General features: G+C 60.9%; 52 protein-coding genes (2 of these 52 only partly in view). 25 read left to right on the forward strand and 27 right to left on the reverse strand.

What is annotated here, in order from left to right:
- The 19 genes from EV561_RS17690 to EV561_RS17780 all read right to left on the reverse strand — a co-directional run.
- Nucleotides 1–576 carry the start of a multidrug efflux RND transporter permease subunit gene (locus EV561_RS17690; RefSeq protein WP_132523607.1) on the reverse strand. It extends 2,565 nt beyond the left edge of the window, so the window shows 576 of its 3,141 coding nt (coding positions 1–576); the start codon lies at nt 574–576; its stop codon lies beyond the left edge, outside the window.
- 3 nt (nt 577–579) lie between these two features.
- Nucleotides 580–1,707 carry an efflux RND transporter periplasmic adaptor subunit gene (locus EV561_RS17695; protein WP_132523608.1) on the reverse strand — a complete coding sequence of 376 codons (1,128 nt, stop codon included), beginning with the start codon at nt 1,705–1,707 and terminating at the stop codon, nt 580–582.
- A gap of 221 nt (nt 1,708–1,928) precedes the next feature.
- Nucleotides 1,929–2,879: a LysR family transcriptional regulator gene (locus tag EV561_RS17700; RefSeq protein ID WP_132523609.1), complete on the reverse strand. Its 951-nt coding sequence runs from the start codon at nt 2,877–2,879 to the stop codon at nt 1,929–1,931.
- 89 nt (nt 2,880–2,968) lie between these two features.
- Nucleotides 2,969–3,601 carry a DUF4286 family protein gene (locus EV561_RS17705; RefSeq protein WP_132523610.1) on the reverse strand — a complete coding sequence of 211 codons (633 nt, stop codon included), beginning with the start codon at nt 3,599–3,601 and terminating at the stop codon, nt 2,969–2,971.
- Nucleotides 3,594–4,928: an MFS transporter gene (locus EV561_RS17710; protein ID WP_132523611.1), complete on the reverse strand. Its 1,335-nt coding sequence runs from the start codon at nt 4,926–4,928 to the stop codon at nt 3,594–3,596. Before EV561_RS17710 ends, EV561_RS17705 begins: the two co-directional genes overlap by 8 nt.
- Before the next feature lie 42 nt (nt 4,929–4,970).
- Nucleotides 4,971–5,519, reverse strand: coding sequence for a carboxymuconolactone decarboxylase family protein (locus tag EV561_RS17715; protein WP_132523612.1), 549 nt, complete (start codon nt 5,517–5,519; stop codon nt 4,971–4,973).
- A gap of 1 nt (nt 5,520) precedes the next feature.
- Nucleotides 5,521–6,405, reverse strand: a complete 885-nt coding sequence (locus EV561_RS17720; RefSeq protein WP_132523613.1) for an alpha/beta fold hydrolase — start codon at nt 6,403–6,405, stop codon at nt 5,521–5,523.
- Nucleotides 6,402–7,241, reverse strand: coding sequence for an alpha/beta hydrolase (locus tag EV561_RS17725; RefSeq protein ID WP_165927840.1), 840 nt, complete (start codon nt 7,239–7,241; stop codon nt 6,402–6,404). The genes EV561_RS17720 and EV561_RS17725 overlap by 4 nt, the downstream gene beginning before the upstream one ends.
- Nucleotides 7,242–7,597: 356 nt before the next feature.
- The gene (locus tag EV561_RS17730; RefSeq protein WP_132523615.1) at nt 7,598–8,584 is read right to left on the reverse strand and encodes an Ldh family oxidoreductase; all 987 of its coding nucleotides are present in this window, start codon (nt 8,582–8,584) and stop codon (nt 7,598–7,600) included.
- Between the two features lie 4 nt (nt 8,585–8,588).
- Nucleotides 8,589–9,356: a sulfite exporter TauE/SafE family protein gene (locus EV561_RS17735; RefSeq protein WP_132523616.1), complete on the reverse strand. Its 768-nt coding sequence runs from the start codon at nt 9,354–9,356 to the stop codon at nt 8,589–8,591.
- A gap of 46 nt (nt 9,357–9,402) precedes the next feature.
- On the reverse strand, nt 9,403–10,554 hold the full coding sequence (locus EV561_RS17740) for a M20 family metallopeptidase (RefSeq protein WP_132523617.1): 1,152 nt from the start codon (nt 10,552–10,554) through the stop codon (nt 9,403–9,405).
- A gap of 19 nt (nt 10,555–10,573) precedes the next feature.
- Nucleotides 10,574–12,937, reverse strand: coding sequence for a penicillin acylase family protein (locus tag EV561_RS17745; RefSeq protein WP_132523618.1), 2,364 nt, complete (start codon nt 12,935–12,937; stop codon nt 10,574–10,576).
- 10 nt (nt 12,938–12,947) lie between these two features.
- On the reverse strand, nt 12,948–13,925 hold the full coding sequence (locus EV561_RS17750; protein ID WP_132523619.1) for an oligopeptide/dipeptide ABC transporter ATP-binding protein: 978 nt from the start codon (nt 13,923–13,925) through the stop codon (nt 12,948–12,950).
- Nucleotides 13,922–14,917 (reverse strand): ABC transporter ATP-binding protein, encoded by a 996-nt coding sequence (locus tag EV561_RS17755; RefSeq protein ID WP_132523620.1) that lies wholly within the window; start codon nt 14,915–14,917, stop codon nt 13,922–13,924. The genes EV561_RS17750 and EV561_RS17755 overlap by 4 nt, the downstream gene beginning before the upstream one ends.
- Before the next feature lie 9 nt (nt 14,918–14,926).
- A complete protein-coding gene (locus EV561_RS17760; RefSeq protein WP_132523621.1) occupies nt 14,927–15,709 on the reverse strand; it encodes an SDR family NAD(P)-dependent oxidoreductase in 783 nt (260 codons plus the stop codon).
- Between the two features lie 8 nt (nt 15,710–15,717).
- Complete coding sequence (locus tag EV561_RS17765; protein WP_132523622.1) at nt 15,718–16,581, reverse strand: ABC transporter permease; 864 nt, start codon at nt 16,579–16,581, stop codon at nt 15,718–15,720.
- A 10-nt stretch (nt 16,582–16,591) separates the two neighbouring features.
- Nucleotides 16,592–17,512 carry an ABC transporter permease gene (locus tag EV561_RS17770; protein ID WP_132523623.1) on the reverse strand — a complete coding sequence of 307 codons (921 nt, stop codon included), beginning with the start codon at nt 17,510–17,512 and terminating at the stop codon, nt 16,592–16,594.
- Nucleotides 17,513–17,536: 24 nt separating this feature from the next.
- Entirely contained in the window at nt 17,537–19,033 is a 1,497-nt protein-coding gene (locus EV561_RS17775) for an ABC transporter substrate-binding protein (protein ID WP_132523624.1), read from the reverse strand.
- Nucleotides 19,034–19,091: 58 nt separating this feature from the next.
- Complete coding sequence (locus tag EV561_RS17780; RefSeq protein ID WP_132523625.1) at nt 19,092–20,015, reverse strand: polysaccharide deacetylase; 924 nt, start codon at nt 20,013–20,015, stop codon at nt 19,092–19,094.
- Between the two features lie 121 nt (nt 20,016–20,136).
- Here EV561_RS17780 and EV561_RS17785 point away from each other — a divergent pair, with 121 nt between their 5' ends.
- The 4 genes from EV561_RS17785 to EV561_RS17800 all read left to right on the forward strand — a co-directional run bounded on the left by EV561_RS17785 (nt 20,137) and on the right by EV561_RS17800 (nt 25,206).
- The gene (locus EV561_RS17785) at nt 20,137–20,886 is read left to right on the forward strand and encodes an IclR family transcriptional regulator (RefSeq protein WP_245512710.1); all 750 of its coding nucleotides are present in this window, start codon (nt 20,137–20,139) and stop codon (nt 20,884–20,886) included.
- Between the two features lie 200 nt (nt 20,887–21,086).
- Nucleotides 21,087–21,545, forward strand: a complete 459-nt coding sequence (locus EV561_RS17790; RefSeq protein WP_132523627.1) for a (2Fe-2S)-binding protein — start codon at nt 21,087–21,089, stop codon at nt 21,543–21,545.
- Nucleotides 21,546–21,547: 2 nt separating this feature from the next.
- Complete coding sequence (locus EV561_RS17795) at nt 21,548–22,909, forward strand: cytochrome c (RefSeq protein WP_132523628.1); 1,362 nt, start codon at nt 21,548–21,550, stop codon at nt 22,907–22,909.
- Nucleotides 22,906–25,206, forward strand: a complete 2,301-nt coding sequence (locus EV561_RS17800; protein WP_132523629.1) for a molybdopterin cofactor-binding domain-containing protein — start codon at nt 22,906–22,908, stop codon at nt 25,204–25,206. The genes EV561_RS17795 and EV561_RS17800 overlap by 4 nt, the downstream gene beginning before the upstream one ends.
- A 95-nt stretch (nt 25,207–25,301) precedes the next feature.
- Here EV561_RS17800 and EV561_RS17805 read toward each other — a convergent pair whose 3' ends face one another.
- The 3 genes from EV561_RS17805 to EV561_RS17815 form a co-directional block, all read right to left on the reverse strand.
- Nucleotides 25,302–27,422: a carboxy terminal-processing peptidase gene (locus EV561_RS17805; protein ID WP_132523630.1), complete on the reverse strand. Its 2,121-nt coding sequence runs from the start codon at nt 27,420–27,422 to the stop codon at nt 25,302–25,304.
- A gap of 385 nt (nt 27,423–27,807) precedes the next feature.
- On the reverse strand, nt 27,808–29,016 hold the full coding sequence (locus EV561_RS17810) for an acyl-CoA dehydrogenase family protein (protein ID WP_132523631.1): 1,209 nt from the start codon (nt 29,014–29,016) through the stop codon (nt 27,808–27,810).
- A gap of 76 nt (nt 29,017–29,092) precedes the next feature.
- Nucleotides 29,093–30,139, reverse strand: a complete 1,047-nt coding sequence (locus EV561_RS17815; RefSeq protein ID WP_132523632.1) for a substrate-binding domain-containing protein — start codon at nt 30,137–30,139, stop codon at nt 29,093–29,095.
- A gap of 232 nt (nt 30,140–30,371) precedes the next feature.
- On the opposite strand from EV561_RS17815, the gene EV561_RS17820 reads away from it, so the two are divergent.
- The 21 genes from EV561_RS17820 (at nt 30,372) to EV561_RS17920 (ending at nt 53,841) form a co-directional block, all read left to right on the forward strand.
- Nucleotides 30,372–31,856 (forward strand): sugar ABC transporter ATP-binding protein, encoded by a 1,485-nt coding sequence (locus EV561_RS17820; protein WP_132523633.1) that lies wholly within the window; start codon nt 30,372–30,374, stop codon nt 31,854–31,856.
- Nucleotides 31,853–32,908, forward strand: coding sequence for an ABC transporter permease (locus EV561_RS17825; RefSeq protein ID WP_132523634.1), 1,056 nt, complete (start codon nt 31,853–31,855; stop codon nt 32,906–32,908). Before EV561_RS17820 ends, EV561_RS17825 begins: the two co-directional genes overlap by 4 nt.
- 17 nt (nt 32,909–32,925) lie before the next feature.
- Nucleotides 32,926–34,317, forward strand: coding sequence for an LLM class flavin-dependent oxidoreductase (locus tag EV561_RS17830; RefSeq protein WP_132523635.1), 1,392 nt, complete (start codon nt 32,926–32,928; stop codon nt 34,315–34,317).
- Between the two features lie 101 nt (nt 34,318–34,418).
- Nucleotides 34,419–35,489 carry an LLM class flavin-dependent oxidoreductase gene (locus EV561_RS17835; RefSeq protein WP_132523636.1) on the forward strand — a complete coding sequence of 357 codons (1,071 nt, stop codon included), beginning with the start codon at nt 34,419–34,421 and terminating at the stop codon, nt 35,487–35,489.
- An 85-nt stretch (nt 35,490–35,574) separates the two neighbouring features.
- The gene (locus EV561_RS17840) at nt 35,575–36,471 is read left to right on the forward strand and encodes an AraC family transcriptional regulator (RefSeq protein WP_132523637.1); all 897 of its coding nucleotides are present in this window, start codon (nt 35,575–35,577) and stop codon (nt 36,469–36,471) included.
- Between the two features lie 63 nt (nt 36,472–36,534).
- Nucleotides 36,535–37,410, forward strand: coding sequence for an NAD(P)H-binding protein (locus EV561_RS17845; protein WP_132523638.1), 876 nt, complete (start codon nt 36,535–36,537; stop codon nt 37,408–37,410).
- 405 nt (nt 37,411–37,815) lie between these two features.
- The gene (locus tag EV561_RS17850) at nt 37,816–40,617 is read left to right on the forward strand and encodes a LuxR family transcriptional regulator (protein ID WP_132523639.1); all 2,802 of its coding nucleotides are present in this window, start codon (nt 37,816–37,818) and stop codon (nt 40,615–40,617) included.
- A gap of 146 nt (nt 40,618–40,763) precedes the next feature.
- Nucleotides 40,764–41,759 (forward strand): alpha/beta hydrolase, encoded by a 996-nt coding sequence (locus tag EV561_RS17855; protein WP_165927841.1) that lies wholly within the window; start codon nt 40,764–40,766, stop codon nt 41,757–41,759.
- Between the two features lie 329 nt (nt 41,760–42,088).
- On the forward strand, nt 42,089–43,414 hold the full coding sequence (locus tag EV561_RS17860) for an ABC transporter substrate-binding protein (protein ID WP_132523641.1): 1,326 nt from the start codon (nt 42,089–42,091) through the stop codon (nt 43,412–43,414).
- Nucleotides 43,415–43,515: 101 nt separating this feature from the next.
- On the forward strand, nt 43,516–44,484 hold the full coding sequence (locus tag EV561_RS17865) for a sugar ABC transporter permease (RefSeq protein WP_188079995.1): 969 nt from the start codon (nt 43,516–43,518) through the stop codon (nt 44,482–44,484).
- Entirely contained in the window at nt 44,481–45,434 is a 954-nt protein-coding gene (locus EV561_RS17870; protein ID WP_132523643.1) for a carbohydrate ABC transporter permease, read from the forward strand. Before EV561_RS17865 ends, EV561_RS17870 begins: the two co-directional genes overlap by 4 nt.
- Nucleotides 45,431–45,646, forward strand: a complete 216-nt coding sequence (locus tag EV561_RS17875) for a hypothetical protein (protein WP_132523644.1) — start codon at nt 45,431–45,433, stop codon at nt 45,644–45,646. The genes EV561_RS17870 and EV561_RS17875 overlap by 4 nt, the downstream gene beginning before the upstream one ends.
- A 3-nt stretch (nt 45,647–45,649) precedes the next feature.
- Nucleotides 45,650–46,747: an ABC transporter ATP-binding protein gene (locus EV561_RS17880; RefSeq protein WP_132523645.1), complete on the forward strand. Its 1,098-nt coding sequence runs from the start codon at nt 45,650–45,652 to the stop codon at nt 46,745–46,747.
- Nucleotides 46,740–47,747 carry an ABC transporter ATP-binding protein gene (locus EV561_RS17885; protein WP_132523646.1) on the forward strand — a complete coding sequence of 336 codons (1,008 nt, stop codon included), beginning with the start codon at nt 46,740–46,742 and terminating at the stop codon, nt 47,745–47,747. The genes EV561_RS17880 and EV561_RS17885 overlap by 8 nt, the downstream gene beginning before the upstream one ends.
- A gap of 49 nt (nt 47,748–47,796) precedes the next feature.
- The gene (locus EV561_RS17890) at nt 47,797–49,437 is read left to right on the forward strand and encodes a dihydroxyacetone kinase subunit DhaK (protein ID WP_132523647.1); all 1,641 of its coding nucleotides are present in this window, start codon (nt 47,797–47,799) and stop codon (nt 49,435–49,437) included.
- A 22-nt stretch (nt 49,438–49,459) separates the two neighbouring features.
- Entirely contained in the window at nt 49,460–50,074 is a 615-nt protein-coding gene (gene dhaL / locus EV561_RS17895; RefSeq protein WP_132523648.1) for a dihydroxyacetone kinase subunit DhaL, read from the forward strand.
- Nucleotides 50,071–50,469, forward strand: coding sequence for a dihydroxyacetone kinase phosphoryl donor subunit DhaM (dhaM, locus tag EV561_RS17900; protein ID WP_132523649.1), 399 nt, complete (start codon nt 50,071–50,073; stop codon nt 50,467–50,469). Before dhaL ends, dhaM begins: the two co-directional genes overlap by 4 nt.
- Nucleotides 50,469–50,813, forward strand: coding sequence for an HPr family phosphocarrier protein (locus EV561_RS17905; RefSeq protein WP_132523650.1), 345 nt, complete (start codon nt 50,469–50,471; stop codon nt 50,811–50,813). The genes dhaM and EV561_RS17905 overlap by 1 nt, the downstream gene beginning before the upstream one ends.
- Nucleotides 50,797–52,377: a putative PEP-binding protein gene (locus tag EV561_RS17910; protein WP_132523651.1), complete on the forward strand. Its 1,581-nt coding sequence runs from the start codon at nt 50,797–50,799 to the stop codon at nt 52,375–52,377. Before EV561_RS17905 ends, EV561_RS17910 begins: the two co-directional genes overlap by 17 nt.
- A gap of 1 nt (nt 52,378) precedes the next feature.
- Complete coding sequence (locus tag EV561_RS17915; protein WP_132523652.1) at nt 52,379–52,789, forward strand: hypothetical protein; 411 nt, start codon at nt 52,379–52,381, stop codon at nt 52,787–52,789.
- Nucleotides 52,790–52,848: 59 nt separating this feature from the next.
- Nucleotides 52,849–53,841: a dihydroxyacetone kinase subunit DhaK gene (locus tag EV561_RS17920; protein WP_132523653.1), complete on the forward strand. Its 993-nt coding sequence runs from the start codon at nt 52,849–52,851 to the stop codon at nt 53,839–53,841.
- Nucleotides 53,842–53,903: 62 nt separating this feature from the next.
- On the opposite strand, the gene EV561_RS17925 is transcribed toward EV561_RS17920, so the two are convergent.
- The 5 genes from EV561_RS17925 to EV561_RS17945 form a co-directional block, all read right to left on the reverse strand.
- Nucleotides 53,904–54,515, reverse strand: coding sequence for a flavin reductase family protein (locus EV561_RS17925; protein ID WP_132523654.1), 612 nt, complete (start codon nt 54,513–54,515; stop codon nt 53,904–53,906).
- 1 nt (nt 54,516) lies between these two features.
- Nucleotides 54,517–55,260, reverse strand: coding sequence for an aspartate/glutamate racemase family protein (locus EV561_RS17930; protein WP_132523655.1), 744 nt, complete (start codon nt 55,258–55,260; stop codon nt 54,517–54,519).
- 5 nt (nt 55,261–55,265) lie between these two features.
- Nucleotides 55,266–56,087 carry an ABC transporter permease gene (locus tag EV561_RS17935; RefSeq protein ID WP_132523656.1) on the reverse strand — a complete coding sequence of 274 codons (822 nt, stop codon included), beginning with the start codon at nt 56,085–56,087 and terminating at the stop codon, nt 55,266–55,268.
- Nucleotide 56,088: 1 nt separating this feature from the next.
- Nucleotides 56,089–57,000, reverse strand: a complete 912-nt coding sequence (locus tag EV561_RS17940; protein WP_132523657.1) for an ABC transporter permease — start codon at nt 56,998–57,000, stop codon at nt 56,089–56,091.
- 161 nt (nt 57,001–57,161) lie between these two features.
- Nucleotides 57,162–57,671, reverse strand: the 3' end of a protein-coding gene (locus EV561_RS17945) for a PotD/PotF family extracellular solute-binding protein (RefSeq protein ID WP_132523658.1). Its footprint extends 792 nt past the window's final position; 510 of the gene's 1,302 nt are visible here — the last part of the coding sequence; its start codon lies off the right edge, out of view — the gene reads right to left on this strand; it ends in the stop codon at nt 57,162–57,164.

Raw genomic sequence — 57,671 nt, forward strand, 5'->3', positions numbered from 1 at the left:
CGGCGTGACCCAGACACGCATGCTGTAGTCCCATGGCGTCAGCAACGTCACATCGCCGACGCCCTTGATCCGCTTCAGGCCGTCGATGATGTTGATCGTCGCGTAATTCGACAGAAAGAGCTGGTCGTGCTCCGGCTTGGTGGATGTCAGCGCAATGAGCTGCATCAGCGCCGAAGACTTCTTCTTGACGTTGATGCCCTGAGCGCGTGCCTCCTGCGGCAGCTGTGCTTCTGCCAGACTGACGCGGTTCTGGACGTTGACGGTGTTGATGTCAGGGTCGGTTCCAACGGCGAAGCTGACCGTCAGCGTATAGCTGCCGTCATTGCCGCTCGTCGACTTCATATAGATCATGTTGTCGACGCCGACGACGCGCGACTCGATCGGCTGCGCGACGGTTTCCTGCACGACATCAGCGCTCGCACCGGGATAGGTGACCGTCACTGACACCTGGGGCGGTACGATGTCCGGGAATTGGGCAATCGGAATGACCTTGAGCGCCACAAGGCCTGCGATCGTTATGACGAGCGAGATGACAACGGCCAATCGCGGCCGATCGATGAAGACTTCTGAGAGCATTGCTTAGGACCCTGATTTGGCGACGACGGGCTCGACAGCCTGCCCCGGGCGAACCTTCTGTATGCCTTCTGTTACGACCATCTCCCCGGCAGACAGCCCCTTGGTGATGGAGACGTCACTGCCTTCCATCTGCCCCGGCTGGAGGTACCGCACCTCGATCTTCTTGTCCTTGTTGACGACAAGCACGTAGGGACCGGCCTGGTCGATCTGTATGGCCGACTGCGGGATCACCAGAGCGGACTGCGCCTGATCACCCTTGACCGTGACGTTGACAAGCTGACCGTCGACAAGCACTCGGTCCGGATTGGCGAAGCTTGCTCGCACAACCACCGTGTCCGTTCCCTGATTGACGCTCACGTCGACGAAGTCGATCTTCCCACCCTGGGGATAGGTCGTGCCGTCGGCAAGCTGCACATTCACCAGCGCGTCAGCGGCTGCTCCCTTGTATTTCTCGCGTATCCCCAGCATCTCACGCTGTGAAACCGTGAAATTCACGTAGATTGGGTCCTGGCTGACGATCGTTGCGAGTACATTGCTCGAAGGCCCGATGAAGTTTCCGACCGAATATGCAGCACGGCCGATCCGCCCAGCAATCGGCGCCGAAATATCCGTGTAACCGAGATTGAGTTCGGCCTGCGCCAAGGCGGCTCGCAATTGTTCGGCGGTTCCCGCGGATCCCTGCTTCTTGGCGTTCGCCAGATCGAGTGCCTGCTGGGTCCCCGCATTCTTGGCGACAAGATCGGACTGCCGCTTGACCTCGATATCCGCGAGCGAGACCGATGCCTCAGCCGCCTCGAGATTTCCCTGGGCCTGCTCTACGGCCGCCTGAAATTGCCCCTTTTCCATCGAGAAGAGCAGATCGCCAGGCTTTACATCCTGTCCTTCCTTAAAGAGCGTCTTTTCGAGAAATCCGTCAACCCGCGCCCTGAGGTCGACCTTGTCGACAGCGACCACCCGTCCGGTGAACGAGGACGAAGGCCGGATATCCTTCTCGGTTACCAGCGCGACGGTGACAGTGGGCGGCGGTGGGGGTGCGGCGGTTGTTGCCGCTTCCTGGCAGAATGCGCTGGGGGCCAACATGACGGCGGCGGCCGCTGCGACGACAGACGATAGGCTGACGAGAACTCGCATGACTTCCCCCTCGGATAAGCCCGCATGTATGTGTTACCTTATATAACAAAGAGCCGAAACAAGGCCGTCCGCAAGTATGTTACGGTAACAAACGGCGTAAATTAATGTTCGGGAGACAGCGCCGCTCGCCGGGGAGCAATCAAAGGCGAGCTAGTGTCGGGATCAGCTCCCGAAGGCGGCGGGAACAGATTGCAGCTCAGCGAACGGTCGTGCTCATTGGCTCAACGTCGAGCCAAAGTCTCGACCCATTGCGCGCCGACCCAGGTGCCGGAAGCGACCAGACTACTAATGACATCGCGCAGGAGTTCGAAGACCTCGCGCGCAAGAGGAGCCATCATGGCGTCCTGGGTCGTTCCAATCGCGATGGTCGAGACCAGTGGTGGCCGGTCGATCCGGCGTGCGTCGATTTCGCCGCTGGCGACCTCCGCGGCGACCGCGGCATAAGTCAGGATCGTTGAACCGAAGCCGCGTTTGACCAGCACCTTGGTCATGGCGACGCTGTCGACTTCCTGGACGAGCGTGAGCCTGACGCCGCGCCGCGCGGCCTCCTGCTCGATGAAGCGGCGATTGCTGTGGGGCAGGCTCGGCAGGATCAGCGGCGTCTCCGCAATCTCGCGCCATCGGATCGTCCCCAACTCGTCGCGAGGCCCACCTTTTCCGGGCCCGGCCACCACCATGTTTTCATTTATGACCGTATGGAGATTAAGGCCCGGCAGCATTGTCGGATTATGAAGTACCGCAATATCCAGGCGGCGACCGAGAAGCCACTCTTCGAGCGAAGAGCTGACGCCTTCCTTCAGATGAAGGGTCGCATGCGGCCGGCGTGCACGGAACCTTGAAACGATCTCCGGCGCGATCAACAGGCCGGCTGCAGGCGGCAGGCCGAGAACGACATGTCCGACCATAGCCTCCGATGCGTCCCGGATATGATCGGGAAGCTGCCGCAAGTGGCCCAGGATGGATTCGGCGCGTTCGAGCAACAGTGTACCGGCCGCGGTTGGGCGGACCCCACGCCCGTGGCGCAGCAGCAGCGCGGTGCCAAGCTCTTCCTCGAGCTTCTGCATCTGCCGGCTTAGGGCGGGCTGCGCGACGTTCAACTCCATCGAAGCCCGGCTAAAACTTCCTGCCCGCACCACTTGCACGAAATATCGCAACTCGCGAATATCGATCATGTTCCCTCGCGAATGCTCAGTCGCCGCATTGTATAAAGGCTGCAAGGCCACAACGACAACAGTCTAGGTCAGGAGCATTCGTCCGGTCTTCATTTCAAAGGTCGTCTATAGCCTCTGTACAGGTTAGTTACCTCAGCGCTCCATTGCCCGCATGCCAGAAGCCTGTTTTCCATGAGGTAGGTGAGCGGGATGCCGCCTTCTATCAGCGCCCAGATATCGGAGCCGTTCGTCGCTTCGACGCTCGATCGCAACAGCATGTAGCCCGACACCTCTTCCACTTCGGCAACAAGCCCCGCGATCGCTGCCGAAAGCATGGTTTCGTCTTTTGCCCCCAGCGCCGGAAAGCGTGCGACGATCAGATGGTCGACGTTGGCGGCATCAGGCATGTTCTTCTGTGCCGAGGTCAGAATATCGCCTCTGACCTGCCCTCGGCCCGGTCCCTCACATTTGGCAAGCATACGGCGGCTCCATGGCGTGGAATTCGCGCCGGATACAGCCTTGTACTCCGCAGATTCCAGGGCAGCGAGTGAAGTAAGCTCATAGCGTGCGAGCCAGCGCGGGGCGCCGGCAATGCACTCCCAGCGGGAAGCACTCAAGAATCCCGGCAAGCCGAGCCGCTGCGGCACGTGTTCGGTGTCGTACCAGTCGTGGAACTCCTCCTCGTATTGAGAAGGAGGTTCCATCATGGCAAGCATCACGGCGGTCGGACTTGCCTCAGTCACGCTGCTTTGTTCCCTGCAAAGAAGCCTGGATGAGAGTGAGTAAACCGCTCACCACGCACAGGAGGGCGAGGAACCCGAGGCCGGCGGAATAGCTGTTGCTAACGGTCTTCAGCCAGCCGACCACGTACGGCCCGACAAAACCGGCAAGGCCGGCAAGCGAGGTAATGACCGCGATGCCTGCCGCTGCCAGGCTGGGCGGCAACCGCTCAGTCGCCAGCGCAAAGAACGGACCCTTGACGCCGTAAAGGCCAAGCGCCGAGACGGAAAGAAAGGCCACGGTCAAGGCAGGCGATACCGTCAACAGGCAAAGGCCAAGACCAAGCGCCGAGACGAAGGAGGCAATGGCCGTATGCCACACACGTTCCTTGCGGATATCGGAACTCCAACCCCAAACGATGGTGGCAACGCAGCCAAAAGCAAACGGCACGGCGCCCATAAGCCCGGTTTCGAACGTGGTGAGCCCGAGGCCCTTCAGGATCAGCGGTAGCCATAGGCTCAACCCGTAGCTGCCGGCGGTTACGCCGAAAAAGATGGCGCCGTAGCAGAGCAGATTGACGTCCTTCAGCAGCTGCCATTTGGAAATCTTCACGCCGGACTGCACCTGCACTTTTTCCTGTGCAAGTCGGTTTTGCAGCCAGGCCTGCTGTTCCCTGGAGAGCCAGGGTGCATTTGCCGGCGTATCGGACAGCAGCCGGTAGCACATCAGGCCGATCACGATCGCGGGAACGCTTTCGATAAGATACATCCACTGCCAGCCGCGAAGACCGAGGGCGCCATCAAGCGCCAGCAGCCAACTCGAGACCGGAGCTCCGATGAAGCCGGAAAGCGGAATGGCCATCATGAAAAGCGCCATGTCCTGCGCCTTGTAACGCTTGGGAAACCAGAGCGACATGAAATAGATGACACCCGGGAAGAGACCGGCCTCGGCAGCGCCGAGGAGGAAGCGAACGATCTCAAAACTGACCGGACCGCGTATCGCCACCATGGCCATGGAAACGAGCCCGATCGTGATCAGGATACGGCTCACCCAAATGCGCGCGCCCACCTTCTCAAGCACTAGGTTGCTCGGCAATTCGAAAAGGAAATAACCCCAGAAGAAGACACCCGCGCCGAGAGCGAAATCTGTTGGCGACAGACCAAGATCGCTGTTCGCCGTCAGGGCCGCAAAGCCCACATTGACGCGATCGAGATAGGCGACGAGAAAGCCGAGCACGAGAACGGGCAGGAAGCGCCGGCGAACGAGACGCATCGTCGATGCCTCCAGCGCATCGTCTGCAGTGCTTATGAGGGGTGGTGCTACCGGCTTGCCGACAGAAGTATCAGTCATATTTCCTCTCCCAGGTATTTGATCGAAGTTCGCTGGACAGCGTCATTCATCGAAATCATGTGGTTGGCCGTCCGGCACGCCTATCTCGAAGGCGTTCAGCGTCATCGCTACGAAGGTGTAGTATCCGATTATCCCGACGAGCTCCGCCAACCCCCTTTCGCCGAAGAGTTCGAGCGCGGCTGCGTGAAGGGTGTCCGACACGAAATGCGTGTCATGGAGCGCATAGGCGTAGTCGTAGACGAGCTGGTCACGTGCGGAAGCGAAGAACGGCGTCTGACGCAGGCGGATCGCCTCGACGATGAATTCCTCGAGCCCCGCTTCCAGCGCCTTGATCTTGTGCGCATTCCATTCGTAGCGCGAGCTCCAGAACCGGGCCGTAACGAGGATGGCGAGCTCGGAAAGACGTGGTTCCAGGCTCGTGTCATATCGAACGAATTCGCCGAGACGCTGCGCCCTGGCGCCCATTTCCGGACTATGCAGCCAGGCACGCAGCGGCGCGGGCAGATGCCCACGCTTTCCGCCGATTGCCTCTTCGGCGACAAGGCGCTGCTCGTCCGTCATGTCTTCGGGCTTCAAATCTTTCAGGCGCATGTCATCCTCCATTATCGGACGCAACCGCGTCGTCGTATCGGCGCTCGCCGCCGTCATCAGGGTCCGGTTGATCGAGCAGGACCGTCAGGAGCCTGTTGAACTCCTCGGACCTCTCGACGTTGGGCAGATGCCCCGCTTGCGCAATTTCATGAAACTCTGCCGGCGCCACGCGCTGTGCCATGAGCCGCATGGTCTCGGGGATGTTGGCGTCGCTTTCGCCGGCGAGCATCAGGGTCGAACATGTGATCCGACCGAGATCCTCCTGAAAATCATAGGATTGGAGCGCTCGCGCGCAACGCACGAAGCCCGGGAGCGGCGTTGCCGCAACCATGGCTTCGATTTTCGCTATCGCGGGCATCTGATTGGCCTGCGAATTTTGCGTGAACCAGCGCGCAACGGTTGCCTTTGCCAGCGCTGCCATGCCGCTCGCTTCGGCCATATCGATCCGCTCCTGCCACCGTGCAGCCCCAGCGACCGGCGACGAGGCCTGGCAATCGCAAATCGCAAGACTGTTGACCCGCTCCGGATAGCGCGCTGCAAATCGAAGCGCGGTAACGCCGCCCATAGAGATACCGACAAGCGCAGCATGATCTATGCCGATCTCATCGAACAGGGCGATGGTATCGTCGACCAGTTGGTCGAAAGTGCAGTCGGCAGACGGGACCGACGTTCCGCCATGTCCTCGCTGGTCGTAGCGCAGGATGCGAAACCGGTCGGAAAAGGCCGCAACCTGGGCATCCCACAAGCTCAGGTCGGTCATCAGAGAATTGCTGAAGACGAGCCATGGCCCGGCCTCACTGCCTTCGATACGGCAGCGAAAGCGAATGCCGTTTACTGTGATGAAGCGGTCGGCGATTTGGTCGATTGAAGAACTCGTAATGCTCATTCCGGATTGCCGCCTGTCGGGCTACGTTGCAGTCCACCGGCCGGACTTTCTTCAAGAGAGGCGAGAAAGCGTCGCGTCTCCGCGACGAGCTCGCCTGGTGCCTGCACCGGCATCAGATGGCCGCTTAAGACCTCCGCGAATTCGCCACGGGGCAATCGGTTGCAGATATCGAGCATCTCCGATTTGGGCCGCAGCACATCGTGAGCCCCGGCCAGTACGAGACATGGTGCCGTGATCCGATCCAGCTGACTTGTCAGCTTCGCCTCGGTGAGGGCTCGGTTGGCGTGACCATAGGCAACAGGATCATTGGCGAGAAAGCGAGCCAGATAGGTCTGGTAAGCCTTTTCGTCCTCTCTGAAAGACTGAGGATAGGACCGCTCCAGAGTCGCATCCGCGATCGCGCGCATGCCCTTTTCTTCCGCCATTGCCGAGCGCTGCATGAGATAGACTTGTCGCTCTGGCACGGTCCCAAGCGCCGGAGAACAAAGGATCAGAGCCTCGACCAGATCAGGATTTGCAATTGCCAGCGACGCGGCAATCGCCGCGCCGGCGGCGACGCCCAATAGTCGATAGGGCGGCTTGAGACCAAGCACATCCGTCAATGCCAGGAGATCGGCGACATGATCCGTCAACGTGAAGGAAGCACGCGGCTTTTCGGAGAAACCGGCGCCCCGCTGATCGTAGCGAAGGATGCGATTGCCATCCTCCAGTCCGTCGATGCACGCGTCAAAGCTCTCGAGGCTTCCCCCGAGCTCGTGCAGGAGTATCAGGCTGTTCGGCCCCTGGCCGGACAATTCATATCGGATGGAAATTCCAGGCAAATCCGCCCAAGTCATTTGGCTCTCTTCACCACGAACAGAATTGTCCTCGGTGGCGCGCCGTTGACGGCCACTGGTGTAAGACCAATCCTCGTTCGAGTTATTTAGACAATTCAACAACATCGAGTGCGAGCGACCAATAAACGAAGTCACTGCCTGCAACCAGAACCTTTGGTTGATCGCCGCCTATGCCGCTCCGGCATATCTCGGCCTGACAAATGCGAATTGCGATACTGATCGCGGTTCATGGCGCGCTCAACATTCTGACCTTGGCTAAATCCTGGGCGCGATTTCGCGCGGCAGTCCGGTCCCTCAGAGAGGTGAATTGTTAGGCCCTGAAAGGGTTCCGTCTTTCAGGGTCCAAAGCCTTTTCGTTAGCGGCAGATCAGTTGCGCTATTTCGTCATCGATCTGGATGCCTTCAGCCAGAGCTTCCCTCCGACTGCCCTGACCGCGCCGACCGGGAAGCCGCACATTGGGATCGGCGGTCATCGTGGCCGCAAGCAGCGCAAGGCGGGAAGCGGTGCCGCTGCCGCCGGTTGCCTCGGGGTCGATCGCGATAATCATCTGCCCGAGTGCCGGCGGGTCGCCACGGTCGTCGAACAACGAAGTGGCCTCGAAGGAGTAGTTGGCTCCGGTCAGGCCGGCGGCGAGGATCTCGACCATCAGGGCCAATGCAGCGCCCTTGGCCTCCCCAAGCGGCATCATCGTGCCCTTGAGCGCCTCGCCCGGATCCGTCGTCGGCTCGCCGAAGGGATCGAGAGCCCAATCGCCGGGTATCTCCGTGCCCTTCTGATGGGCCGCCATGATCTTGCCCCGTGCAACCTTCGACATGGCAAGATCGATGACGATCGGGTCGGCGTCCGGCAGGGGCGCAGCAAAGGCGATCGGATTGGTGCCGTAGACTGCGGTCTTTCCGCCCCAGGGTGCCATTGCTGCAGGCGCATTGGCAAACATCAGGGCAACGAGGCCGCGCTCGGCGAAGCGCTCGACCGTCAGCCCCATCACGCCGGCATGATGCGAGCGATGGATGGCGGCGATTGCAATGCCGGATTTCGAGGCGAGGGCCGGAAGTTCGCGGACGGCAAGGTCGAGGGCCGGATAGGCAAAACCGTAGCCGGCATCGACCCGGAGTACGGCCGGCGCATTCAATGACAGGGCGGGTACGGCAAAGCCGTCGACCTTGCCTGCCCTGGCCTGAGAGGCGTACGCCTCAATGCGGCGTAGGCCATGGCCGCCTTGCCCCGCGGCTTCGGCGGCAACGAGAGCCGTGGCTACCGACCTGGCATTCTCTGGGCTTACCTTGTTGCGTTCGAACATCTGCGCAACGAGACGCTCGGCTTCGGAGATGGACAGCAGCATGTGATTAACTCCCGGCGAGGGCTTGCGGAATTGCCGGCAGCGCCAGCGAGGCACCGGAGGCACAAAGCAATAGGAAGACGATCAGCCTTAGCACTCTCGGCGACAGCGGCAGGGGCAAGCGCCGCGCCATCTGCGTGCCGGCGGCGACGGTAGCGACGGCCAGAAAGGCGGGCCAGTAGACCGGTTTGGGAAAGGTGCCGTCGGCGATGACCACCAGCAGGCGGATCAGGGCGTTGATGGCAAAGATCGCCACGAGTGTTTCGCGAATGGCCGCGATCGGCAGGGGCTGCCGATAGAAATGATAGACGAGCGGCGGCCCGCTGGTCGAGAACAGGCCGCTCATGATGCCGGAAAAGGCTCCGAAAAAGACGAAGGAGGATTTCGTCGCCTCTTTCTCCTCCTTCTTCGGCGGCATGACCAGTTGCAGGGCCGAGATGATGATCACCGCACCAAGGATGATGCGGAGATAGACGAGGCCGTTGGTGGCGAGATGGTCGAGCAGGAAATAGCCGCCGACCAATGTCGGCAGGCTGGCGAAGAGCACGAGTACCAGTTCGGCGCGCAGCACGTCGCGCCAGCCCTTCGTCATCATGATGGTGGCGTTGACCAGCGTCAGCACGCCGGTCACGACCGCGGCATCGCGCAGCGGCATGACGGCAGTGAGGCCGACCCCACCCATAAGCAACAGCCCGAAGGCAAAGCCGGTCAAGGTCTGCACATAGGCGGCAACGCCCGCCATCAGCACGAAGCTGATAATCTCCGACGATGTCATGTTGCAGCCGACCGATACGAACCGATAGTCAGGGTGATAGGCGACATCAGAGGTCGCCGTTCAGGGTCAGCATCAGGTTCGCCAGAAGCGCAGTGCGCGGCGCGACGCTGCTGACGAATATGTACTCGTCGAAAGTATGCGCGCCGGCTCCATCGGCCCCCAAACCGTCGAGCGTCGGCACGCCGAGCGCTGCAGTGAAGTTACCGTCCGAGCCGCCGCCGGTGCTGACGCCTTCGAGGGTGATGCCCAGTTGTGCGGCAATCTTCGCAGTATGATCGAAGAGGCGCTTGCCCTCTTCCGTTTGCGCGAAAGGCGGACGGCTGAGGCCGCCCTTGACCTCGATGGTGATATCAGGATCGACTGGCTTCAGGTTTTGGACCTTGCCCAGAATTTCGGTCGCCGTCTCGCTGTCGGGCAAGCGGAGATCGACCTGCATGCGGCATTCGGCCGGCACGGTGTTGCGCCCGGTGCCGCCATTGATCGTGCCGACGGTGACGGTGATGCCACGCTCGACGTCGTTCATGCCTTCGAGTTCGAGCACCAGGCGGGCGGCGGCGCGGATGGCGCTGCGTCCATCCTGCGGCTTGCTGCCGGCATGAGAGGCGCGGCCACGCACCACGATGTCATACATGGCGACGCCCTTGCGGGCGACGACGATCTTGCCACCATCGCGCGCCGGCTCGACGACCAGGGTATGGCCGGCATGGCGGGCATAATCCTCGATGAGGCCGCGCGAGCTTGCGCTGCCCATCTCCTCGTCAGGCATGAACAGCAGGTCGACCGGTGATCTCGTGCCCGCGCGAACCGCGATCTTCATAGCCTCCAGCGCCATCAAGGCCCCGGACTTCATGTCGTAGATGCCCGGCCCGTAGAGCCGGTCGCCTTCCTGGCGCAATGTGAGGTTTTCCTTGATCGTACCGGTCGCATGCACCGTATCGAGATGGGCAAGGATCAGGACGCCTTTCTCGTTGCTTCCCGCCGGACGAGGCGAGCGCACGGCAAGGATATCGCCGAAACCCAGCGTGCCGGGAATGCGCTCGACGATGAGACCGCCTTCCTTGGCAAGCATTTCGACCCGATCGGCAAGCCGGTTGACGGCCGCGGCATCACGCGTCGGAGTTTCGAGCTCCACCCAGGTCTTGAGTTCGGAAAGAAGTGCGGCTTCGTCGATATCGGCAGCGGAAATTGTGAGGGGCATGGGCATCTTCCAAAGGATCTCAGGCGGGCAAAAGCAGGATGTGATGATCGGTTTCGGCGGCGATCTTCTCGTCGCTGTAGAGGAGCGGCACATATTCTCCGCCCGACCAGCGCTCGGCGAGATCGGCATAATGCGGCGAGCGCGGATCGCCGGATTGACCGGGTGTGTTGATGCAGAACGACTTATCCCATTCGCCGACATCGATGACGAGACGGACGGAGGCGCCGGCGGTGACGCGGAAATCGCTCAGGCGATAGCTCGCAAGGCCGGGCGTGGAGCGGCTGCCGCCAACTGGCAGCGGGCCGACATTCCATTCACCGGTCTTGTCTTGCTTCACGCGGCTTGCCGCATGCTCAAACAGGGCATGATGCAACGTTCCCCACGCCCATCTCGAAGGATCGTCGCCAAGGCGGCGGCTGCAATCGTCGAAGGCCGCAGCCAGGGTTTCGAGCAGCATGGTATCCCTCGCCTCTTCGGCCGGCTGACCGAAGCGCTGATCGGGATGTTCCAGGAGGTTAAGAAGCACGTCGACATCGCCGGGAACAAGCAATGCCCGCACAGCCGGATTCGGTGCGAAGCGGGCAAAGAGAGCAGGCCGCAGATGCTTCATCCACCAGACCTCGAAGAGCGCCGCGATATTACTGTCGGCCGTCAGCCGGAAGTCCCAGCCATCAAGGAGAGCGGCGACCTTTTCCCGGACGATTGCAGCCCCTTTCCGGCCAATGGCTTCCGCGAGAAGGGCGCAGATTCGACCGGCGGGGCTCGAATAGGTGTCCATCTGCAACGCCATGGAGGCTTCGGTCGAATGCGCGGTATCGGCAGAAAGCACCGACTTGATCCGCTCCGCGCGGCTTACCTCCGCCCATTCATGGCCGATCGTCGGCGCATCGGGACTGCGGTCCGCCGGCAGGTTCATCTCGTTGGCGGTCGCAAAGAAGCCGGCAGCCGGATTGACGACGCGGGGCAGCTCTTCAGCGGGCAGAAAACCCGCCCATTCATGGCTGCCGTCGCCAGGCACCGGCAGCAGCCCATGCCAATTCTGCCGGACCGGCGTGAAACCAGCGGTGAACCAGCCGACATTGCCGTCGACGTCTGCGCAGACGTGATTGACCGAAGGCGTGCCCCAGGACCGGAGCGACGTGCCGAAGGCGGCAACGGAGGGCGAGCGCATGGCCGAGAGGCTTCCAAGATACGCCGCCGAGCCGGGCGAGAGCCAGACCGAACGCAACGCGATCACAAGCCGCTTGCCTGCATCCTCGTGGAGAACCGGACCATGCCGGGTGAAGGCCAGCATCAAGGTCTGGTCGGCATATCCCTTGACTTCGAAGCGCTCTTCCTGCCGGCGGATGGCTTCCCAGCCGTCCTGATAACGATAGAGATCCGGCTCACCTTCCCGGGTCTCGTAGACGTAGACATCCTCCTGGTCGGCCCCGAAGATCGTCAGTCCGAAGGCGGCCTTGCCGTTGTGGCCGAGAGAAATGCCGGGTGCGGTCGGCTCGCCGGTTCCGATGGCATTGAAGCCCGGTGCCTGCAGGTGCACGAGATAGCGCAGCGAAGGAACCGCATGGGCGCGGTGCGGGTCGCTCGCGAGAATCGGCCGGCCGGTCTCGGTCCGCGAACCGTGCACCACCCAATTGTTGGACCCCTCCTCGCTAGTTGCGCGGATAATGTCGCCGAGATCGGTGACTTCGGTCCATGTCCACACATCGTCGAGCGTCGCAGCCAACCGCTCGCGCTCGAAAGTGACCGGCGCAGTCGCGAGCTTGAAAAGCCGGAGCGCCGCAAGCGGGATATCGGCCAGCGCGACACCGTCGGCAACTTTCAGATCGACGTGCGGTTCGATCTGTGTGCGCAGCAGATCGGTCTGAGCATCGGCCAGTGTCAGGATATTGGCGCGCAGGATTTCGGAGGCACCGTTGCGGGTCAGCGCATGGGTGCGCACGCGCACCACGTCCTCCGGTCGCCAGCGTGCCGGGCTGGTACCGAAGAATGAGAATTCCAGCGGCAGGCGGGCGGGCTCGGCCTGACAGAGGGTGATATAGGCGTTGATGCCCGTAGCAAAGGCAGTGCAGATCGCCTGCGTGTCCGGTGCGTAGGAAGACCACTCAGCCGCCATGTCGCCACGATAGAGAAAGTGGCGAGCCGCGTGATCCTGCGCGAGATATCCAGGGCCAAAATCGGCAGCGAGAAGGCCAAGGCCACGCTTGCGCCAGAGATCGAGCTGCCACAGACGGTCGCGTGCAGCGTTGAAGCCCTGCACGAAGAAGAGATCCTGCTCGTTTTCCGCCTTGAGATGGGGGATCCCCCAGCGGTCCACACGGATTTCCGCGGGCTGTTTGAGCCCCTGCAGGTGCATCGTTTCGTCGGCGGTCGTCTCGGTCATATCGATCTCATCAGGCATGGTGGCAGGCAACCATCGCGCCATCAGGTCGCGGGGTCAGTTCGGGCCGTTCCCTGGAGCAAATTTCGGTCGCAAGCGGGCAGCGCGTGTGGAAGGCGCAGCCGGAGGGGATGTTGGAAGGGCTCGGCAACTCACCGCTCAGGATGAAACGCTGCTTGGCACGCTGTACATCCGGATCTGCCTCGGGCACGGCAGACATCAACGCCTTGGTATATGGATGCTTCGGATTTTCGAAGAAAGTGTCGCGATCGGCCATCTCGACGAAGCGGCCGAGATACATAACGACCACGCGGTCGCAGATATGGCGGACGACAGCGAGATCGTGCGAGACGAAGAGATAGGAGACGCCGGTGCGCTTCTGCAGCGCGACGAGCAGGTTGAGGATCTGCGCACGCACCGAGACGTCGAGCGCCGAGACCGGCTCGTCGCAAATGACGAGATCGGGCTCCAGCGCCAAGGCCCGGGCGATGACCACGCGTTGCCGCTGGCCGCCCGAAAACTGATGCGGATAGCGGTCGGCATGTTCTGGGCGAAGACCGACCTGGGTCAGCAGCGTCGCCACCCGCTCCTTGAGTTCCTTGCCTCGGGCGATGCCGCGGACGATCAGGGGCTCGCCGATGGTCGCGCCGATGGTGGAGCGCGGATCAAGCGACAGCGCCGGATCCTGAAAGATCATCTGCACCTTGCGGCGGATATCGTTGAGAGCCTTGCGGTTGGCGCCGACCACTTCCGCGCCGCCGATCTTCACGCTGCCGGCAACCGGCTGCTGCAGGCCGACGATTGTGTTGGAAAGCGTGGACTTACCACAGCCGGATTCGCCGACCAGCGCGACGGTCTCGCCCTTGGCGATATCGAGGGTGGCGCCATTGACCGCCTTGACCGTATGGGTCGATCCGCCGAGCATGCCGCCACGGCCGGAGAAATGCACGGCGACATCGCGGATTTCCAGTACGTTTGCCGTGCCGCTCATGCCGCCACCTCACGCATCTCAGTCATTCTGTCGATATGCCAGCAGGCGGAGAAATGGCCCGTCCCCTGCTCGAAGAGCGGCGGGGGCTCGGCCCGGCACTTGTCCGATGCGAGCGGACAGCGGCCGACGAAGCGGCAACCGAGGCCGAATTCGTTCGGCGTCGGCACGGAACCTTCGATGGTCGCCAGATCCGCCTTCGGTGCCACATCAAGCTTGGGAACGCTGGCAAGCAGCAATGCCGTGTAGGGATGCGCCGGCGCGTTGAAGAGAGCATGAACCGGCGCGATCTCGGCGATACGACCGGCATACATGACGGCAACCTCATCGGCGATATCGGCAACGACGCCCATGTCATGGGTGATGAGCACGATCGAGGTGCCGCGCTCGGCGACGAGCTTCTTCATCACATCGAGGATCTGCGCCTGGATCGTCACATCAAGCGCCGTCGTCGGCTCGTCGGCGACGAGCACGCGCGGACCGCAGATCAGCGCGATGGCAATCATGATGCGCTGGCACATGCCGCCGGAAAGCTCGAAGGGATATTGGTGCAGCCGCCGGTCGGGATCGGGAATGCCGACATCGACCAGCATCTCTCGTGCCTTTGCCAGCGCCTGCGATTTCGAGACGTTCTGGTGGGCGCGGAAGGCTGCGGCGATCTGCGAGCCCACCGTCGTCAGCGGATCCAGCGAAGCGCTCGGTTCCTGGAAGATGATCGAGATGTCCTTGCCGCGGGCCTTGCGGAGCTGGCGCTCAGAAAGGCTGGCGAGATCGGTCTCCTCGAGCAGGATCCTGCCGTTTACCCGGCGCGCTGCCGGCGGCAGCAGGCCGAGCATGGCGTAAGAGGTCAGCGACTTGCCGCAGCCGGATTCACCGACCAGCGCCATCACCTTGCCGGGGCTGACCGTGAAGGAGACGCCATCCACAACCTTGGCACCAGCGATTTCGATGGTGAGGTTGTCGACCGTCAGGAGCGGCTTGGCTTGGATGCCCATATTCCCTCCTCAGCGAGCGCCTGATGCGGGCTGGCTACGCTGGAACGTCCCGATCGAGTTGCCACCGTCGACGCTCAGCACCGCGCCTGTGATGAAGCTCGCCTTGTCCGAGCAGAGGTAGGCGATCGCAGCCGGCGCATCCTCCGGGCCGCTCTGGCGACCGAGCGGGATGCGCTTCAGCATGTTCTCGACATATTCCTCGGTCAGCAGGCTCACTTCGCTGCCCGCCGCAAAACCCGGCTCCACGACGTTGACGCGGATGCCGCTTTCAGCAAGCTCCAGCGCGAACCCCTTGGACAGGCGCTCGATCGAGGTCTTGGAGGTGCAGTAAGGCACGGATTCCCGGTTCATGCCGCGCGCAGCACCGGAGGAGATATTGATGATCGAGCCCTTGCGTCCCTCGGCGATCATCAGCTTGGCCATTTCGCGGGTCAGGATAAAGGGCGCCTTCAAATTGACGTCGAACACGAGATCCCAATCCGAAAACTCCATCGTCATCAGATTGTAGCGGGTGTAGATGCCGGCATTATTGATCAGCGCGTCAGGCGCCTTCCACTCGCGGCGCACCAGATCGACGAGGTCGAGCATCGATTCCTCGCTGGTGAGCTCCGTCGTATGCAGAAGCACTTTCGAGCGATCAAGGCCGAGGTCGTCTACCGTCTTTTCAAGCGCATCCTGTCGCTTGTCGGACAGGCAGAGATGGGCGCCTTCTCGAGCGAAATAGGCGTCGATCCAGCGGCCGAAGATGCCGGCTGCACCTGTGATGACGATTTTCTTGTTTTCGAATTCCATGGAAAGCCTCAGCGCGAACGGGAGCGGGGATCAAGCTGGTCACGCAACCAGTCTCCCAGCACATTGACGGAAAAGACGAGAAGGAAGAGGCCGGCGCCGGGAAAGGCGACGATCCACCAGGCGCGTTCGACATATTGCCGACCGACGCTCATGATCGAGCCCCAGCTGGGAGCCGGTGGCTGAATACCGAGCCCGAGGAACGAGAGGCCGGCTTCCATGAGGATCATCAGGCCGAATTCGGCGGTGGCGACGATCAGCACCGGACCAGCAATGTTCGGCAGCACGTGATGGAAGAGGATGCGGGCCGCACCCGCGCCGGCAAGCTCTGATGCCTTGATGAAGGGAAGGTTCGAGACCTGCAGCGTCTGCGCATAGGCAACGCGGGTATAGCGCGGCCAGCGGGTGAGGCCGAGCACCAGCACGAGCTTCAGGAAGCCGGGACCGAGCACAGCGACGGTGAGCACCGCAAGCAGGATCGCCGGGATCGACATCATGATGTCGACGAGGCGCATGATGAGGATTTCCACCGTGCCGCGGAACCAGCCGGCGACCATGCCGAGCGTAACGCCGACGACGGTGGAGACGACGACCGACAGGATGGCGACGCTCAATGAAACGCCAGCCCCGTAAAGGATGCGGGACAGCAGGTCACGGCCGAGATCGTCGGTTCCGAGCCAGTAAGTGATGCCCCTCGCCTCGAAGCCCGGCGGCTTCAGGCGGGCGAGAAGGTTCTGGTGCGCCGGGTCGGCCGGCGCGATCCACGGCGCAAAGATCGCCAGGATCAGGATAACGGCCAGGATGATCGTAACCAGCTGGATCGAGAGGGGAACGCGCCGAATGCGCTGGGAAAAGGCAGAAATGGCGATGCTCATGGCTGCCTCCTCAACGCGCCAGACGGATGCGTGGATCGATGAGCGCATAGACGAAATCGGCAAGTACGCTGGTCAGCACATAGACGAAGGAGATCAGGAGCACGATCACCTGCACAACGAGGAAATCTCGCGACTGAATGGACTGGATGGCAAGCTGGCCGATGCCCGGCCAGGCAAATACGGTCTCGACGATGACGGCGCCGGCGAGCAGATTACCGATTTCCAGCGCCGCGATCGTGATGACCGGAATGGAGGCATTGCGCAGCACATGCCGGATGACGACCGCGCCAAGCGAAAGGCCCCTCGCCCGCCCCGCCCGCACATAATCCTTGCCGAGTTCATCGAGAACCGAGATGCGAGCCATGCGGGCGAAAGTCGACATGGACAGCGCCCCAAGCGCGATCGATGGCATCACGATTGCGGAGAAGCCGCCGACGCCTGATGCCGGCAGCCAGCGCAGCGTTACCGCGAAAAGGAAGATGAGCAGGATGCCGGACAGAAACGTCGGCACGCTCTGGCCGGTGATGACGATCGCCGTCAGGATCTTTTCGAGAAAGCCGCCACGGCGGGTGGCCATCAAAATGCCGGCCGGAATGCCGACACCGATCGCAACGATCAGCGCGCCGATTGCCAGCATGATCGTATAGGGCAGACGCGAGGCGACGATATCGATCGCGGGGACACGCTGCACCACCGACATGCCGAAATCGAGGTGGGCAAGACCCTGGAGATATTGAAGATATTGCAGCCAGAGCGGCTGATCGAATCCGAGCTGATGGCGCAGCTCGTTGATCATTTCCGTCGACGCTCCCTGTGGGACCAGAAGCAGGGTCGGATCGCCGGAGAGATGCATCACGATGAAAACGATCGTGATGACCCCGAAGATTGCGATCACAGCCTGGACCAGCCGCCCTGCGGCATATTTCAACATATCCGTCCTGCCCGCCTGTACACGTTACTGCTGCCAGCCCATGTCCATGACGAACATGGCTTCGTTCGGGCTGGGCTGCCATTTCAGATGCTTGCTGGCACCATAAACGGCGTCAACCTGATAGAGACCCAGACCCGGCACATCGTCCTTCAGGATGCCATAGGCCTTCTCATAATCCTGCAGACGCTGGTCGTTGTTGAGCGTGGAGCGGGCATCGTCGACCAGCTTGTCATAAGCCGGGTTGCTGTATTTCGCCCAGCTCGAGCCGGTACGGAACAGCGGGAAGATGATGCCGTCGGCATCCTGGCAGGCGCAGGACCACTTGCCGAGCGCGAGGCTGCCGGCATTTGCCGGATCGCCCTGGCGGCGCTTCAGGAAGGTCGCCTGGTCGAGCGAGGTGATCTCGGTGTCGAGACCGACATCGTTCAGCATCTGCTGGATCGCTTCCACCATGGCCCGGTCGTAAGAGGGCGAGGTCAGGAACTCGATCTTGGCGCCTTCGGCGCCTGCTTCCTTGACGAGCGCGCGCGCCTTATCGGGATCGAAGGGATAACCTTCGACCTTGTCCGTATAGCCGAAGATCGGTGCTGCGCCGAGCACGTTGACCTGCGAACCGAAGCCCTGCAGCAGCGCGTCGATCAGGCCCTTCTTGTCGATGGCGTAGGCGATCGCCTGGCGAACGCGGACATCCTTGGTCGCGCCGGCCTGGGCGTTGATATAGATATAGCCGACCCGCTCGGTCGGAACCGAAAGCACCTGCGAATTCGGATCGCTCTTGAGATCGATCGCCTGGTCGGACGGCAGGTCGCGGACGAGATCGGCCTTGCCGGTCTTCAGGTCGGCAAGACGGGTGGAGACGTCGGGGACGGCGCGGAAGAAGACATGGGCGAAGGGTGGCTTGCCGCGCCAGTAGTGGTCGTTGGCCTGCAGCTCGGTCTGGACGCCCTTCTGCCATTGCACCAGCTTATAGGGACCGCTACCCATCGGCTGCTGGTTGAAGGTCTGCCCGCCAACCTTCTCGACATAGGCCTTCGGCAGGATGGAGAGCTTGACCAGCTGGGCAAGCAGCGCCGGATAGGCGGATTTGGCCGTGACCACGACGGTCGTCGGATTGGTCGCCTCGGCCTTGGATATCTGGTCGAATTGGGACAGCTGCGGGCTCTTCAGGTCCGGGCTGATGATGCGGTTGATGGAGTAAACCACATCATCAGCCGTCAGCTTCGAGCCGTCCTGGAAGGTGACGTCGTCGCGGATATCGAACTGAATCGTCGTGTCGTTGACGTATTTCCACGACTTGGCGATCTGCGGAACGATCTGGCCGGAGGCGTCGCGGGTCAGCAGGTTGTCGAAAATGTTGCGGTAAATGGTGTAGCTGTCTGTATCCCACTGCAGCTGCGGATCGAGCGTGGCCGCGTCATTGGGAAGGTCGATGGTCAGCGTGTCCTTGGCTGTCTGGGCAAGCGCCGTCGAAGCCGTCATGACCGCCGCGAATGCGGCGATCGAAGCGAATTTCCAGTTCATATTACCCTCTCTTTTATTATCTAATCTATGTATTTTATGCGGAATTCGAGTTAACGCCTTAGCCCGCCCGTTTCAAGCCGGCTTCGTCGGCGCAATAGGCTGCAAGTTCCGCATGCGTGGTGAACCACACATCTTTCTTGGCCTGTGCCTGGCGAATGATTTCCTCCAGGATGAAGATGCGCGAGCGATGACCGACATGGTGCGGGTGCATCGTAAGCTGGAAGAGGCCGCCTTCCTCGTAGGCCACATCAAGCTCGCGCTGGAAAATATCGAGAACCATGGCTGGTGCGCCATAGGGCCTTGCCCCGGTCATGCGGTCCATGGCGACATAGGGTGCGTCGTCACGTATCCACTCGACCGGAATTTCGACGACACCCGTCGGCTCGCCGTCTTCCAGCAGCTCATAGGGCTCGTCGTCGGCCATCAGGGAGGAATCGTAGAGGAGGCCCATCTCGCGGGCGATCTTCAGCGTGTAGGGGCTGAAATCCCAGGAAGCGGTGCGCATGCCGACCGGCCGCACGCCGCAGATCCGCTCGAGGACATCAGCCGCCCGCAGCGCGAGGTCGCGTTCGGTCGTTTCGTCCAGGCGCGAATTGAACTCATGGATCCAGCTATGCATGCCGATTTCGTGGCCGGAAGCCACAACGGCGCGCGCCTCGTCAGTGTTGATCATCGCCGAGACGGCCGGCATGTAGACAGATGCGGGGACTGCGTATTTTTCGAGCAGCTTGAGGATGCGCGGCATGCCGGAGCGCGCGCCATATTGGCCCTGGCTCATACGGCTGAAGGAAATGCCGCCGTTGCGCAGTTCCATCGTCTCGTGGTCCGCGTCGAAAGAAAGCGCGACGGCCATGCGGGCGCCATTCTTCCACTGCGCCGGCTTCAGCGAACGGCCTGCCCGAACCTTGCTGACGCTTTTTTGCCACGTCTCATCCGTCCAAAGCCAGGGCTGGTTCTTGTCATGCTGTTCTGCTGCGCTCATGATATTCTTTCGTTCGGCGATGCCAACACCGCTCAGCGGCTGTCATTTTTCTGACCAGAATTGTTATAAGCCAATCGAATAGTCATAAACGGGGGTTTCGTTCACATATATGAACTCCGAAGTGAAAAGCGCCGGTCGCATACTAGACCTCCTCGAATACCTGTCGGCGCTGCGCGAAGCCGTATCGCTTTCGCAGATCGTTCAGCATCTCAAGCTGCCGAAAAGCAGCGCGCATGGCCTCATTCAGACGCTGGCGGCAAGGGGTCATGTCGTCCAGGATTCCACCGGGCGCTACATGCTCGTGGAAGCAAGCCGTCACGGCTTCCCCTTCCGTCGTCATGAGGAACCCCTGGTCGTCACCGCAATACCCTTCATGGAACGGTTGAGGGACGAGTCGGGCGAAACGGTATTGCTTGGCACGATGAACGCGCACTGCGACCTGCGCCGGTTGGCAAAATGCGTCAGCCATCACCCTGTCCGCTACGACGTCAACATGGACGCTGCGATCGCTGCTCATTGCACGGCGACCGGCCGCGTGCTCCTCGCCCATGCTCCGGCGGAAGCGCGGGATGCCTATTTGTCCCGCGTCCGCTTCCTATCCTATACGCGCTACACAATCACGGATGTCGAACAGCTCCGTGAGGTCCTCATTAGGGTGCGCCGTGACGGCTACGCCATCAACGATCAGGAATTCATTACCGGCTCGACTGGTATCGCCGCTCCGATCTTCGACGCCGAGGGCAACGCGATTGCGGCTATCAATCTCGGCACGCTGACAAGCCGATATGTCGAGCGGCGTGAAGAACTCCTCCTCATGCTGCGCTCGACCGCTGATCTTATCAGCCGCGCATTGGGCTATCGGCGGAACTGATGGTTCGCATTTTCGTTTGAGGTCGAGGCTGCACCAGCTGCAAGACGATCACGGTTTTTTGTTTTCGATAGAGCCGAAAGATACCCATTCAGCGGACGTGATGGTGCCTTGCCGAGGTTTACCACGAGACGACAGCGGCGTATCGTATGATGATTAGTGCTCTTGGTACGTCGATTTCACTGTCAGGCAGGGATAAAGACATGCTCACCCTTAATATCAATGGACAATCCCGCGACGTCGATGTGCCGGAAGACATGCCGCTTCTCTGGGTGCTGCGCGACCATCTCAATCTGGTCGGCACCAAATATGGCTGTGGCGTCGCCCAATGCGGCGTCTGTACCGTCCATGTGGCTGGAAAGGCCGTGCGTTCCTGCCAGCTGACCGTCGGCGATGTCGGCACCCGCGCCGTCGTTACGATCGAGGGAGTTGGCAGCACGCCCAACGGCGCAAAGGTGCAGCAGGCCTGGATGGAAGCTGCAGTGCCGCAATGCGGCTATTGCCAGGCCGGCCAGATCATGTCGGCCACCGCGCTGCTGGACAGCAACCCTGAGCCCGACGATTCCGACATCGACGCGGCCATGGCGGGCAATCTCTGTCGCTGCGGGACCTATATACGCATCCGCCATGCGATCAAGAACGCCGCTGCCAAGCCGGCCTGACCATGAAGAAAATCATCGGCATTGTCGTTGTGGTCATTGTCGTCGTCGCGCTTGGTTTTGCGGGATGGCTGGTTCTCGGCCGAAATCCGACCTCCTTTGCCGGCGGCTCGACCGTCGCGCTTGACGCTTACCAGGGTGGCACTGTTACCGGCGTTCCGGCGCAGCTTGCCAGCGCGGATCTGGTCAAGCGCGGCGAATATCTCATCCATGCCGCAGACTGTCAGGCCTGCCATACCGCCCCGGGCGGCCCGCCCTTCGCTGGCGGCTTTGCCTTCAACATGCCATTCGGCACCATCTATTCCACCAATATCACCCCGGACAAGGAAACGGGGATCGGCAATTATACCGACGCCCAGTTCCTGGCGGCGGTGCATAAGGGTATCCGTGCTGACGGCGAGAAGCTCTATCCTGCCATGCCCTACACTTCCTATACCTATATGACGGACGCCGACGCGCTCGCCATCAAGGCCTATCTCTTCACGCTGGCGCCGGTCCATGCCCCGGCCAAGCCGGACCAACTCTCCTGGCCCTTCAACCAGCGCAGCCTGCTGTCGCTCTGGAATGTGGCGTTCAATACGGATGAACGTTTCCGTCCGAACCCCGGCCAAAGCCCGCAATGGAACAGAGGCGCCTATCTTGCCGAGGCGATGGGCCATTGCGGCGAGTGTCATACGCCGCGAAACCTCGCCTTTGCGCTGGACAATCACCGGAAGTTTTCCGGGGCTGTCACCGCTGGCTGGCATGCCTTCAATATCACCGGCGACAAGGTCTCCGGCATCGGTGACTGGACCGACGAGGATATCTTTTCCTATCTCTCCACCGGCCACGCCAATGGACATGGCGGTGCGGCTGGCCCGATGGGCGAAGCCACTGACGACAGCCTGAGCTATCTGCTGCCTGACGACGTGCATGCTCTGGTAACCTATCTGCGCAGCATACCCGCCCATGCGAGTGATCTACCGCGCACCGTCACGACACCTGCGCCAGCATCGCATAAGGAAGGTGTGACCCCGGACGTCAATCTGCGCGGGGAAAAGATCTTCGCCAGCGCCTGCGCCAGCTGCCATGACTGGACGGGCGTGAGCCCTGTCACCGGCTATGCCACCTTGACCGGCGTGCGCGCGGTGAACGATCCCACCGCCACCAATGTGGCGCAGACGGTCATCAACGGCGTCAACCGCAAGACGGATCAGGGCACGATCTTCATGCCTGCCTTCGGTGCAGGATATTCCGACGACGATATTGCGGCCGTGGCCAACTATGTCACCGCCCGCTTTGGCGCCAAGGGCGCCCAGCTGACAGGCAAGGATGTGGCCGATCTGCGAAAGCAGGCCGCCCAGGCAACGCAGGGAGTGACCCAATGACTGATATGCAGTCCAATTTTGCCCAGTCCGATGCTTATCTCTCGGCCTTGATCAGCGAGGTCCGTTCGGTACCAGTGGCGCAGGCGATGCCGACGATGGGACGCCGGACTTTCTTCAAACTGGCCAGCGCGGGCGCTGCGGGGCTGGTGCTGGGGTTCCATCTCGGAGACGCAGCTTTCGCGGCCGAGACGGTGAGCGGCAACACTTCCGATGGCAGCGATCAGGTGATGAATGCCTTCATCCGCATCGCTCCCGACAACACGATCACCATCTATTCCAAAGCCCCCGAGATCGGCCAGGGCATCAAGACCTCCTTCGGCGTGATCATTGCCGACGAACTCGACGCGGATTGGAACCATGTCGTGATGGAGCAGGCTCCCATTAATCCCAAGGTCTATGGCAGCCAGGGCGCGGGAGGTTCGACCTCCATTCCGCGCGCCTGGAACCAGCTGCGTCAGGCCGGAGCCGGCGCCAAGGCAATGCTGATTGCCGCCGCCGCCCAGGAATGGGCAGTAGACCCATCGCAGATCACCGCTCAGGATTCGGTCCTGAGCCATGCCGCCAGCGGCAAGTCCGCCAGCTATGGATCGATGGCGACAGCGGCAGCAAAAATGCCGGTGCCGGATCCCAAGAGCCTGAAACTGAAGGCCCGCGCCGACTATCGCCTGATCGGCAAGCGCTATCGCGGCGTCGACGATCCCAAGGTCGTCACCGGCCAGCCGCTGTTCGGCATCGACGTCCAGGTCCCTGGAATGGTCTATGCCAACTACACCAAATGTCCGGCAGCCGGCGGCAAGGTGAGATCCTTCAATGTCGACGAGATCAAGGCGCAGCCGGGCGTCCTCGACGCCTTCGCCGTCGATGGCACCGGCATGATGGTCGAAGTCATGCCAGGCGTCGCCATCATCGCCAAGGACACCTGGAGCGCTTTCAAGGCGAAGGACAAGCTTAAGGTGGATTGGGATCTGATCGAGGCGTCGACGGATTCCAGCTCGCAATTCTCGGCTGAGGCCAAGAAGGTGGCGACCAGTTTCCCGGAAAAGTTCGATGACAACGTCGGTGACGTGGACAAGTCCTTCGCCAATGCCAGTAAGACTGTCGAGGCCTTCTACGAGTACCCCTTCGCCGCCCATGTGCCGCTGGAGCCGATGAACACCACGGCGCATTGGCACGACGGCGTGATGGAAATGTGGGTGCCCACGCAGCAGCCCGACCGCGGCTTGCCGATGGTGGCGAAGGCGGCGGGCGTACCGGAAGAAAAAGTCGTCATGCACCAGACCCGCGTGGGGGGCGGTTTCGGGCGACGGCTGGTCAATGACTATGCCTGCGAGGCGGCAGCCATCGCGCGGAAGGTCAACGCCCCGGTCAAGCTGCAATGGACCCGGGAAGACGATTTCAGTCACGACTTCTACCGCCCCGCCGGCTACCATCAGTTCAAGGGCGCAATTGATAAGGCCGGCAGGCTCGATGCCTGGCAGGAACATTTCATCACCTTTACAGCCGACGGCAAAAAGGAAGCCAGCGGCGCCAACCTCACCGACAATCTGCGATATTCCATCAAGGCGCCCAATCTGCGCCGCGCCAAGACCATGTTCCCGCTGAAGATTCCCACCGGCGCCTGGCGCGCGCCGGGCGACAATGCCCAGGTCTTTGCAGCACAGAGCTTCATGCATGAACTGGCGCTCGCTTCCGGTCGCGATCACGTCGAGTTCCTCATCGATGCCGTGAACCGCGACGTGCCTGAGCTGGTTGCCAAGGACGCAAGTGTCAACTTCAGCCCCAAGCGGGCAACCGACGTGATCAAGATGTGCGCCGAGAAGGCCGGATGGGGCAAGTCGCTACCCAAGGGCAGCGGTCTCGGCTTTGCCTGGTGCTATTCCCACGCCGGCCATGTCGCGCAAGCGATTGAGCTCAGCGTCGATGCCAACAAAGGGATCAAGGTCAATCGGATTGTCGTGGTGCTCGATGTCGGGCCGATCATCGACATGGCCGGCTCCGAAGCCCAGGCACAAGGAGCTTCGACCGATGCTCTCTCCACTGCCATGGGCCTCAAGATCAACATCGAGAACGGCCGGATCCAGGAGCAGAACTACAATGCCTATCCGATCCTGCGCATGCCTTTCGCGCCGATGACGATCGACGCTTTTTTCATCCAGTCGGACAATCCGCCTACAGGCATGGGCGAACCAGCCTTCCCGGCGCTCGCGCCCGCGCTCGGCAATGCCATATTCGCCGCGACGGGAGAGCGGGTGCGCCGCCTGCCATTGCGCGATCTCGGCTATTCGCTGGCAGTCTGATAGACCGCCCAGTGTTCAAACCGCATGGACCTTGACCATGGCCCATGCGGTTCGTGTCTTTTGGCGCCGCAATTCATGAGCGGCGTGCGAACGGACTATTTCCCGTCCGCATTTCCCGATTGCTGTGTAGCAGCCTTCGAGCCGTCCTTCTGAAGATCGGCTTGGTCGGCAACGATGGAGGCTGCCTCCTTCAGCAAGACGTCCTTTGCGTTCTTGCGAGCATCTTCAAGCGCAAGATCGGCGCTCAGGCTACGCTCATCCGCCTGCAAACCGTCGTCCTGGCCGGGGTCGACACCATCATCTATCTGCTTGCGCTCCTTCAGGCGCTTTGCCTGCGTGACCAGTTCATCGCGACGTTCGGCTTCATTGAGAGAGACGACCTGCTTGTCGCGCTGCGCCTTCAAGTCGGCAACGTCTTCTATGAAGCGCTGGAAATCCTGATCCTTCTGTACTCGCTCATCATGGCGGCTTTGCAGTTGCGGCAGCACTGCCTTGATATCGCCATCGGGCGTGTAGTTTGCGGGCTTCACCTGAGCCCACGGCAACGCATTGTCAAAACTCGCTTCGCCGAAGGTACTGAGGTCCGAGAGGCCCGGCAGGCTGATATCGGGCGTCACGCCGCGCAGCTGTGTCGTGCCACCGTTGACGCGGAAGAACTGGGCTATCGTCATTTTCAGCTCGCCGAATTTCGGTTTGCTGTTATGGGCGACCTGGTCGAGATCGATCACTGTCTGCACCGTACCCTTGCCAAAGCTGGGTTCGCCGACAATCACGCCTCGACCGTAGTCCTGTATCGCCGCAGCAAAAATTTCGGAGGCAGACGCCGAGCTGCGATTGATCAAGACACCGAGCGGACCTGTCCAGAGAGGTGCAGAAAGATCATCGCTTTCCACATCAATCTTCCCCTTGGCATCGCGCTCCTGCACCACCGGGCCCTTGCCGACGAACAGGCCGGTCAAATCGACCGCCTCGGACAACGAGCCGCCGCCATTATCGCGCAGGTCGACCAGAACGCCGTCGACATTCTCTTGCTTCAGCTCTCCCAGAAGCTTGGCGACATCGCGGCTTGCGCTTCTGTAGTCCTTGTCGCCCTTCTGCCGCGCTTCGAAGTCTTCATAGAAGGCCGGCAGGGTAATGATGCCGATTTTGCGGGTGGCGTCACCGTCCTTTACGGAAATGATGGTCTTCTTGGCAGCCTGCTTGTCGAGGCTGATCTTGTCGCGGACCAGATCAAGGAGGCGATGCTTGCCATCCGCTCCAGCATCCGCTGGCAGTATCTCAAGCCGGACGACGGAACCCTTTGCGCCTCGGATCATTTGCACGATTTCATCAAGACGCCTGCCGACCACTTCCTTTACCGGGCTATCCTTGCCCTGACCGACGCCGATAATGCGGTCGCCGACAGCGAGCTTGCCGGACAATTGTGCCGGACCGCCCGGAACGAGTTCGCGGATCGTCGTGTAATCATCCTGCTCCTGCAGCACCGCGCCGATGCCGACCAGCGAAAGCTTCATCGAAATATCGAACTCAGCCGAAGCGGTCGCGCCGAAATAGTCGGTGTGCGGATCGATCGACGTCGTGTAGGCGTCCATGAATGACTGGAACACATCGTCGCTCTTGTACTTCTGAACGCGCTCGAGCGAGTTTTCGTAGCGCTTGTCGAGCGTATCGCGAATATCGGCGTCGGCCTTGCCTGCCAGCTTCAGGCGCAGCCAGTCGCTCTTGACGCGCTTGCGCCAGAGTTCGTTGCTTTCCGCTTCGGATTGCGGCCAGGCGGCCTTGTCGCGAGAAAGGGAATAATCTTCCTTCACGGTGAAGTCGAAATTCTGCTTGAGCAAGCTGCGCGCATAGTTCATGCGGTCGACAACTCGGTTCTCATACACGTTGAAAATCGAAAACGGGATCTGCAGGTCTTCGCGGTTTATCGCATCGTCGATCTTCGCGCCGTCAGCCGTGAACTTATCTATGTCGGACTGCAGGAAGAGAAGGCGGTCCGGATCCAGGGACTTGATGTACTTGTTCATGATCTTGCCCGAGAGGGCGTCATCGAGCGGAACGGGCTTGTAGCCGAAGCGCGTCAGAAATTGCGCACTCAAATGAGCCGCTTGCTCCTGCTGTTGCGATGGGGTCAAAATTGGCCGCGATGCGGCATCCTGGGCATATGCCGAGGATGCAATTGCCAGGAAGGCGCCCAGGAAACCGTACTTTATATGCATGCAGCCTTGATCCAATTCTCGGTGTAGAGTCTTAAATGTGCGACGTTAGCGGAACAATTATGGTGTTCGGCAACTAAATGGACATGCTATGTTCCTTATCCGGCGTTAACGCCGCGAACAATGCCCTTGCCAATTCACCGCTCAAGAATCCGATCGCTCTTGAAGCTTATTCATAAAAGCGGCCTCTTGAAGACCTTCTTCTTCAAATACGCTTGATACCGGTCGAATGGACAAGATTTAATAATATTTTGCGTATTCAGCGGCGTCGATCCGGCGAAGGCGCTTGCCCTATTGTGCGTCCGGCGCGCACCAGCGTTTCTCAACAAACGAAAAACCCCACGCCTGCGATCAGGCGTGGGGCCTTCGCTGACGTCCGCCGCGGTGCTCAGCTATAAAGGCTAACTTCAGGGATCTTGTCGTTCAAAACGAAGTCACCGACTTCCTTGGCCTTGTAGAAGACCGGGTCATGGAGCGTATGCGTGCGCACATTGCGCCAGAAGCGATCGAACCGATATTTGTCCGCCGTCGAGCGGGCGCCCGTGAGCTCGAAGATACGCGATGTGATGTCGAGCGAAACGTTGGTCGCGTGGACCTTGGCAGCGTAGGCTTCCGCCGCCGCAGCACCTCGTTCGCGGGCGGTGACGGAGTGACCTTTTGCAAGTTCGATTTGAACGGCAAGAGCTGCGCTGTCGGCGAGTGCCGTAGCCGCCTTCAACGAGGCCGAAAATTCTCCGACGCGTTCGAGAATGTAGGGATCGTCAGCGGCTCGCTCGACGCCTGACGTGACCCAGGGCCGGGTCGTCGAGCGTACATAGTCGATGGCCGCCTTCAGCGCCCCTTCCGCCGTGCCGAGATAGAAATTGACGAAGACCAGCTGGATCAGCGGCGTATTGAAGGTCGAAAGCACCGGCGGCGATGCGTCGGCTGCCGTTGGCTGGCCGACAAAATCCTCCGCATACACCGGAAAATCATGGAATTCGACGCTACCGCTGTCCGAAAGACGCTGGCCGAAATTGTCCCAGTCGTCATTGGCGACGTAGCCGGGGCGATTGGTGCGAATGACAAAGCCGACGATCTTGTCGTCCAGGACCGCATTGGCGTTGATATAATCCGAGACATGCGCTGCCGTAGAGAAGGTCTTTCGGCCGTTCAGCACATATCCATTGCCCCGCCGCGTCAGGACCAGGCCCGGATCACGTGGATTGACGGCGGCACCCCAATAGAGGTTTTGCGCAACCGTCTCTGCCCCGAGCGCATCGGCGCGGGCGGCATCTAGCGCCCAGTAGATATATTGGCTGTTGACGAAATGGTAGCCGAGGAGTTGCCCGACGGAGCTTTCGCCCTGCGCGAGAATGCGCACCAGACGCAGGCCATCCACCCAGTCCAGCCCGCCCCCGCCGACCTCGCGCGAGTGTAGCGCGTTCAGCAGTCCAGCCTTCTTGAGCTTGATGATCTCGCCGACCGGCGGGCGGCCGTCGCGATCAAGCTCGGCTGCCCGCTTCGAAAGATCGGCCGAAATTTCCGCGGCACTGGCGAAAAGCTCCCTGCGCGTCGTGCCCGGATTAGTCGCGAAGAGGATGTTGGACAGGCTCATGGATGAAACTCCGGTTCTATGGAAGAGCCCGACAGCGGTCCCATGATCGCTATCGGAAAATCGATGCGGCTGACTTTTAAAAAACCTTGGCCGGAATCCAGCTCGCAGTTGCGGCGTCGCTCGTACTGAAGGCCGGGATTTTCTGCGCCAGATCCTCGATCGTCTTGACGCCGGCTGCCCGCAGCGCTTCCTGCGTCAGAAGCGCCGGCTTCACCGTGATCTGGTGCGGGACATCCTGTCCGGCGATCTGAAGTGCCGCGGCGCGCACCGACACGGCACCAACCACGGCCGGATTGGTGGCGACCGTTGCGACCCAGGGGCTGCCGTCAGCGGTGATTTCCTGGATATCGGCCGTCGAGACGTCGGCCGAATAGATCTTCAGTTTGCTCGCAATACCGAGGTCGGCGGCGGCAAGCTTCACCCCACGGGCGAACTCATCATAAGGTGCAAAGACGACGCTGATATCGGGATTGGCCGTCAGGGCAGCCTTTGCCTGGTCGGCAGTAGTCGTTGCTGTCGTGTCGCTGACATTGCCGAAACGTGCCTTTTCGACGACACCGGCATTTTCAGCCCTGAACTTGTCCCAAATCTCGTTGCGACGGTCGAGCGGAGCAAAGCCCGCGACATAGACATAGCCGGCGTTGAACTTGGTGCCGTTGTCCTTGACGGCTTGCTTGAGCGCGAGGTCGGCAATTTCGTGGTCGCTCTGCTCGACCTGCGGAATCTTGGGATTGTTGAGATTGACGTCGAAGGCGACGACCTTGATGCCCTTATCGAGCCCCTGCTGCACGACATCGCCGAGCGACTCAGGCAAGCCATGGTCGACAACGATACCGGATACGCCAAGATTGATCGCCTGCAGGATCTGCTCGCGCTGCTCGGCGGCATCCTGCCGCCCAGGGAACACGCGAAGGTCGATGTCGAGCGACTTTGCCTGCGCCTCGGCGCCGGCCTGGTAGGCCTGGAAGAAATCGCCTGCCGAGATATAGCTGATCAGGGCAACCTTGACGCCGCCCTTGTCAAAGGGTGCGGGCGCACCGGCAATACCACCGGCAACGGCTTGTTGCGTGAGCAGGAATGGAATGACAGCGGCAGACAGAGCGAGCTGTGCGAGTGGTTTCATCGTCGCGATCCCCTTGATCAATCAAAACGTCGTCTGATGGGTTCGGCAGCTCCCGGCGACGTAAATTTATTAGATATAATCCCTATAAATTTAGTAGATTAAATGATCCGATTTTAGCGGCATTGATAGATTCTTTGTTCCGGCCCCCTGACTTCGACGGGAAAGGCGTACCTGGAGATTTCGCAGCTGGGTGGGGCAATATCCGGCTTCTGAATCATCGGAACGCCGCTGGATGCCACTTCTTCAAATCGACAACCTGACGCACAGTTTCGGCCCGACGCGTGCCCTCGCCGGCGCCGGACTGATGATCGAGCGCGGCGAAATCGTGGCGCTGATGGGTGCAAATGGTGCCGGCAAGTCGACTTTGGTAAAGATACTTTCGGGCGTGATCGTTGCCGATGGCGGCACGATCACACTGAACGGTCGGGCATTCCAGCCGCACAGCCCGTCGGAGGCAGCGCGTGCCGGTGTCGTCACCGTGCATCAATCCACGGACCTCATCGGAGCTCCGGGATCGACGGTCGCCGACGCCTTGCTTCTCAATCGCTTCGCCGATCGGGGCATGCCCTTCTTCATCTCGCAACGCAGTGTTCGCCGTGAGGCGCAGGCAATGCTTGATGCGGTCGATATCTCCCTGCCGCTCGACCGCGACTTCGGGGATCTCACCGCAGCGGACCGCCAGCTCGTTGCGATCACCCGCGCGCTCGCTCACCAGGCCGAATTGCTGATCCTGGACGAACCGACGGCAAGTCTTTCCAGCCAGGAATGCCGGCGCTTGTTTGAAGTCCTTTTACGGCTTCGCAGCGAAGGGCTTGCAATCCTCTATATATCCCATCGCACCGCCGATATCGAAGCCATTGCCGACCGCGCGGTGGTCATGCGTGGCGGTCGCGTGGTTGGCGGCTTTAGCCGGCCGATCGACTTTTCCGCAGCGATCGAAACCATGATCGGCCGCAAATTGGATGTCGCTCGCGCCGATGCGCGACCGGCAGCCGGGCCGGCTCTCTTCGAGATGCGCGGCGCGCGGCTGCTTGCGGCGAGCGAACCTTTCGATCTGACGCTCCACGAGGGCGAGGTGGTCGCCATCACAGGCGTGCTCGGCGCCGGAAAAAGCCGGCTGCTCTCGGCGATCTTCGGCCTCGGGCGACTTGCCGGCGGCGCGATGTTTCTCGCTGGAAAGCCGCTGCATCCAAGATCGCCGGCAGAGGCGATTGCCGCCGGAATCTCGATGGCCGCTGAAGACCGCCATCGTTCTTCGCTGATGCCACCTGCCTGGCCGGGCAATTCGCTGGCCGCAACCATCAGCCTGCCGCATCTGGCGAAATGGTATCCGCATGGCTTCCTTTTCGGCGGTCGCGAGCAGCGTGAGGCGAAACAGGCGATCGCTCGCCTCGGCATCAAAGCTGCCGGCCCCCTCGCCTCCGTGTGGACGCTCTCCGGCGGCAACCAGCAGAAGGCCGTCATCGCACGCTGGGAGGCGGAGCCGAGCCGTCTGCTGCTGCTAGACGAACCCTTTCAAGGCGTCGATGTCGGCGCCCGCCAGGATATCATCCAGGCAATCCGGGCGCGGAAGGATCGTGCAACGCTGATTGCCACATCCGATCCGGAAGAGGCCTACGAAGTGGCCGACCGGATTCTGGTCATGGACCACCACACGCTGCGGCCCGTCGCGGGCGGAGCGATCTCGCTTTCAGCCATTCAGGGAATTCCAGCATGACGACGATCGACGACGACGCAGTTCCAAAGGCGGCCAAGGTACGCAGGAGCGGCAATGAGGACAGCCGCCTCGCCGCCCTCGGCGCTTTCCTGCGGGCCGGCGCCGTCTTCATGCTGCTTGCGGTACTGGTGATCGGCTTCACCATTGCACAACCGGCCTTCATCAATATCGGCAATCTGATGAGCATCCTGCAGGCGGTTTCGGTCGTCGCCATCCTTGGCGCCGGCGTCACCGTCACGCTTGCCGTGGGTGGCTTCGACCTTTCGATCGGCGCGGTAGCGGCATCGAGCGTCATGGCGGCCAGCTATGCGATGATCGTCTGGCATCTCGATGCATTCGCAACCGTACCACTGGTGCTCGCATTCGGCGCCGCGGTCGGCCTCGTCAACGCGCTTCTCATCGTCCGCCTGCGCGTTCCGGATCTCCTGGCAACGCTTGCGATGATGTTCTTACTGTCGGGACTGCAGCTGATCCCGACGGCCGGCCGCTCGATCTCAGCCGGCCTCGTTCTACCGGATGGATCCAAGGCGACCGGCGCCTATGATCCGGCCTTCCTGCTGATCGGCCGCTACAGCATTTTCGGCACTGTGCCGGTATCGGTCGTGCTGACGGTGGCGGTTGCCATAGTCCTTTTTATCCTCACCGAGCGCACCCGCATCGGCCGCCTTTTGTTTGCGACCGGTGGTAACGAGGTCGCAACCCGGTTGGCAGGAGCCTCCACGACACGGTTGAAGACCCTTGCCTATGTCATCTCCAGCACGCTTGCGGCCCTTGGCGGCATCGTCATTGCCGCCCGCGTCGGTCGCGGCGATGTTTCCTCCGGCGGCTCGCTGCTGATGGATTCAGTCGCCGCGGCCTTGATCGGCTTTGCCGTCCTCAACCTGCGCCGCCCGAACGTACTCGGCACGGTCGTCGGCGCCGTCTTCGTCGGCGTGCTGCTCAACGGCCTCACCATGCTGAACGCGCCCTACTACACCCAGGATTTCGTCAAGGGCGCCGTGCTCGTCGGAGCCCTGGCCCTGACCTACGGCCTCGGCCGCAGCAATCCCTAGATCCAAGGAACAGAGACATGACCCGCGAAATCAGGCTGAACGCCTTCGACATGAATTGCGTCGGACATCAGTCGCCCGGGCTCTGGCGCCATCCGCGCGACAAGTCCTGGACCTATAAGGACCTGGATTACTGGGTGCATCTGGCCAAGACACTGGAACGCGGCAAATTCGACGGCCTTTTCATTGCCGACGTGCTTGGTGTCTATGATGTGCTGAACGGCAATGCCGATGCAGCGCTTCGCCACTCGGCACAGGTGCCGGTCAACGACCCCCTGCAAGTCATCCCGACCATGGCCTACGAGACCGAGCATCTCGGCTTCGGACTGACCGCGTCGCTTTCGTTCGAACATCCCTATACCTTCGCCCGCCGGCTCTCGACGCTGGATCACCTGACCAAGGGGCGCGTCGGCTGGAATATCGTGACCTCATACCTGAACAGCGGCGCGCTTAATATCGGCCAGCCGGCCCAGACGAACCATGACGATCGCTACGATCTGGCCGAAGAATATCTGGAAGTCTGCTACAAGCTCTGGGAGGGCAGCTGGGAAGACGACGCGGTCGTGCGCGACCGCGAGAAAGGCATCTTCACCCATCCGCAAAAGGTGCATCCGATCCGCCACTCGGGCAAATACTATACGGTGCCGGGCATTCACCTGAGCGAGCCTTCGCCGCAAAGAACGCCGGTGCTCTACCAGGCCGGCGCCTCCAGCCGCGGCAAGGATTTCGCCGGCGCGCATGCCGAAAACATCTTTGTTGCGGCGCCCTCCAAGGCCGTCCTGAAGCGCTATGTCGCCAATGTCCGCCACGCGGCCGAGCGGCTCGGTCGCAACCCGCGCGAAATTCTCGCCTTCAACCTGCAGACCGTCGTTCTCGGCGAAACGGATGCGGAGGCGCAGCACAAATTCAACGAATACCGCAAATACGCATCCTTCGAAGGGGCGCTGACGCTGATTTCCGGCTGGACCGGCATCGATTTCGGCCAGTTCGGTCCTGACGAAGTGCTGCGTCACCGGCATACCAATGCCGTTCAATCGGCTGTCGAAACCTTCACGACGATCGATCCGGACAAGGAATGGACGGTGCGCGAAATGGCCGACTGGGTGGGCGTCGGCGGCTTCGGCCCGGTATTCGTCGGCTCGCCTTCCACGGTCGCGGACCTGATGCAGGAGTGGGTCGAGGATACGGACGTCGACGGCTTCAACCTCGCCTACGCCGTAACGCCGGAGAGTTTCGAGGATGCAGTGGATCTTCTGGTACCGGAGCTGCAAAGGCGTGGCGTCTACAAGACGGAATACCGTCCGGGGACCCTGCGCGAAAAGCTGGGTGGCTCTGGACCCCGGCTCGTCGCACCACATCCGGGTGCCGCTTATCGCGACCTTCCGCGGGCATTTGCCCAATCCGCCGAATAGGGCGGCGTCATGCCGCAACATTCCCGCTTGAAGCTATTGTCAACGCCGATACTTAATTGGCGAAGCAATTTTCATATCACGTTAAACGACAGGCCCATCGCATGAGCAGCAATTCCGAATTTCTCTGGTACATCCCCAACGACACGAAGGCGGGCCATCGCGGCGATGCCGCTGTCGAGAACCACAATAGCCTGGAGGCGCTGACTGCCCAGGCGGCGGCACTCGAGGATCACGGCTGGAACGGTGCGCTCATCGGCACCGGATGGGGACGACCCGACACCTTCACTTTGGCGGCGGTGCTTGCTGCGCGAACGAAAACCTTCCAGCCGCTGATCGCAGTCCGTCCCGGCTATTGGCGCCCGGCCAATTTCGCTTCCTCGGCGGCTACGCTCGATTATCTCTCCGGCGGCCGCGTCAAGGTAAACGTGGTCTCGGGGCTCGACAGCCTTGCCGCCTATGGCGACAGCGAGGGCGACCAGGCACATCGCTATGCCCGCACCAAGGAATTCATGCGGCTGGTCCGCAGGCTGTGGACGGAAGAGAAGGTCACCTTCACCGGCGAGCATTTCAGCGTCACCGATTCCACCGTGGCGCCGCGTATCCAGATCCGCGACGGCCGCCTGCATCCCAAGCTTTATTTTGGCGGCGCCTCGGCGGCGGCGGAGCGAGTAGCGGCGACCGAAGCCGACGTGCAGCTCTTCTGGGGCGAGCCGCTTGACGGCGTGCGGGATCGCATCGCGCATCTGAAGGCGCTGAGCAAGGAACTCGACCGTGACCTCCCGCCCCTGGAATTCGGATTGCGGATCACCACGCTCGTTCGCGACACGACCGAACAGGCCTGGGCCGACGCCGAGGCCAAGGTCGCGGCCATGGCCGAGACCGAGGGTGCCGGCTGGAGCGACCACCGTCATGCAGTTGCCGTCGGCCAGCAGCGACTGCTCGATCTGCATGCGCGCGGCGACGTTCTCGACGACAATCTCTATACCGCGCCAGGCAAATTCGGCGGCGGCGGCGCCGGCACCACATGGCTGGTCGGGTCGGCTGCCGACGTCGCTCGTTCGCTGCGCAAATACGAGGATCTCGGCATCACCCATTTCATACTTTCCGATACGCCATACCTTTCGGAGAGCAAGCGGCAGGGTGATCAGCTACTGCCGCTGCTGCGCCGCTGAGCTTTCAATTTCGCGGGGAAACCCGGTTGGCAAGGCGCCGATTGAGACGTAGCATTCGTCCTGCAATCGAGCGCCGAGCCGGATCATGACAATTTTGCCTCCGCAGATTTCACCGCAAATCCTGCTGACCAGTGCCGGAAGGGCATGGAGCGGCCTATCGGCCGAATTCGTGCATATTCCGCGCGGACGGTCCCATATCCAGGGTAGCGATATGCATCGGCTGGGCATCCATTTCAGCCCGCCGGTCAATGCCGATTGCCGATGCGACGGCCGGCGCATGCGCCGCGTGCAGAAGTGGGGTGACATCGACGTCATTCCGGCAGGCGTCGATGGTTCGTGGGAAGATGATGCGGACTGCCGGATCCTGCGCGTGTGCCTGGATCCGTCGCGGCTCGACCAGGTCGCCGGAGAGCTCGGGCGGGACGTTGGCAAGATCGAGTTGCAGCCAAAGTTTCAGCTGCGAGACGCCGGGATTGAGGCAATCTGCCGAGCGATCAAGGCGGATCTGGAGGCCGATACACCATCCGACCCGCTCTATATCGACCTTCTCGCCAATGCGCTCGCGATCCGCTTGATCGAGACTGCGAGCGGCGCTTCGGTAACGCCCGAAAGCCGCACCGAACCTAAACTATCGCCTCGACAGCTGCGGATGCTGACGGAATTTATCGAGACCCATCTGGAACAGAAGCTTCATCTCGCCGATCTGGCCGCCCTTGCCGGCGTCAGCGTCACGCGCCTGAAGACGCTGTTTCGCAACAGCACCGGCGTTCCCGTGCATCAATATGTCATCCGCCGCCGCGTCGAATATGCCCTGGCCCTGATGACGACGACATCGATGCCGGCAAGCGAGATCGCGCTTGCTGCAGGCTTCGCCCATCAGAGCCATATGACGACGACATTGCGCCGGTTCACCGGCCAGACACCCGGCGAAATCCTGCGACAGGCGAGTGAATTCCGTCCGAAGCTGCAAAGACCGGTCTGAATCTGCGCGACCGCCTCGGCATCGGCCTCTAGTCCTTGCTCGATATCAGCAAGGAGAACGACCATGTTTGCAATCCTCGGAGCCGCCGGAAAGATTGGCTATCAGACCTCCAAGGCGCTGCGGGAAAGAGGTATGCCGGTGCGCGCCATTCTGCGCGATGCGGCAAAGGCTGACCGTTTGAGCACAATCGGCTGCGATGTCGCCTTTGCCGATATTCAGGATGCCGCAACGCTTGCCAAGGCAATAGCCGGGGCGAAGACCGTACAGGTCATTCTCCCGCCCCAGCCGCAGGCCGAAGACATGGGCGCCGACCTGCGCCGGTCCATCGAAAGCGTCGCCACGGCGTTGGAGGAAACCCGGCCGACGGTCGTGCTCGCTATTTCAGACTACGGCGCCCATCTCGGTAGAGGCTTCGGCATTCCTTCACTCTTCTTCGAGCTGGAAGAGCGCCTTCGCCGGCTTGCCGGGCGCAAGATATTCGTGCGATCGGCCGAGCATATGGAAAATTGGGGTCGCGTCGCGCCTGTAGCAGCGGCTACCGGTGTTCTCCCGAGCCTGATTGCTCCCGTGAACAGGCTATTCCCCACCGTCTCGGCGCAGGAGGTCGGCCTCGTTGCCGCCGACCTCCTGCTTCGTCCCGATATCGGGGCCGCCGAGCAGATCGTCCACGTCGAGGGACCACGCCGATACAGCGCCGCAGATGTCGCTGCAGCCATCGGCAACGTCCTTGGCCGCCCTGTCATTGCGGAGGCAACGCCCCGCGCGCAATGGGAAGAAAGCCTGGGGCGCATCATGAAGCCGGGCACCGTCGGGCTGATGACCGAGCTTTATGACGTTCATAACAGGGGGCTCATCGACGTCGAGCCGAATGTGGGCGAGATTCGCTACGGTACCACAGAACCGATTGACGCGCTGCGGTCCCTTGTCTCCACGCGCTGACGATCAGCGGTCAGAACACCTCATCGGCTTCGCATCGGCCTGCCCAGCATCGCTGACGAATAGATCATGAGCGGACGTCTTCTGGCGTCCGTTCTCGCATTCGTCCGTTCTCGCATTCGGCCGCGTCACATAGGAAATATTGCGCCCACCATAGCGACAGACGTGAATAACAGATCGCGCCAGCGCCAGACGCGGGTGCAACGCGAATTCCAACGCGATACTGGCGCGTTCGACCAGGAACATCTTCACAAATGGAAGCGGCTTTACGGACGTGTCCGTGAATGGCACGCTATAGTAATAAGGCGAAGCTTCGAGGGCCGCTGAACCGTGGCACAGGCTTCGATCCGTTGGCATGTCTTTGACGCCCTCATCTTCGACGCGGAGCAAGTGACCAAGGGTAGATTGATGGCCAAGCAGTCGAACAAGACGCAATCGCCGCGGCGGAAGCAGCAAAAGAGTGTCGCAGTTTCTCCGGCGAAGCTCCAAGGTCGAGATCAAGACATTGTTCTGATTGATCAAGTGATCGACCGGATCCATGAGGGCGGATCGACGCTTGTCATCAGCGGTGAGCCGGGGATAGGCAAGTCTGCACTCCTCGAAGCGGCCAGGCATCGCGCGCGAGAGAGCGATATGACGGTCTTGAGCATGACCGGCGTCCTCGCCGAAGTTCATCTGCCGTTCGCAGCACTGGAGCAGGCGCTCCGTCCGCTGATGAAGGAGGCTGTCGGCTTGGTCCCTCGTCAGCGATCTGCCCTGCTGGCCGCCTTCGGCATGCATGATGACATGGCCACGCCTGACATTTTTCTCGTGGCACTGGCTACGCTCTCCCTTCTGACCGAAAGCGCTGCGCGAAAGCCAATCCTGCTTGTAGCCGACGATGCGCAGTGGCTGGACGAGGCGACCTATGAGGTGCTGGCCTTTATCTCGCGCAGGTTGAGTTCGGATCCCGTCGTTCTATTCGTGGCCATGCGCGAGGGTTTCAACCGTCTGTTCGACGATGCCTCCACGTTGCGACTCCGGCTTTCGGGGCTCAGCGATGCCGATGCCGAGCGTCTGCTGGATTCCCACGCACCGGACCTTTCGGCTGATCTGCGCAGCCGGTTTCTCAAAGAGGCGTCGGGCAATCCGCTCGCCCTATTGGAACTGCCTCGTGACAGGCGAGCGGAGGACGCTCGAGATGCGACGTGGCTTCCGCTGACGGAACGCCTGGAACGTGCATTCTCGGCCCGTCTGACCGATCTTCCGGCCCCAACCAGAATGCTGCTCTTCGTGGCGGCGGAAAACGACGGGACATCGCTCCACGAAATCCTGTCCGCCGGGGAAGCCGTGTTGGGCGGGCATGTGGATGTCGGTGCTTTCACGCCGGCAATTGCCGCCAAGCTGATCGACATCGACGAAGGGGAGGTGCGGTTTCGGCATCCGCTCGTGCGTTCAGCGATGCATCAGGCGGCGGATCTGGCAACGCGGCAAAGGATACATGCAGCACTTGCCACGATCGTTCGTGACCAGTTGGATCGTCATCTATGGCACCGCGCCGCGGCGACTATCGGACCGGATGACGAACTTGCGAGCGAATACGACGCCATGGCGACCCGCGCGCTGCGGAAAGGTGCCGTGGCCATGGCGATCGAGGTTCTCGAAAAGGCGGCGGCGTTAAGCAGCACGACAAGAGCCAGGAGTGACCGCTTCCTACGCGCCGCCGAGCTCGCCGCCGATCTCGGACAACCAGAATTGCTGGATCGTCTGTTGCTCCAAGTCGATTTCGACCAGTCGGACACGATTGTGCCGGTACGAATTGGTTGGTGTCGCGAGATTAGCCTGTCCCCCGCGGTGGATGATCCTGCGAAAGTCTCCACATTGATCGGCTTTGCCACTCAGGCACGATCGGAAGGCGCCAAAGATCTGGCAATGAATTTCCTTTGGCGCGCCGCGCAGCGCTGTTGGTGGAGCGGTGCAAGCGACGAAGTCCGCAAAAGAGTTCTCGATGCCGCAAATCGACTGGAATTGCCTGAAGCTGATCCCCGCTTGATTGCGATATCCGCCTATGTCGAACCGCTTAGGCGAGGACACGAGGTGTACAATGAGCTCCAGGGACTTTCCGAAATTGCCAGAGGCGATCCTGCTACTGCACGCATCCTCGGAACCATTCCCAATGTCGTTGGAGCATTCGATCTTGGTACAAGCCTTCTTGCCGAGTTCACTGCGACCCTTCGTGCTCAGGGACGACTTGGAGAGCTTACACGCGTGCTCCTGTCTCGAAGCTGGGCGGAAATGGAAACCGGCAACTGGATAGGCGCTATGAGGGACGCTGAAGAATCCGCGCTCCTCGCCGAAGAGACCAATGAGATTCTGTGGATCGCAGGGGCGGCGATTGTAAAAGCCAAGCTTGTGGGAATGCAGGGTAATCTGGACCAATCAGAAGCCTATGCCGCGCAAGCCGATAGACAACTTCTTTCGGTCGGTGCCAATTATATGCGCGTGTTGCTGCAGATCTCACGAGGTGTTTCGGCCATCGGAGCGGGCCAGCATTGGAAGGCCTACGAGCAACTGAAGCCAATCTTCGGGCCGGCCGACGCGGTATTTGTTACCGGTATTGAGTTTCTTGGTATCGCCGACTTTGTGGAAGCCGCCGTTTTTTCCGGCAACGCCGAGGCGGCGCAAAATATCATTGACGAGGTCGAACGTCTCTCGGCTTCAAGGCCGGTACCATGGGTAGAGACGGTGTTGCACTATGGCAGAGCTCTCCTTGCCGCCCCCGAGAATGCCGAGCAATTCTTCTTGTCAGGCCTTGGTCCCGCGTCGGTGAGATTTCCTTTCCTGCGAGGGCGCCTTCTTCTCGCCTATGGGGGGTGGCTGCGCCGGCAACGCAGATCCACCGATGCACGGGCTCCACTGCGTGAGTGTCGCGATATTTTCGATGCGCTTGACGCTTCGCCCTGGGGCGACCGCGCGCGAGAGGAATTGCGTGCTTCTGGCGAATCCAGCCGCCGGCGCAGCGAGTATATGTGGGAAAAGCTGACACCACAAGAACTGCATATCGCGCAACTCGCTGCCGACGGCCTCTCCAACAAGGAGATCGGCGCCAGACTTTTTCTATCTCACAGAACCGTCGGCTACCATTTGCACAAGATCTTTTCGAAGACCGGCGTCACGTCGCGGTCCGGCTTGCGACCCGTTCTTGCCAGCATAATTCATCCTGAACGCTGAACACCACCGGTCATCAGACTGGTCATTTGACAGAAGCGGCAGCTTCCCCGTTGGGGCTACCGATGATGGGGCATGCAACCTTCTCGGGGAGAAAGACCGTGAAACTCCTGTCCTCACTCGCAACCCTCAGTCTTGGAGTAGTCCTTATGACCCAACCTGCTCATGCGGCCCCGGCCGCGGCTACCGACCCTCGGATCGACCCCCAGGTTCGCTCCTTCCTTGCCGAGATCAACAAGGATCCGAGCCCGTTCTGGAAACTGCCTCAGCCGAAGCCTCAGGATATCCTGACCGGTCTTCAGAACGCTACCCCAGTCGATGTCTCTGGGGTGACCACAACCGAGCAGACCATCACCCAGGATGGTCAGACCGTGAAGATCTACATCATGAAGCCCGAGCACATCACCGGCAAGCTCGGCGTGCTGCTTTTCATTCACGGTGGCGTCTGGATCGTCGGCAATTTTCAAAACCATCAGCGTCTGCTGCGCGATCTGGTGGTCGGCTCAGGCCAGGTCGGCGTCTTCGTCGAGTATACGTCCCTGCCTGAAGCACGCTTCCCGACACAGCTCGATCAATCCTATGCCGCGTTGAAATGGGTGGCGGCTCACGCCGACGAGTTCGGCGCAGATGGTAGTCGGATCGCCGTCGCTGGCAATTCCGTGGGTGGCAACATGGCCGCAGCCCTGACGATCATGGCCAAGGACCGTGGTGGCCCGAAGATCAGCTTCCAGGCTCTTCTTATCCCCGCGACCGACGCGAGCGTCGATACCGGCTCCTATCATGAATATGGCGAGGATCGCTTCCTGGCACGGGCATTCATGAAATATGGCTGGGATCTCTACGCGCCTGATGCCAAGACCCGCGACAACCCCTATGTATCGCCGCTGCGCGCCAGCATAGACCAGCTCAGGGGCCTGCCGCCGGCACTCGTTATCACCGCCGAGAACGATCCGCTGCGCGACGAGGGCGAGGCTTATGCCCGGAAGCTTAAGGAAGCCGGCGTGACCGTCGCCGCGGCCCGATATAACGGCACGATCCATGACTTCGTGCTGTTGAACGCTATCCGCAACGTACCTTCAACAGAGGCAGCGATCGAACAGATCAATGACAATCTGCGTCGGTATCTCGAACCGGCAACGCATTGATTGATGCGGCGACGCGGCGCGCTCCTGTCGCCGCGTCGCCGAGCAAGACCGGTAACCCGTTGCTGGAACGTTGCCGCCGTTTGCTCAGCCAACCATTCCCCAAGCCAGGCAACATCTCCGTCACCTCTGTAACGGCGACACGGCCAAAGAAAGTCCACGCGGTATCCGTGTGCAGCGCAACAACGATTGCCGCTTGCAATGTTTATAAAAATGGATATCACTAAACACATTGCTAAACATGAGAGTTGAGGAGTTCATGTAGGCATTCTCTGACATTGGTGGACTTGCGTGGTCGGCGGGGAGCCGGCCTTTGGTTCTGGGAGGAACTCATGCAGAAGACATTGAAAGCCCTTCTCGGGCTGGCCTCGGCGTTTATGATGTCGTTGGCGCTGCCCAATATCGCAAAAGCCGATCAATTGACGCTGTGCTGGGCCGCCTGGGATCCTGCAAACGCACTCGTCGAGCTGTCGAAAGACTTCACCGCCAAGACCGGAACGGAAATGAAATTCGAGTTTGTCCCGTGGACGAGCTACGCGGATCGTTTCCTCAACGAGTTGAACTCACATGGAAAACTCTGCGACCTGATCATCGGCGACAGCCAGTGGATCGGTGGCGCGGCAGAGAACGGCCAGTACGTCAAGCTGAACGACTTCTTCGACAAGGAAGGCATCAAGATGGATGACTTCGTGCCGGCGACAGTGGTTGGCTATTCGGAATGGCCAAAGAACACGCCGAATTACTGGGCGCTGCCAGCCATGGGCGACGTGGTTGGCTGGACCTACCGCAAGGACTGGTTCGAGCGGCCGGAACTGAAGAAGGAATTCAAGGAGAAGTATGGTCGAGATCTCGCTGCTCCGAAGACCTATGATGAGCTGAAGCAGATAGCCGAATTCTTCCAGAAGCGCCAAATCGACGGCAAGACCGTCTACGGCGCTTCGATCTACACCGAGCGCGGCTCTGAAGGCATCACCATGGGTGTGACGAACGTGCTGTACGACTGGGGCTTCCAGTACGACAACCCTGACAAGCCTTATGAAATGAATGGCTTCGTCAATTCTCCTGATGCGGTGAAAGGTCTGGAATTCTACAAATCGCTCTATGATTGCTGCACCCCGCCCGGCAGTTCCAACGTCTACATGGTGGAATCCGCGGATGCCTTCAAATCCGGCCAGGTCGCGATGCAGATGAACTTCGCATTCACTTGGCCCGGTCTCTACAAGGATGAGAAGGTCGGCGGCGACAGGATCGGCTTCTTCCCCAACCCGGCTGAAAAGAAGCATTTCGCCCAGCTTGGCGGACAGGGCATCTCTGTTGTCTCCTATTCCGACAAGAAGGACGCCGCACTGCAATACATCAAGTGGTTCGCCCAGCCTGACGTCCAGGCCAAATGGTGGAAACTCGGCGGCTATTCCTGCCTGAAATCAGTCGTGAACGCCCCGGACTTTGCATCCAGTCAGCCCTACGCCCAGGCATTCCTCGACTCGATGGCAATCGTGAAGGATTTCTGGGCCGAGCCGAGCTACGCAACCCTTCTCCAGGATATGCAGAAGCGTGTCCATAACTATGTCGTGGCCGGCAACGGCACCGCCAAGGAGGCGCTCGACGGCCTGGTGAAGGATTGGACTGAGGTCTTCAAGGACGACGGCAAGATATAGTGTCCGGCTGGACGCACCGCATCCTTGCCAGAATGGCGGCCCGAATCGCCAAGACTGCCGGGCCGCCACCTGTCTCACATACGCAAAGACCGGGTGACATCTTGAACATTTCCTCTTCTTCCATGGTCGAGAAGGCAGCAGACGCCACGGCAAGGGCGACGCCCACATCGGTCGCTCATCGCGTCCGCGGCCTGTCAGATCGAGCGATCGCCTGGGTGTTTATCGCCCCAACCATCATCCTTCTTCTCGCCATCAACATTTTCCCGCTCATCTGGGCGATCTACCTCTCGTTCACGAACTACCGTGCCAACCGCCCAAATGCGCCGGTTCAGAATGTAGGTTTGAGCAATTACGAGCGCGTTCTGACCGACCCCGATATCTGGCAGGCCATGCAGACGACGGCGCACTTCGTGTTCTGGACGATCCTGCTGCAGACGGTGATCGGCTTTACGCTCGCTTATCTCATCGACCGCAAGTTTCGCGGCCATGCATTCTGGACGACGCTGATCCTGATCCCGATGATGCTGTCGCCGGCTGTCGTCGGCAACTTCTGGCGCTTTCTTTACGAACCGCAGATCGGTCTCTTCGCCTACGCCGTTTCGCTCGTCACCGGAATTCCGACAGCCGACATCCAGATGCTCGGCAGCGTCTCGCTGGCACCCTGGGCAATCATCATCGTCGACACCTGGATGTGGACGCCCTACGTCATGCTGATCTGCCTGGCGGGTCTGCGTTCCATCCCCGACTACATCTATGAGGCCGCGGAGGTCGACCGCGCCTCCGCATGGCGGCAATTCTGGTCGATCACCGTGCCGATGGCCCTGCCCTTCATCATGCTCGCCGTGCTGTTCCGCGGCATCGAAAATTTCAAGATGTTCGACATGGTCACCCTGTTGACGGGCGGCGGTCCGGGCTCGACCACGGAGGTTGCCTCCATCACCTTGAAGCGCGCCGCCTTCGAGAGCTGGGCGACCGGACGGGCGTCGGCATTCGCCATCGTCCTCTTCGTCGCCGTCTTCGGCCTTGCGAACATCTATGTCAAAGCGCTCAACAAGGTGAAGCAACGATGAGCTCCGTCACCTCAGCCCATTCGGTCGTCGAGCCGAGCCCGACCAGCAAGCGCATCGCTGGCGCCATCGTGATCCTCTACGCCCTGATCACGATGATCCCACTCATCTGGATTTTTTTGACGAGTATCAAATCTCCGCCTGACTCCATCAGTTATCCTCCGAAAATCGTCTTTACGCCGACGCTGGAAGGCTATTGCAACCTTCTGACGACGAGAACGCGCCAGACGCCAGAATATATCGCGGCGCTGCCCGCACCAAGCGGCACCTGCGACGAGGTCACGCGCAAGCGAAACATGGTGATTGCCGGCCCCTCGAATTTCCTGCCGCGCTTTGCCAATTCGCTGGTGATTGCCTTCGGCTCGACCTTCCTTGCCGTCTCGCTGGGGACGCTCGCGGCCTACGGCTTCTCCCGCTTCAGGGTACCGCTTGCCGACGATCTTCTGTTCTTCATTCTGTCGACGCGCATGATGCCGCCGATCGCGGTCGCAATCCCGATCTATCTGATGTATCGCGAGCTCGGTCTTTCCGACACTGCCGTCGGGATGATCCTGCTTTACACCGCGGTCAACGTCTCGCTAGCGGTCTGGCTGCTCAAGGGTTTCATCGACGAGATCCCGCGGGAATACGAGGAAGCCGCGATGATCGACGGCTACACCCGGATGCAGGCCTTCTGGAAAGTCGTCCTGCCGCAGGCGACGACCGGCATCGCCGCAACCGCGATCTTCTGCCTGATCTTTGCCTGGAACGAATATGCCTTCGCAGCATTGCTGACCTCGGGTGAGGCCCAGACGGCGCCGCCCTTCATCCCGACCATCATCGGGGAAGGCGGACAGGACTGGCCGGCAGTCGCTGCGGGAACGACGATCTTCCTGATCCCGATCCTCGTCTTCACCATTCTCCTGCGCAAGCAGCTCTTGCGTGGCATCACTTTCGGAGCGGTTCGCAAATGACGCATCTCATCGAAACACCGCGCCCACCTACCCGCCCGAAGCGCCCCTTCTTCCTGCGTCGTGGCCCGATGGAGAACATCGCAACCACGCTGATTGCGATCGGCTTCCTCATGCTCTTCCAGCCGTTTCTGCTGGCGCTCTACACCTACTCACTGGTGACCCTGCTTGCGGGCACGGCCATGTTCATCATCGTCTCGAAGTTTCCGGAGTGAGCCATGGCGGACATCAGAATAGAAAATCTCCGCAAGCAGTTTGGCAGCTTTGTCGCCGTGCAGGATTCGAGCTTCGTCATCCATGACGGCGAGTTCCTGGCACTGCTCGGCCCCTCGGGCTGCGGCAAAACGACAACGCTTCGCATGATCGCCGGTCTTGAGCTGCCGACCAGCGGAAAGATTTATCTTGATGGCGAGGACGTCACCTTCAACCGGGCCAGCGCCCGCGACATTGCCTTCGTTTTCCAGCTTTTTGCGCTCTATCCGCACATGAACGTGCGCAAGAACATCGGCTTTCCGCTCCTGTCGCAAGGAATGCCGAAGTCGCAGATTCGCCAGCGCGTTGAGGAAACCGCGCGGCTACTCCAGATTGATCACATCCTGAACCGTTCCGTCTCCGGACTTGCCGGCGGCGACCGCCAGCGCGTGGCTCTCGGGCGCGCAATCGTGCGTCGCCCGAAGTGCTTCCTGATGGATGAACCCCTTGGAACGCTAGACGCGGAATTCCGCGAAGTGATGGTCCATGAGCTGCGCGAACTGCATAACCGCATCCATGCCACGACGGTTTACGTGACGCATGATCAGCACGAGGCGATGGCCATGGCCGACAAGATCGCCGTCATGAACCATGGTGTCATCGAGCAGTTCGGCACGCCGCAGGAAATCTACAGCAAGCCGGCCACCATGTATGTCGCGGATTTTATCGGCTCGCCGCCGATGAATTTCATGCGCTTCACCTCCGGCCTTAAGAGTGGCGCACGCTCGATCTCGCTAGACGGAGCCGATGTCAGTATTCCCGAGGTGCACCAGGATCTCGCCGAGGCCGAATTGGCGCTTGGCGTCAGGCCGGAACATATTCGCTTCAGCGACACCTCTCCCTTGCGGGGGGCGGTCTACGGCAGCGAATACCTCGGAACCAATCAGGTCGTGGCAATCGAGACGTCGAGCGGCGTCATCAAGGCTCGGGTTCCAGCAAACCGCAACTTCCGCATCGGTGAGACGGTCGGTCTTGAGTTCAATCCGGCCAAGCTCGCGCTGTTCGATTGCAAGTCCGGCCGCGCCGTTGCTTCGGCACTCTACTCGGAGGCTGCACATGGCTGACGTTGTTCTCAAGGACCTTAGCAAGCGTTTTGGCGACATACAGGCTCTCGCCGATCTAAACCTTTCCATCCGTGACGGTGAGTTCGTCGTCCTGCTCGGGCCGACGGGCGCCGGCAAGACGACAACATTGAGGCTTATTGCGGGGCTGGAACGCCCCGATAGCGGACGCATCGAAATCGGCGGACGCAATGTCGGGAGCCAAGCGCCCGCCGAAAGGGACGTCGCGTTCGTCTTCCAGCAATATTCGCTCTATCCGCATATGACGGTTTACGACAACCTTGCCTTTCCCCTGCGGGCGCCGGTCCGCAAGCTCTCGAGCGAGGAGATCGACCGACGCGTCCGGGAAATCGCGCACATGGTCAGGATCGACCACAAGCTGGAGAACCGCTCGACACGTCTGTCGGGCGGCGAGATGCAGCGCGTCGCGATCGGCCGGGCGCTGGTGCGCCGACCCGCTATCTATCTCATGGACGAGCCGCTCTCTTCGCTCGACGCGAAGCTGCGGGCGGAACTTCGCCTGGAACTAAAGCGTATCCAGAAGGAGCTTGGTTCGACCTTGCTTTATGTAACCCATGACCAGGTAGAAGCCATGACGATGGCGGATCGGATAGGCATCGTTGCCGAAGGAAGGCTGCTGCAAGTCGGAACGCCACGCGAGATTTACGGAAATCCGGCCAATCTTCATGTTGCCGCACGGCTTGGGCAGCCGCACATCAACCTCTTGCCAACCGATCTTCTTCCCGGCGCCAATCCGCCGCCAGGAACCAGGACGATCGGCGCGCGCACCGAACATCTGGAAATCATCATCGATCAGAACGCCAATGCCAAAATAGACTGGATCGAGCACCTGGGGGACCAGAACCACCTTCACATCAAGGTGCGAGACCACAAGCTTGTTACACTTGCCGATCCGTATCTCGCGATCCAGCCAGGTGATCGGATCAGCCTGACACTGCGTGATCCGCTCTATTTCGATGCCAGCGGCCAGCGCCTTGGATGAAAAACGGAACGAAACAAACAACGGCAGAATAAACGACGGGTCTCACTCCATGAAACATTTCTTCAATCGCCGAGAAACCATCGTCACCGAAGCCTTGGACGGCCTGCTCCTGACGAGCGGCCCGGGCCATCTTGCTCGCCTGGACACCTTCCCCGAGATCAAGGTGATCCTGCGGGCGGACTGGGACAAATCGAAGGTTGCAATCATCTCCGGCGGCGGCGCCGGGCACGAGCCCTCGCATGCAGGCTTCGTCGGCAGAGGTATGCTCACCGCAGCGGTATCGGGTGAAATCTTTGCCTCGCCAAGCGTCGATGCCGTGCTTACGGCAATCCGCGCCGTGACGGGTCCCAAGGGTGCGTTGCTTGTCGTCAAGAACTACACGGGTGACCGACTGAACTTCGGCCTTGCGGCGGAGAAGGCCCGTGCCGAGGGCTTCGACGTCGAGATGGCGATTGTTGCCGATGACATCGCAATTCCCGAAATCAATCAGCCTCGCGGCGTTGCCGGTACGCTCTTCGTACATAAGATCGCAGGATATTACGCCGAAGCCGGAGCAGACCTAAGGACAGTCGCTGCGCAGGCGATGGAAGCAGCAAGCGATATCATCTCGCTCGGCATGTCGCTATCGACCTGTAGCGTACCGGGGCAGGCGCATGAGGATCGGCTGGGCGATAACGAGGGAGAACTCGGTCTCGGCATCCACGGCGAGCCAGGGGTTGAGCGCATTGCGCTGCAGCCGGTTGCCGATCTCGTCGCTACTATGGTCGAGCGGCTGGCCGCCAAGCTGGATAGTGCGCATCGGCATGCTTTGCTGATCAACAACCTCGGTGCCGTGCCGCCACTTGAGATGGGCGTGATAGCCGGCGCGGTGCTGTCGTCTCCCTTAAGCCGCCCCGTGCGACTTATCATCGGACCGGCGCCGATGATGACCGCACTCAACATGAACGGCTTCTCGCTTTCCCTGATCCGTCTGGACGCCGCCCGTGAAGTTGCGCTGAAGGCCGCGGTCGCTCCGCACGCCTGGCCACCGGCAATCGAAAGGCACGAGATCGCCATCGTTCCCGCCCCTCAAAAAGCGCTTGCACGGAACGAAGCGACGTCGGCCAGCGATGACCAGCCGAATCGTCATCTCCTGACGACAGTTTGCGAGCATCTGATTTCCCAAGAAGAAGAGTTGAATCGGTTGGATAGCCGCGTGGGCGATGGCGACACCGGTTCCACGGTTGCGACAGGGGCCCGCAGCATTCTCTCCCGCATGGACACGCTGCCGCTGAAGGACCCTGCGGCCACGATGGCCGCGATCGGCGAGATCCTGAGCACGAGCATGGGCGGCTCCAGCGGCGTACTGCTCTCGATCTTCTTTACCGCGGCATCCAAGGCTATGGCCGGAAGGAAAGATATCGCTGCTGCCCTGCTTGCCGGACTTGATCGGATGACGTTCTATGGAGGAGCCGGTGTCGGCGACCGCACGATGGTCGACGCGCTGACCCCGGCATTGGCAGCCCTGACGTCGGGAGATCTCGCGGCTGCGGCGAGAGCGGCGGCAGCGGGTGCGGAATCGACGAAGGCAATGCGAAAGGCAAAAGCAGGACGAGCCTCCTATGTTGGCGAGAGGGATCTGGAGGGAGTACCTGATCCAGGCGCGGTGGCTGTGGCGGGTGTATTCGAAATGGTGGCATCACTGGCATGAGCAGGCTCTGGGAGGATTTTGGGTGCAGGCAGAACCGGTTCTTCTCATGGGGTTGATTGAAGCTTGCCGCGCAACGATTGCGGCAAACAGCGACCATCTCTGTGGGCTTGATCGCGCAATCGGAGACGGCGATCACGGAACGAACATGCGGCGTGGCTGCGAAGCGGTGAGTGCGGAGGAAGCTTCCGTCTCGATCCTGCCCTTACCCGACGCACTTGAAAAAATTGGCCTGACCCTGGTGATGAACATCGGCGGAGCAGCAGGCCCTCTCTACGGAACGTTGCTTATGGAGATGGGTCGCGAGCTTCGCGCGCTCGACAACCGACACGATTTCCCCTTGGTACTGAAGCAGGCGATCGACGCGGTAGCGCGTCGCGGTCGCTCACATGCCGGAGACAAGACCCTTCTCGATGTCCTGTATCCGGTTCAGGACGCACTCGCACACCGTTCGCCTCTGACAGATATTGCACGTCGGGCCGAACTTTCCGCCGAACTGACTGCTGCCATGAAGGCCATGCGCGGGCGCGCCTCCTATCTCGGAGACAGGTCGATCGGCCATGTCGATCCGGGCGCTTCAAGTTGCGCGCTCTTGACGGCCGCGATCTGCCGCTACCTTGAGGAGTACCGCCCGGCATGAATGGGAAGACGCCAAACGTTGGGATTGTGATCGTTTCCCACTCGCCGCTGGTTGCGCGTGGCACTGCGGATATGGTGCGGCAGATGGTCGGCGATAGCGTGCCGCTTGCCTGGTCCGGCGGCAACCGTCACGGCGAGCTTGGCACGGATGCTGGCGGCATTCTCAAAGCTATCGAGGAGGCCTGGTCGGAAGCGGGCGTCGCCGTCTTCGTCGATCTGGGTGGCGCTGAGACAAATAGCGAAATGGCAATCGAGATGCTCGGTATGCCACGATCCAAGCATGTCTCGATCTGCAACGCCCCAGTCGTGGAGGGAGCCGTCATCGCGGCAGCCGAGGCCTCCGGTGGCGCATCGCTAAGCAGGGTGGTTGCAACGGCAGAGGAGCTGTCACCCTGATGAGCGGCGGATTGCGTATAGGAAACCTGGAGATCGAGCAGGTGCATGGCAGCTGCCAGACGGAGGTCGAGGTCAAGCACGGCGTGGGATTGCACGCCCGGCCCTCGGTCACGTTCACCCGGCTGGCAAAATCGTTCCCCTGCACCATCGAAGTCGCGGTCAATGGCAGCGACATCTGGCTGAACGGCAAGAGCATCATCAAGATCATGGGTGCCAGAATCCGTAAGGGTTCAGTGCTCAAGATCCGCGCCGATGGAATCCTCGCCCAAGAAGCGATCCAGGCATTGAAGGAGCTCGTCGAACGCAACTTCGATGAGGAAAAGAGGCATGGCCGCACCGCTTAGATTGAAAGCCACGAGCGCATCGCCCGGCGTCGCAACCGGGCCAGCCTTTATAGCCGAGCCGCTGGCCGCCGCCGCGTCCCCGCCATCAAGCCTTTCCGGGCATACTGAGCTCAGCGACGCGATCAAGACGGCCATCCGCGAGCTGCAGAACCTTGCGACCGGAGCAGACCCAGAGAGCAGCGATATCGTCGAGTTTCAGATCGAAGTGCTCCAGGATCCGACGTTAACTGACATGGCCGGCGCACGGATCGATGCAGGCGAAAACATCGCGTTCGCATGGGTCGGGACACTCGACGGATATATCCGCGAGCTGGAATGCTCGGAAGAGGATCAGATGCGGGCGCGCGCCGTCGACATTCTCGACATCAAGAATCGCGTCCTGGCGGTCCTCACGGGAACGCCGCTCGACGACTTTCCGGCCGGATCCATCTATGTCGGAAAGGACATGGAACCCAGCCGCTTCCTCGCACATGACTGGTCCGCAGGTGGCGGTATCGCTCTTTATGCCGGCAGCGCCGTCGGCCATGTCGCCCTGCTTGCCAAATCCCGGTCTATCCCAATGGTCATCGGCGCAGGCCAGTTCGCAACAGAGAGGGGGCAGCATATCGGGGTTGATGGCGATTCAGGCACCGTCATCCTTCAAACGAGTAAGGGGAACGCCACGCCAGCCCAATTCGACCATCCGGCGACAAGCAGCGCGCCGGCGCCCGACAACGGAAATCTGCGCGCGGCCGACGGTTCGCAAATATTGTTGTCCATCAACGTCAACGCCCCGGATGAAGTCGATTCGATCATCGTCACGACAACCGCGGGCATCGGGTTGATGCGCTCGGAATTTGCTGTGACATCACTTGGCGATGCCGCAAACGAGGAAAAGCAGTTTGCGATCTACCGCCGGCTCCTGGATTGGGCGGATGGCCGGGCGGTAACAGTCCGCATGTTGGATATTGGCGGCGACAAACCGCTCGCAGGGCTTGCCGAGGCTTCCTCCTTGCGCGGCATCCGCCTTCTCCTTGCCCGGCCGGAGATTGCCCGCATTCAGGCCCGCGCGCTGTTGCGCGCAGCCATCTTCGGCAATCTCCGCATCATGCTGCCGATGGTGACCTTTCCATCCGACGTCGATGACATGCGGAGGATCTATCGCGAGGAATCCAGCGAGCTCGCGCGCCGGGGCGTGCCGCACCGCATCCCACCGATCGGAATGATGGTAGAGATTCCGGCGGCAGCGCTCATGCTCGACCATTTCGAAAGCGCAGACTTCTTTTCGTTCGGTACGAACGACCTTGCGCAATACCTTGTAGCCTCGGCACGCGAAGGTGCCGACTTTGCTCTCTACCAAGTCCGCGCAGTACCCGCCGTGTTGCGTCTTTTGTCACAGGCCGTGAAGCTTGCCGGCAGCAAGCCGCTCAGCATCTGCGGCGACATGGCCAGCGATCCATCCCGAACCGCAGACCTTCTTGCCGCCGGCATACGTCATTTTTCCGTGGCGCCAGCTCGACTTCCCGCGATAAGATCGGCAATCGTCGGTCTGAACGCCGATGGGACAAAGGCAGCCGGAGAATAAGATGGCGCGCGAAGACACCGAAGACGCCATTATCGCCTACAAGTCCATTCTGGCGCAGATCATCGACAACAGACCTTCCGGAACACGGCAGCGGCTGGCCACGGAACTGGGCAAACATCGCAGCTTTGTCACGCAGATAACGAGCCCGACCTACGCGACACCGCTTCCTGCCCGGCATCTCGCGACGATCTTCCGCGTGTGCCATTTCAGCGGCGCCGAACAGGAGCGCTTTCTGGACGCCTACGAGGCCGCCCATCCCGGCAAACTGCCGGAGCTTGGCACCGCAGAAAAACTGCGGCACCTTTCGCTGATGGTTCCTGATTTCGGCGACGAACGACGCAACCGGCTGCTGGAGGAAGCAATCACGGATCTTGTGCTGAAGATTGCAGCACTTTCCGGACCGCTGGAGTGAACAGGGCATTGCGCTTGGCGCGCCAAGACTGAGATGATCATCGCCTTGGGAGGGGCTTGATGAAGAAATTCATGAACACAGCGGAGACCATGGTCGCGGAAAGCGTTGAAGGCTTCGTGCGCGCCCATGAGGAATTCGTTGCGTTCGGCGTCGATCGCAAATGCATACGCCGTCGCCACTTGGTTCCCGGCAAGGTCGCGATCATCTCCGGCGGCGGCGCAGGTCACGAGCCGATGCACATTGGCTTCGTCGGACGCGGCATGCTGGATGCTGCCTGCGTCGGGCATATTTTCACAAGTCCAACGCCGAGCCAGATCATTAGCGCGATAGAGGAGACAGACACGGGCGCCGGATGCCTGCTGGTCGTGAAGAACTACGATGGCGACGTGATGAACTTCGAGATGGCGGCAGAGATGGCAGCCGGTCGGCACAGCGTTGAAATGGTTCTCACCTGCGACGACGTCGAAACGGTCAGAGCCAGCGACGGTCGCGGTCGGCGCGGCGTTGCCGGCACGCTTATCACTGAAAGGCTTCTCGGCGCTGCGGCCGAGCGGGGCGCGCCGCTCGCAGAGCTGAAGGCCATCGGCGACAGCCTCTCGCCACGCATCCGGTCGATGGGCGTCGCGCTGACGGGCGTGGCGGTGCCGCACACACAGCGCACGACATTCGCACTCGGATCAAACGAGATAGAAATGGGTGTCGGCATTCACGGGGAGCCGGGGCATTCAAGAGAGCCCTTCGCCAGCGCTGACACGATCGTCAGATATCTGAGCGAAGCGATCGTCAACGACATCAGCCAAGCGACAGACAAGGCATTGCTCTTCGTCAACGGGCTCGGCGGCACGCCGCCGGCCGAGCTGTATCTTGCCTACAATACCGCTCATCGCATTCTGGCGGAGCACGGCCTCCATATCGAGCGCTCGCTTGTTGGTACCTATGCTACCTCGCTCGACATGCAAGGCCTTTCCGTCACGCTCGCTTTCCTCAATGACGAGGAGTTCTCCCTGTGGGATTCGCCTATCGCAACCGCTGCGTTGCGGTGGGGATGCTAAGTACGAGTTGGTCGGTGATGTCGACGACTTCCCGTTCGGTCGGCTGATATCACCGCGAGACTCTAAAGCTGGGGCGTCATCATCTCAAAGCGATCACGGATCGTGCAACAGGTATCGCCGCCGAGGCGCGCTATGGCATCGACTCCGGCCGGATCGACGCGCAGCCGCTCAGGATCGACGACGCCATCGCGATAGTGCGCGTAGATGATTTCGCCCAAAATGATCTGCCGGGATTTCCCGAGTTCCAGGGTGACGTGACGCCTGCATTCGAAGGCTGCGGGTGCTTCCGCAATCCATGGCGAGACCACCTTGGTGCCGGGCATCGCCGTCAATCCTGCCTCCTTCAATTCGTCGACGTCGCGCGGATATTTCGACCCGCAAACATGCATTGCCTCGGCGATGGAAAACGACACGATGTTGACGGTGAAAACTTCCGTCATGCGGATGTTATGACCCGTATCCTTAAAAGACATATCCGGATGATTTTCAACGCCGAGCGCCAGGATCGGGGGATCCGCGGAGAGACAGTTGAAGAAGGAAAAGGGCGCGGCGTTGATACGGCCGTTCTCGTCCACCGTCGTCACCAATGCGATGGGCCGAGGAATAATCGTGCCGATCATCAGCTTGTAACGTTCACGCTCACTGAGTGCCTCAAAATCGAAGGAGACCGTCATCCTAGCGCACCACTGGCGAAGGCGCGAAACTGCTCATCGCGCCAAGGAAGGGTTTGTGAAGAGGCGAAGCATATGAGCCACGTTTGCTGGTCGAGAGCCCAAGCGATACCAAGGCTTCAGCCTGCTTGACGGCGGCGGCTACGCCATCGACAACAGGCACGCCGTAGATCGCCTGCAGATCACGAGCAAGATCGGTCATGCCGGCACAGCCAAGCACGATTGCCTCAGCGCCATCTTCCGACAATGCCCGTTCGATCTCGGAACGAAGCTTGCCGATGGCACCCGATGCGGGATTTTCAAGCTCTAGAACAGGGATATCCGACGCGCGAACCTTCGCTCGTCCACCCATGCCATAGCGGTGTAGGAGATTGTCGATCAATACACGCGAGCGCTCCAGCGTCGTCACCACGGTAAACCGTTGAGCGAGAAAACCAGCCGTCGCGACGGCGGATTCGCAGAGGCCGAGTACCGGGACATCGCTGAAACTACGCGCCGCCTCTAGGCCAGTGTCGTCGAAGCAAGCAACAACGGCGGCATCGTAGCCCTCGGCCTGCCGCAACTTGAGTTCATTGAGGAGACCTGGGACGGCAAGCGCGCCGTCATAATGTCCCTCGATCGAGGCCGGGCCCATGCGGGATGTCGCGGCGGTGATTTCGGTTCCGGCGGCCGCCACCGAGCGGGCGGCGATGGCCGCCTTTTCCGTCATGGAGACCGTGGTATTGGGATTAACGATGAGAATGCGCATGAAGATCAGACTGTCTTTGACTGCCGGCCGCGCAGCATCGTCATGATGCCGAGAGCGACGAGGATGATGGTGAAGGAGAAGAGCGTCGTCACGGTGCCGAGGGCATAAAGCACCGGTGTCGTGACATTGGTCGTCATGCCGTAGATTTCGAGCGGCAGCGTGTTGAAGGTGCCTGACGTCATCAGCGTGCGAGCAAATTCGTCGTAGGACAGCGTGAAGCCGAAGAGACCGACGCCGATCAGGCTCGGAGCGATCATCGGCAGCACGACATAGCGGAAGGTCTGCCAGGGCGTCGCACCGAGATCGCGCGCTGCCTCCTCATAGGCTGGAGAGAAGCGGTTGAAGACCGCGAACATAATCAGCACGCCGAAGGGCAACGTCCAGGTCAGATGCGCGCCGAAGGCCGAGGAATACCAGGCGGGCGCCAGACCGCTCTGCTGGAAGACGACGCCGATGCCGAGCGAGACGATGATCGACGGCACGACGAGGCTTGCAACCGTCGCGTAGAACAGCACCGAGGAGCCGCGAAAGCGGCGGCGGAAGGCCAAACCCGCGAGAAGCGACACGACGACAGTCACCACCATGACCATCAGGCCGAGGATCAGCGAGCGCTGGAAAGAGGCTCCAAAATCACCGACCGCCTGCTTTTGGAAGAGGTTGACGAACCAGTGCAGCGACACCCCATTGAGCGGGAAGGTCAGGCCGCCGTCCGGCCCCTGGAAGGAAAGGATCAAGATCGCCGACAGCGGCCCGTAGAGGAAGAGAACGAAGACGACGAAAAAGACCGCCAGCACATAGAATTCGAGGGTGCGCTTTTCGTGGTTCATCTCAAAGCTCCTTGCGGATGTCGACGACGCGCAGGATGGCAGCAACCATCAAGAGCACGACGACCAGCAGAACCACTGCATTGGCGGCCGCGGCCGGATATTGCAGCAGCGACATCTGGTTCTTCATCATCAACGCCACCGAGGCGCTCTGGCCCCCGGACATGACTTGGACGGTGGAAAAATCCGCCATAACCAGCGTCAGCACGAAGATCGAGCCGATCGCGATGCCGGGCTTTGCCAGCGGGATCACCACGTTCCAGAGCACCTGCCAGCCGCTGGCGCCTGCGTCCCGCGCGGCCTCGAACAGCGAACGGTCGATGCGCATCAGCGTGTTGAAGATCGGCGTCACCATGAAGAGCGTATAAAGATGCACCATGGCGAGCACGACGGCGAAATCGGAATAGAGCAGCCACTCGATCGGCTGCGGCACGATGCCTGATGAAACCAGCGCCGAATTGACGAGGCCGTTGCGGCCGAGTACCGGGATCCAGGAGATCATGCGAATGATGTTCGACGTCATGAAGGGCACGGTGCAGACGAGAAACAGGATCATCTGCGTCGAGGTGCGCCGGACATGGAAGGCCAGGAAGTAGGCGACCCAGAAGCCGATGAAGAGGGTTAGCGCCCAGACGATGGCGGCGAATTTCAGCGTGTTCAGATAGGTCTTCCACGTCACCCAGGACCCCAGCGTGTCCGTGTAATTCATGGAGAGGAAAGCCGGATAGATGCCGGCGAAGTCATAGTCCCAGAAGCTGACGACCGCGATCATCAGGATCGGCAGGATGAAGAAGAAGCCGAGGATTACGATCAGCGGCATCGCCTGCAGATAGGAAATCGCCCATGGCGCGAGACGGAACGGGCGGCTGCGCGCCGCCGCCGCCGATACGGTCTGCTCTGAAGCGATCGTGGCCATGTTCTGATCCTTTCATTCTCTCGGGATGCGAGGAGGGATCGGTTAAGACCCCTCCCCAGCCCTCCCCACAAGGGGAGGGAGTTTTCTTGCCGCTCCACCTCTTGACCACTCCCGCTTGTGGGGAGGGCTGGCGAGGGGAAAGCGGCAAGCGCTGACCTGCCTTACGCCGCGATGAACTCGTTCCAGCGGCGGACCATGTAGCGGTCTTCGTCCATGACCGAGTTCCAGCAGGCGATGTGGCCGATGCGGTCCTGGAAGGAGCCGCCGTCGCGAACGGCGCCGGCCTTTTCCATCACCTTGCCTTCGGGCGACATGATATCGCCCTGTGCCGGCTTGCCTTCCATCCAGTAGCCCCACTCGTCGGCGGTCATGAAACCCTTCGCCGTGTCGAGGCAGGCCGAATAGTAGCCCTGGCGGTTGAGGTAGGCGCCGACCCAGCCCGATGTGTACCAGTTGATATATTCATAGGCCGCGTCGAGCTGCGCGCCGGACAGGTGCTTGGCGAGGCCGAGACCGCCGCCCCAGGCGCGGTAGCCTTCCTTGAGCGGCTGGAAGGTGCAGGCGATGCCCTTGGAGCGGACGGCGGCGACGGCCGGCGACCACATGGACTGGATGACGACTTCGCCCGAGGCCATCAGGTTGACGGATTCATCGAAGCTCTTCCAGAAGGC

It is taken from the genome of Rhizobium sp. BK376 (assembly GCF_004341625.1).
Taxonomy (GTDB): Bacteria; Pseudomonadota; Alphaproteobacteria; order Rhizobiales; family Rhizobiaceae; genus Rhizobium.

Bases quoted from the DNA above. Each gene is read 5' to 3' on its own strand.
- EV561_RS17695 (WP_132523608.1), bottom strand. From the start codon at position 1,707: ATGCGAGTTCTCGTCAGCCTATCGTCTGTCGTCGCAGCGGCCGCCGCC.
- EV561_RS17700 (WP_132523609.1), bottom strand. From the start codon at position 2,879: ATGATCGATATTCGCGAGTTGCGATATTTCGTGCAAGTGGTGCGGGCA.
- EV561_RS17710 (WP_132523611.1), bottom strand. From the start codon at position 4,928: ATGACTGATACTTCTGTCGGCAAGCCGGTAGCACCACCCCTCATAAGC.
- EV561_RS17715 (WP_132523612.1), bottom strand. From the start codon at position 5,519: ATGCGCCTGAAAGATTTGAAGCCCGAAGACATGACGGACGAGCAGCGC.
- EV561_RS17720 (WP_132523613.1), bottom strand. From the start codon at position 6,405: ATGAGCATTACGAGTTCTTCAATCGACCAAATCGCCGACCGCTTCATC.
- EV561_RS17725 (WP_165927840.1), bottom strand. From the start codon at position 7,241: ATGACTTGGGCGGATTTGCCTGGAATTTCCATCCGATATGAATTGTCC.
- EV561_RS17730 (WP_132523615.1), bottom strand. From the start codon at position 8,584: ATGCTGCTGTCCATCTCCGAAGCCGAGCGTCTCGTTGCGCAGATGTTC.
- EV561_RS17735 (WP_132523616.1), bottom strand. From the start codon at position 9,356: ATGACATCGTCGGAGATTATCAGCTTCGTGCTGATGGCGGGCGTTGCC.
- EV561_RS17740 (WP_132523617.1), bottom strand. From the start codon at position 10,554: ATGCCCCTCACAATTTCCGCTGCCGATATCGACGAAGCCGCACTTCTT.
- EV561_RS17745 (WP_132523618.1), bottom strand. From the start codon at position 12,937: ATGACCGAGACGACCGCCGACGAAACGATGCACCTGCAGGGGCTCAAA.
- EV561_RS17750 (WP_132523619.1), bottom strand. From the start codon at position 13,925: ATGAGCGGCACGGCAAACGTACTGGAAATCCGCGATGTCGCCGTGCAT.
- EV561_RS17755 (WP_132523620.1), bottom strand. From the start codon at position 14,917: ATGGGCATCCAAGCCAAGCCGCTCCTGACGGTCGACAACCTCACCATC.
- EV561_RS17760 (WP_132523621.1), bottom strand. From the start codon at position 15,709: ATGGAATTCGAAAACAAGAAAATCGTCATCACAGGTGCAGCCGGCATC.
- EV561_RS17765 (WP_132523622.1), bottom strand. From the start codon at position 16,581: ATGAGCATCGCCATTTCTGCCTTTTCCCAGCGCATTCGGCGCGTTCCC.
- EV561_RS17770 (WP_132523623.1), bottom strand. From the start codon at position 17,512: ATGTTGAAATATGCCGCAGGGCGGCTGGTCCAGGCTGTGATCGCAATC.
- EV561_RS17775 (WP_132523624.1), bottom strand. From the start codon at position 19,033: ATGAACTGGAAATTCGCTTCGATCGCCGCATTCGCGGCGGTCATGACG.
- EV561_RS17780 (WP_132523625.1), bottom strand. From the start codon at position 20,015: ATGAGCGCAGCAGAACAGCATGACAAGAACCAGCCCTGGCTTTGGACG.
- EV561_RS17790 (WP_132523627.1), top strand. From the start codon at position 21,087: ATGCTCACCCTTAATATCAATGGACAATCCCGCGACGTCGATGTGCCG.
- EV561_RS17795 (WP_132523628.1), top strand. From the start codon at position 21,548: ATGAAGAAAATCATCGGCATTGTCGTTGTGGTCATTGTCGTCGTCGCG.
- EV561_RS17800 (WP_132523629.1), top strand. From the start codon at position 22,906: ATGACTGATATGCAGTCCAATTTTGCCCAGTCCGATGCTTATCTCTCG.
- EV561_RS17805 (WP_132523630.1), bottom strand. From the start codon at position 27,422: ATGCATATAAAGTACGGTTTCCTGGGCGCCTTCCTGGCAATTGCATCC.
- EV561_RS17810 (WP_132523631.1), bottom strand. From the start codon at position 29,016: ATGAGCCTGTCCAACATCCTCTTCGCGACTAATCCGGGCACGACGCGC.
- EV561_RS17815 (WP_132523632.1), bottom strand. From the start codon at position 30,139: ATGAAACCACTCGCACAGCTCGCTCTGTCTGCCGCTGTCATTCCATTC.
- EV561_RS17820 (WP_132523633.1), top strand. From the start codon at position 30,372: ATGCCACTTCTTCAAATCGACAACCTGACGCACAGTTTCGGCCCGACG.
- EV561_RS17825 (WP_132523634.1), top strand. From the start codon at position 31,853: ATGACGACGATCGACGACGACGCAGTTCCAAAGGCGGCCAAGGTACGC.
- EV561_RS17830 (WP_132523635.1), top strand. From the start codon at position 32,926: ATGACCCGCGAAATCAGGCTGAACGCCTTCGACATGAATTGCGTCGGA.
- EV561_RS17835 (WP_132523636.1), top strand. From the start codon at position 34,419: ATGAGCAGCAATTCCGAATTTCTCTGGTACATCCCCAACGACACGAAG.
- EV561_RS17840 (WP_132523637.1), top strand. From the start codon at position 35,575: ATGACAATTTTGCCTCCGCAGATTTCACCGCAAATCCTGCTGACCAGT.
- EV561_RS17845 (WP_132523638.1), top strand. From the start codon at position 36,535: ATGTTTGCAATCCTCGGAGCCGCCGGAAAGATTGGCTATCAGACCTCC.
- EV561_RS17850 (WP_132523639.1), top strand. From the start codon at position 37,816: ATGGCCAAGCAGTCGAACAAGACGCAATCGCCGCGGCGGAAGCAGCAA.
- EV561_RS17855 (WP_165927841.1), top strand. From the start codon at position 40,764: ATGACCCAACCTGCTCATGCGGCCCCGGCCGCGGCTACCGACCCTCGG.
- EV561_RS17860 (WP_132523641.1), top strand. From the start codon at position 42,089: ATGCAGAAGACATTGAAAGCCCTTCTCGGGCTGGCCTCGGCGTTTATG.
- EV561_RS17870 (WP_132523643.1), top strand. From the start codon at position 44,481: ATGAGCTCCGTCACCTCAGCCCATTCGGTCGTCGAGCCGAGCCCGACC.
- EV561_RS17875 (WP_132523644.1), top strand. From the start codon at position 45,431: ATGACGCATCTCATCGAAACACCGCGCCCACCTACCCGCCCGAAGCGC.
- EV561_RS17880 (WP_132523645.1), top strand. From the start codon at position 45,650: ATGGCGGACATCAGAATAGAAAATCTCCGCAAGCAGTTTGGCAGCTTT.
- EV561_RS17885 (WP_132523646.1), top strand. From the start codon at position 46,740: ATGGCTGACGTTGTTCTCAAGGACCTTAGCAAGCGTTTTGGCGACATA.
- EV561_RS17890 (WP_132523647.1), top strand. From the start codon at position 47,797: ATGAAACATTTCTTCAATCGCCGAGAAACCATCGTCACCGAAGCCTTG.
- dhaM (WP_132523649.1), top strand. From the start codon at position 50,071: ATGAATGGGAAGACGCCAAACGTTGGGATTGTGATCGTTTCCCACTCG.
- EV561_RS17905 (WP_132523650.1), top strand. From the start codon at position 50,469: ATGAGCGGCGGATTGCGTATAGGAAACCTGGAGATCGAGCAGGTGCAT.
- EV561_RS17910 (WP_132523651.1), top strand. From the start codon at position 50,797: ATGGCCGCACCGCTTAGATTGAAAGCCACGAGCGCATCGCCCGGCGTC.
- EV561_RS17915 (WP_132523652.1), top strand. From the start codon at position 52,379: ATGGCGCGCGAAGACACCGAAGACGCCATTATCGCCTACAAGTCCATT.
- EV561_RS17920 (WP_132523653.1), top strand. From the start codon at position 52,849: ATGAAGAAATTCATGAACACAGCGGAGACCATGGTCGCGGAAAGCGTT.
- EV561_RS17925 (WP_132523654.1), bottom strand. From the start codon at position 54,515: ATGACGGTCTCCTTCGATTTTGAGGCACTCAGTGAGCGTGAACGTTAC.
- EV561_RS17930 (WP_132523655.1), bottom strand. From the start codon at position 55,260: ATGCGCATTCTCATCGTTAATCCCAATACCACGGTCTCCATGACGGAA.
- EV561_RS17935 (WP_132523656.1), bottom strand. From the start codon at position 56,087: ATGAACCACGAAAAGCGCACCCTCGAATTCTATGTGCTGGCGGTCTTT.
- EV561_RS17940 (WP_132523657.1), bottom strand. From the start codon at position 57,000: ATGGCCACGATCGCTTCAGAGCAGACCGTATCGGCGGCGGCGGCGCGC.